This window comes from Bacillus sp. JH7 (genome assembly GCF_001563515.1).
Taxonomy (GTDB): domain Bacteria; phylum Bacillota; class Bacilli; order Bacillales; family Bacillaceae_G; genus Bacillus_A; species Bacillus_A cereus.
This window is the reverse complement of the sequence record NZ_LPUS01000001.1, coordinates 2,535,666-2,593,336: the sequence shown is the minus strand read 5'-3', so window position 1 is coordinate 2,593,336 and position 57,671 is coordinate 2,535,666. Positions and strand designations below refer to the sequence as shown.

The following is a 57,671-nucleotide window of genomic DNA, read 5'->3' as shown; positions in this document are numbered from 1 at the left end:
GCGTTTAATCCCTGGAACGATTGTTCTTGGAGCAGTAACGTTTACAATGGATGCGCTACCTGGATCACCACAAATTCAAAATGTAATACCTACAACATTTTTTAAAACGGATATTTATGCTGCACCGATACTTGGGATTGTAGGAGCAATTTTTGTTCTTACATTAGGTTTACTATATTTAGAGAGTAGACGTAAGAAGGCAAAAGCAGCAGGTGAAGGATACTTTGGTTTTAATGATGGAAATACTGAAATGGCAGCATCTGTGCAATTAGAACAAAAAAATATGCCATTAATTAATAACATTGAAATTACAAGAGCACAACAACTTATTGCATTTATACCACTTATTTTAGTAGGTGTAATGAATAAAGTGTTTACTATTATGATACCGAAGTGGTATCCAAGCGGTTTTGATTTTTCTGCAATTGGTATGAAAGCATTTGGAAAAGTAGAATTAAGTGCAGTAGTAGGAATTTGGTCTGTAGAATTGGCACTTATTATAGGGATCTTAACAACGTTATTATTATATTGGAAGCGAGTAGTAACAGGTTTCCAAGCTGGATTGAATACAAGTATTGGTGGAGCGCTACTTGCAACGATGAATACAGGAGCTGAGTTTGGATTCGGTGGTGTCATTGCAGCACTTCCAGGCTTCGCAATTATGAGAGATGGCATCTCTGCTACTTTCACAAATCCGTTAGTGAATGGTGCAGTAACGACGAATATTTTAGCTGGAATTACAGGCTCGGCATCAGGAGGAATGGGAATAGTATTAAGCGCAATGGGAGATAAATTTATTGCAGCGGCCAATCAATTTGATATTCCATTAGAAGTTATGCACCGTATCGTATCAATGGCATCAGGAGGAATGGATACACTACCACATAACGGGGCTATTATTACTATTCTTACAGTAACGGGATTAACACATAAACAGTCATATAAAGATATATTTGCTATTACTATTTTGAAAACGGTTGCTGTATTTTTAGTTATCGCATTCTATACTTTAACAGGACTCTATTAAAAAATTTGAATCGTAAAGATTCATCAAATCGATAATTTATATTATAAAATATTAATTAGGATAAGAAGGGGTGGGGGACTTGCAAGAGGTTTCTGAGTTTCGTATGCCAAAGTCGGTATTATATGGAAGGAATTCGCTTGAAAAACTGGGAGAACAATCAAAAAAGTTAGGGAAAAGAGCTTTTATAGTTACTGATACAATTATGGAGAAATTAGGATATGTTGAAAAGTGTATGCAACAACTAAATAAGAAAGGTATTATTGTTAGCACATATAATAAAGTGGATGCTGAGCCTACAAATATACACGTATTAGAAGCGTTATCTCTTTGTAAAGAGGAAAAGTGCGATTTTATTATCGGTATTGGTGGTGGAAGTTGTATTGATGCTGCGAAAGCGGTAGCGGTTTTATATACAAATGGTGGAGAAGTTGAGGATTATGTCCAAAAGGATATTGAAATAGAAAACAATCCACTACCACTTATTGCAATTCCAACAACTTCTGGTACTGGTTCGGAAGTTACAAGTGTAGCAGTAATTACGAATAAAAAAACAGATGTAAAAATGATGATGAAGCATCCTAGTTTTATACCGAAAGTAGCAATTATAGATCCAGTTTTGACAAGTTCGTTACCACCACAAATTACGGCAGCAACAGGAATAGATGCGTTATGTCATGCGATTGAAGCTTATATTTCTAAATTTTCACAACCACTTACAGATGTACTTGCTCTTTCAGCTATTGAAAGTATTATGAAATATTTACGTATAGCATATGAAGATGGACATAATATGGAGGCAAGAGAAGCGATGATGATTGCTTCCTTACAAGCTGGAATTGCATTTTCGAATGCATCAGTTACATTAGTTCATGGAATGTCAAGGCCAGTGGGAGCATTATTTCATGTACCGCATGGAATATCAAATGCCATACTATTACCTACAGTGTTAGAGTTTACGAAAACAAGTGCAGTGAAAAGGTTAGCAAAAATTGGACGTAACTTAAATAAGGATTTGTATTCGAATTCTGATGAGGAAGTAGCAGACTACACGATTGGGGAAATAAAAAAGCTTTGCTATGATCTTCGTATTCCAAATTTAAAAGAATACGGTATCGATGAAATTGAATTTGAAAATGCTATCTCTAAAATGGCATCAGATGCAATTGAAAGTGGTAGCCCAGCTAATAACCCACGTGTTCCATCATATGATGAAATCAAAGAGTTGTATCGAGAGTGTTTTAATTATAAGTATAAAGAATTTATAAAAATATCAGATTATTAATTTCAGAATATTCTATAAAAATTTCCTTGGAAATGAAAGTACAATTATTCTATATTATTACGTTAAAACAAGACTTTATATTCCAAACTTAAAGTCTTGTTTTATTGTGTATAATATACATAATAAAACGTTGTTATTAGTTTTATAAAAAAAGTTTAGGTAGGTGTTTATATGAAAACGATAGGTCTTATAGGTGGTATGAGTTGGGAATCAACTTCTGAATATTATCGAATTATTAATGAAGAAATAAAAGAGAGATTAGGAGGGCTACATTCAGCAAAATGTTTGATTAATAGTGTGGATTTTGAAGAGATTGAACGATGTCAGTCTAGCGGAAATTGGGATGGTGCTGGAGAAATTCTAGGGAATGCGGCATATTCATTACAAAAGGGAGGAGCAGACTTTATAATCATTTGTACAAATACAATGCATAAGGTAGTTGGAAAAATAAAGGCCAAAATTGATATTCCAGTCTTACATATTGCTGATGCAACTGCAAAAGAAATTAAAAGAAAAGACATTCAAAAGGTTGGTCTGCTTGGAACTAAATATACAATGGAGCAAGATTTCTATAAGTCACGTATTGAAGAGCATGATATAAAAGTAATAGTACCATCAGAAAAAAATAGAAAAGAAATAAATAAAGTAATATATACAGAATTATGTTTAGGAAAAATAGTATCTCAATCTAGAGAATATTATAAAAGAGTCATCGAAGAGTTAGTGCAAAAAGGAGCACAGGGAATCATATTAGGTTGTACAGAAATAGGGTTATTAATAAAGCAAGAAAACGTATCTGTCCCGATATTTGATACAACTCATATACATGCAATTGAAGCAGTCAAGGTAGCTCTAGATAGAGTATAATTATATTATGTAAACTTTATTCGTATATCTGGAAAACATTCAGAAAATATTTTATAATGTAAGTGGTTACATTTAAGGGGGAATGCGTATGTTTTCAGTTCAACCAATCGCATTTGTACATAATGAAAGAAAGGAAATAAAAGATGATGAGTGGGGAGAAGTAAGATCTCGTATAACTTTAACTGAAATGTATGCAGAAGAGAGTATACAAGGGGTTGAAGATTTTTCTCATATTGAAGTTGTTTTTTATTTTCATAAAGTAACTGACGAGCAAATTCAGTATTTTGCTAGACATCCTAGAAATAATAAGGATTATCCTGAAGTAGGTATTTTTGCACAGCGCGGGAAAAATCGCCCAAATCGCATAGGTGTAACAATTGTAAAGGTGATCAAAAGAGAAGGTAAATCAATTATTGTTGAGGGATTAGATGCTATTGATGGCACTCCTATATTGGATATAAAACCAATAATGAAAGAGTTTATGCCGACAGAAGAAATACACCAGTCTAAATGGGCAACGGATATAATGAGACAGTATTGGAAGGGGAATGGAGTAAAATGAGAATATATGAGGCAACAATTGCAGATTTAGATGGACTAGCATCAGTTTTTAATAACTATCGCATGTTTTATAGGCAAGATTCTGATTTAGAAGGGGCAAAAGTATTTTTACGAAATAGAATTGAGAAAAAAGAGTCTGTTATTTTCGTAGCAGTTGAAGACGGCGAATATATTGGGTTCACGCAACTATATCCATCATTTTCTTCTATTTCAATGAAAGAATTATGGATTTTAAATGATTTATTTGTACAAGCGGCGAAGCGTGGAGCCGGAACAGGTAAAAAATTATTAGAAGCTGCTAAAGAATACGCATTAGAAAATGGAGCAAAAGGTGTAAAGCTGCAAACGGAGATTGATAATTTATCAGCACAACGATTATACGCTGAAAATGGTTATTTGAGAGATAATCGTTATTTTCATTACGAATTAACGTTTTAAAAAATTAAGTTGAAAGAGACATTTTCAAGAAAAAGAATTTCTTTGTAATGAGAAATTCTTTTTTATTTTTGCCTAAATTAAAAAACATGACGAAAATAAAACGATATTTATTTATTGTTAAACAATAAATATTGTGATAAAATTATGTTGCCATTAAATAAGTGAGGTATTGTAAATGAATCTTAAACGAAGTTCAACAACGTTCTTAAAAGTAATTATTTTTCTTGCTGGAATTTCAGTACTTGCTTTATGCATATTTTTAGTGCCGGAAATGGCGAATTTCGCAGCAAATTTGTATCCTAATATTGCTCCGATGAAATATCTTGTTTTCATTGTGATGTATGGAGCAGCTGTGCCTTTTTACGTTGCTCTTTATCAGGCTTTCAATCTTTTACAGTACATTGATGAGAACACAGCGTTCTCGAAATTATCAGTAAAGGCGTTAAAGAATATAAAGCGCTGTGCAATTACAATCAGTGGTTTGTATGTATTAAGTTTGCCACTTTTTCATTTTATAGCGAAAAAAATGGACCCTCCTATTGGGCTAGTGGGACTCATTATCGTTTTTGCTTCGCTCGTTATCGCCGTTTTTGCTGCTATCCTCCAACGACTTCTACAAGAGGCAATTAACATAAAATCAGAAAATGATTTGACGGTCTGAGGTGGCGGATATGACAATCATTATTAATATTGACGTCATGTTAGCAAAACGAAAAATGAGTGTAACGAAGCTTTCGGAGAAGGTTGGAATTACGATGGCGAATCTTTCTATTTTGAAAAATGGGAAAGCAAAAGCGGTTCGTTTTTCAACATTAGAAGCGATATGTAAAGCTTTGGAGTGTCAGCCAGGGGATATTTTGGAGTATAAAAACGATGAGAATACTCAATAAAAGCAGATAACAAATGTAAATAATAGAAGTCAATAAAGAAGGGATAGCCACTAAGCTATTCCTTCTTTACGTTAATTGCTGTTACTAATAAAAAATATAATTTGAATTGCAATGTTTGCGTATCAAAAGGGAACTTGCTACCTTTTGAGGTGATCCGTTTTGTGGAAGACAATTATTTGCCAAAAAGGCTATTTAAACTATGTTTTAAATTATTTCGAGTGAATCAAAAACTTCATTTGTATTATAGTTGATTTAAAACCCAGTTCGTTGCATCTTCAAAGTTATCTGCAATGTAGTTTGGTTCAATATGTGCCCATTTGTCTCGGTACGTATGCAAAGCATCATACCCAGCGCCTGTTCGGACTAGAATCGTAGTCGCATTTACTTTTGCTCCTGCAACAATATCAGTCCAGCGATCACCAACTACAGCACATTGTGTTAAATTAAGTCCATGTTTTTTTGCTGCTTTAAGCAGCATGCCTGTACTTGGTTTACGGCATTCACAACCATCACCGTGTTTATGAGGACATACATAAATATCATCAAAACCGAAGCCTTCTAATTCTTGTACAAAATCGGCTACAGTTGCAATTCCATCTGCGATACCAGGTTGATTTGTGAAAGAGAAAATTTTTATATTTTTAGCTTTTAGTTTTTGCAAGGATGTTTTTGTGAATGGAAATAATGAAAAAGATCCTGGATAATGTATTGTAGTGTCACCACCAATTGTACCGTCACGATCAATGAAAATTGCTTTAATGTTTGTCATAGTTATAGTCCCTTCAATTTATAAGTAGTTTAAAAATGTTTTACAAATCTGTAGCCATTTACTTCATATCCTAATTTTTTGTAAAAAGGATGAGCTTCTACTCTTTTTGTTCCACTAACTAGCCATGTGCCAATGCAATTATGTTTCTTTGCTAATTGCTCGGCATAATCCATCAACACTTGTCCAATGCCTTTCCGTCGTATGTTAGAATCAACGCTAATAATTGAAATCTCTCCATAACGTGTTACATCTTCTAAATTTTCACGTATACGAAATCCAAGTAATCCAAATATAGCTTCTTCTTCCTCGTAAACATATAAAAAATCAAACGGACTCATTTGTACGAATTGTAATCGGTTGTTCATATCTTCATAGGAAATAGAGGAACCTTTTAATTCTTTCGTTAAAGAACAAAGTGCGTCTATATCATCTATCGTTGCTTCACGAATTTGAAAAGACATATTATCCACTCCAATAAAATGTAATCAAACATTTAATATTCTGTTAAAAAATGTTTTTTCCTGCTATGAAAATAAATATTTTATAATGATATATAGATAGTTATATGTTATTCTTTTCCTTGATTGTATTAGAAATGGAAAGAAGGGGAATGCATGTTAAAAGTAAATATCCGCTCAGCTGGATATGAAATAGGCGAAAAAATAATTCATGATATAGCTTTTTCTATCGAAAAAGGTGAACTAGTTGCTCTTATTGGAGCAAATGGTGCTGGGAAGAGTACGACGATTAAAACGATACTCGGATTACTTGTAAATATGGACGGTGAAATATCATTCGGTGAAAAGAAAAATCCGTATGCATACGTACCAGAACATCCAACATACTATGATTACTTGACGCTCTGGGAACATATTGAATTATTAATGGCAGCTCGTGGAAGTGAAATGGGAAGTTGGGAAGAACGAGCGGAACAATTATTACATACTTTTCGAATGAATAAGCATAAACATGAGTATTTATCAAAGTTTTCAAAAGGCATGAAACAAAAATCGATGCTAATATTGGCGTTTTTAACTGAGCCAGATTTTTATATCATTGACGAACCTTTTATCGGTTTAGATCCAGTAGCTACGAAAGAGTTTTTAAATTATTTATATAAAGAAAAAGAGCGCGGGGCAGGAATTTTACTTTGTACGCACGTATTAGATACTGCTGAAAAAATTTGTGAAAGATTTTTACTCATTTCACAAGGTACATTAGTCGCAGATGGACATTTAGAATCTATTCAAATATTAGCGGAAATGCCGGGTAGTTCATTATTAGACTGCTTTGATGTAATTGTAAGGCGTGAACAACATGATTAAACAACAATTTTATAAGAGATTACGCCATGAACTCCAGCGGAAATGGAAGTCTATACGTTCGGTAACAGATTGGACAGTCGCATTATATATTATTATTCCAGCACTTATATTTATGGGAATCTATTATCGATCGCTATGGATAAATGAATTATCAACGGAAGAGACGATTTATTTCGGATTAGGATTACTCGCATTTTATTTAGTAACATATCCAAGAGGAGTTCGTTCATTTTTTGAGCAAGCGGATAGTTTATTTTTAATTTCGTATGTAACACATATGCGAAAATTAGTCCAGTATGGCATGATGTACACATTTGTTCGAATAGCGATAACGAATATAATAGTAGTCGTTATTATGTTACCGGTGTTGATGAAAAGTATCGAAGTAACAGAGATACAAGTCCTATTATTTTGGTTATTCTTTACTATATTTCGATTTATGTTGTCGTTGTTAACGAGATTTGTTCATGTACATGTGGGGAAACGATGGGTTTTATGGATTGTAAAAAATGTAGTATTTTCTATGAGCGTGTCCTTTTTTGGAATTAGTTTATTTTTTATTTATAAAAATCCGTTGTATTCAATTTTATTTATCGGTCTAGTAATTTTCTTAAGTAGTGTATTAGTAAAAGAGAAAATGAATTATAAAAAGTTCTTTTTTAAAGAAATCGAGAAAGAAAAGGAGGAAAGCATGCGCTGGACGAGCGGAATTATGCAAGTTGGTGGTCATGCGGTTAAACCGAGTAGTTCGAATAAAAAACCGTGGATGTTTCCGCGCTCTAAAAGACTTTTAGGGAAAAAAGCTGATTCTCGTATTGTCGAATCTTTTTTGAAAGAATTTTTCCGTACAAGTACTGCACGAATATTTTATATTCAAATTGTATGTATCAGTACTGCAAGTATAATTATGACTCCAAGGTGGATTGCAGCTATTGTTCTCGTATTTGCTGTAGTTGCAATTTCTCGCTATGCACGTGATTATTGGAATGAATTTACGAATAAGATGTTTCTTCGTTTATATTGTGATGAAGGGAAATTACTATTGTTAAGATGGAAGGCAGATCGTTATTTACTACTACCAGCAATACTTTTATATGGAATAGTTATACTTTCACAGTTTTATTTATTGCCAGCTGTGGTAGGCAGCGTTGTTTTTATTTTATTAATTGTATGGATTGTATTTCTACCATTAAAAAAGAGCCATTGACGGCTCTTTTTCTAGTCTGTAACACATTGATAAATAAAATATACTAAAACGAGTATGCTTGCGGCGGAATACATGACATCTAAAGTCATTCAAGTGCCTCCTCAATATCGTGGTATTAATATTGTATGAAATCTTACAATTTCATATTCAAGTGAAAAATATGTGAACGTTAACAAAATTGTAAAGTGCAAAAATTACAATCATTTTGTATAATAGAAGAAACCACCGTTATATAAAAAATAATGAGTGAAAGGGGAGGGAACATAAATGCCAAATTGGTTTAGAAAAACCTTAGTCGCATTAATTACCGTATTTACATTTGGTTTAGTGACGCCTCCTTCCATATTGCTTGATAATGCCAAAGCTGCGGACAAGCCTACGAGCACAGCTGGGCAACAAAGTTTGGAGAGTACGTCCTATACATATGAAGAAACGAATGACAGGTTAACCACCGATACTTTTATTACTTATGCGATGCAAGAAGCAGAGAAGCAGTCGATGCAAAAGTTTGGTACTAAAATTGGTCCAGTAATTGAAGATGAATTTAAAGATGTAATATTACCAAAGATTGAAGAGGCAATTGCTGAGCTTGCTAGTGATGTACCAGAAGATTCACTACAATCATTAGCGATTTCTCAAAAACCAGCTGGTGGGAATAATGAAAAGATTTTTCATGTCTACGATACGAAATCAGGAAATGATTTATTGCGTTTCCATGTAAGAAGAGATCATCCACCGCAAGATGGTTATTATTTTAATTTCCATTATCATCGTTTTGATGATGGATACTCAGGACATCATGAGTTAGGAAATATTTATTGGAATACGAATGTACCGCCGAAATGGCTTTCTTAAAAAGAACAAGAGAAAATCTTGTTCTTTTTTATTTTTATAGAAGGGACAGACAACCATGTTGTTGAATAACATAGGTTTAGAAAAAAGAAGCAAAGGGAGTATGGGAATGCAAAAATATATTGTTTTTGACTTTGATGGCACATTAGTAGATTCACAAAATATATTTGTACCAATTTATAATCAAATTGCTGAAAAGCACGGATATAAAACGGTAAGAGAAGAAGAAATTGAGTATTTACGCAAGTTAACGATGGCGGAGAGATGTAAACAACTCGATGTACCACTGTATAAACTACCGATATTAGCGCTGGAGTTTTATAAATTGTATCAACCTGCTATAAAAGATCTTATTTTGTTCCATGGGATGAAGGAAGTATTAGATGAACTACATAAAAAAGGCTACGGAATTGCAGTCATATCATCGAACTCAGAAGAGCATATTCGGGCGTTTTTACAAAAGAATGATATAGAAAATATACAAGAAGTGTATTGTTCTAAAAATTTGTTCGGTAAAGACAAGATGATAAAAAGATTTTTAAAATCGAAAAAGATAACAGAGAAAGATATGTTATATGTCGGTGATGAACAGCGAGACGTAGCAGCGTGTAAAAAGGCTGGAGTGAACGTAATTTGGGTATCTTGGGGATATGATGTTATTGAAACAGTGAAAAAAGATGCACCAGATTACATGGTTCATAAGCCGATGGAAATTGTGCAAGTAGTACAAGGAGCGTATTCTTAATATGAATACACTGCGAGCAGGCATTCATCATATTGAATTTTGGGTAGCAAATTTAGAGGAGTCCATTTCTTTTTATAATAAGTTGTTTTCCATAATTGGGTGGAGAAAGTTAAATGAAGTAGCATATAGCACAGGAGAAAGTGAAATATACTTTAAAGAAGTAGATGAGGAAATTGTAAGGACGTTAGGGCCTAGACATATTTGTTATCAAGCTATTCATAGAGAAGTAGTTGATGAAGTAGCAGATTTTCTTTCTAGTACGAAAGTGAAGGTAATACGTGGTCCAATTGAAATGAATCATTATTCGGAAGGTTACTATACGATTGATTTTTACGATCCGAATGGATTTATTGTAGAAGTTGCCTATACACCAAATGCAGAAATGTAAGGGGAATAGATATGAAGATAATAATTACAGCACGGCAAAGCAATATACAAATAGTAAAAGATGCAGTGGATATTAAAGAAATTTCTAAAGGTTTTTCGCCTGATAAGAAATATATAATTACGAGTACGAATAATGAAAAATATTTATTGCGGACAGGCGATATAAAAGAGTATGAAAGAAAGAAAATAGAGTTTCAAATTTTAAATGAAATGCAAAATCGTAGTGTGCAAGCACAAAAACCAATTGAAATGGGTTTGTTGGCAGAAGAAGGTTTATGCTATGGCATTTTTTCATATTTAGAAGGGGAGGATGCGAAGAAGCTATTGCCTACGTATTCACCAAAAGAACAATATGATATTGGTATAGAGGCAGGAAAAGATTTAGCAAAAATGCATACATATGAAGCTCCTAATAATATACTTCCATGGTATGAAAGAGCTATGAAAAAACATAGTAAATATGTAGAGGCATATAAAACATGCGGAATAAACATAAAAAATGATGATAAAATCATAAAGTTTATTGAAGAAAATGAAATATATTTAAAGAACCGCCCGAATCGATTTCAACACGATGATTTTCACTTAGAAAATATAATTGTACGGGATGGAAAATATGTAGGTGTTGTTGATTTTAATGGCTACGACTGGGGCGACCCACTTCATGATTTTGTAAAAATTGCACTGTTTGCAAGGGACATTAGTATTCCGTATTCAATCGGACAAATAGAAGGATACTTTAATAGGAAAATACCAGAGGAGTTCTGGAAATTATACACGGTGTACGTTGGCATGACAGTTTTCTCCTCAGTTGTCTGGACATTACGAGCAGCACCGCATATGTTAGAGGATATGTTAGAGCGTCTTACTATAGTTTTAGAGGATCATAATAACTTTGAGTTATCGAAGCCAATTTGGTTTCAACCAGATAAGATTGATATGAAATAGAAAAGGTAGGTGTGATTCGCACCTACCTTTATTTTTTACCATCAAAATACTTATTTAATTTTCTTAAATGTAAGCGGCTGAGTACTTAATGTAGTTGGTACATGTAACTGAAGGGATGGGAATTCACCACTTACATTCATTTCATAAGCGAATAATAAGCTCATTTTCATTTGGAATAAGTCAACTTTTGCGGAGAAGATGTCGTAATGATGATGCACTAATTGAATATCCATTTCCATAAATTGTACATATAACGAATCATCTCGTTTGTATACTTGTAATGTTCCGTATGCAGGATGTTCAAAAGTACCAGTATAATCCTCTAACTTGTGCGAAGGTGTAGTCCCTTTAATTTGTTCAGGGAGGGATTCAGTTGCTTCTTTCATCATTTCCTTCATTTTTTTAGTATCTTCTACAGCACGTTTATGCCAATCAATGGATTCTAATTCAAGTAGTTCGTCATAAATTTGATTAGCGAGATAAGTAGGAAGTAATGTTCCTCCAGCATTCGTTAAAATGACAAGGCCTATGTTTTCTGTTGGTATGAATGAAACAAGCGCTGAAAATCCATCGATATTACCGCCATGATGAATCACTTTTTTACCACGATAAGCGCTAATAAACCAACCAAGACCGTAACTATTTAATGGAGATTCAGGGAGTGATAAAACCGGTTGGTCTGGAATTGAATTGTGTGGTGTATACATTTGTTGTAATAATTCAGAGGAGATTAATTCATAATCTCCAAATTTTCCTTCATTTAAGTGGAGAAGTACCCAATTTGCCATATCTTCAATTGTGGAATTAATACACCCAGCAGCGCCAACTGTATCGATGTTACGGAATGGAACTGCTTTTATTTCACCGTCATTTTCAATGTAAGGTAAAGCATAATCATCTGTAGTTTGTGAATCGTTAACAGAGAAGTTTGTATGTCTCATATTTAAAGGTTCTAAAATATGTTCTGTAGTGTATTGCTCCCACGTTTGATTTGTAATGTTTTCAACAATGTAGCTAATTGTTGCATACATTAAGTTGTTATATAGAAATGCAGTCCGGAACGGTGCATCAAGTGGTAAATGTTTTATTTTTTCAACGAGATCTTTTCGAGATAAGGAAGAACTGTACCAAAGAGCCTCATGACGACTCACTCCAGTTCGATGAGAAGCTAAATCCCGTCCTGTAACTTGTGAGCTAGCAAGTAGTTCAGATAAAGTAAAGTTAGGTATATAAGACTGGATAGGGGTATCCCAATTAAACTTTTTTTGCTGTGCTAACAAGCTTAATGAAAGTGTGCCAAATGCTTTCGTTGAGGAACCGATTGCGAATCGAGTATTCGGTGTAACAGCCTCTTTTGTTTCTATATTACGATAGCCAAAACCTTCTGAAATAATAACTTCACCGTCTTTTATAACAGCGACAGCAGCACCAGGAACATTTAAATCCTTCATCATTTTTTCAACCGTGGTTTGTAAAGAAGTCATAACAGGTGTTTCAATTTTAGACATATTTCTAACCTCCAAATATAAATTTTGATCTACCGCACTATACTTTCGGTAATAGAAAATGAAAACCTTTTAAAATATGGAAAGTTAATAATTTTGTAAGAATTAGCGCAAGAAATTTTATTAATTAAGATTATTAAATTTACCATTTTTCATGTTATGATAAATTCCATATACGATTGAAAGAAGGTTTTCCTACATATGAAACATGCTGAAAATGAATACTTAAATTTATGCCGCCATGTAATGGAACATGGTACGAAGAAAGAGGATCGTACAGGGACAGGAACTGTATCTGTATTTGGATATCAAATGCGTTTTGATCTAAGTAAAGGTTTTCCTTTATTAACGACAAAAAGAGTACCATTTCGCCTTGTAGCAAGTGAACTACTTTGGTTTATGAAAGGTGATACAAATATTCGCTATTTATTGCAGCATAATAATAACATTTGGAATGAATGGGCGTTTAAGAGCTGGGTAGAAAGTGATGAGTATACTGGTCCTGACATGACTGATTTTGGTCTTCGCTCACAACAAGATGAAGAATTTAAAGTACAGTACGATGAGCAAATGGAATTGTTTAAAAAGAACGTTTTAGAAGATGATGAGTTCTCAAATAAATATGGTTATTTAGGAGACGTTTACGGTAAACAATGGCGTGCTTGGAAAACGACAGCTGGTGAGACACTTGATCAATTAAAAGATGTAATTGAAATGATTAAAAAAACACCAGACTCACGTCGTTTAATCGTTTCTGCTTGGAATCCTGAAGACGTACCGAGTATGGCATTACCGCCTTGTCATACATTATTCCAATTTTATGTAGCGGACGGAAAACTTTCTTGTCAGCTATATCAAAGAAGTGGTGACATATTCCTTGGAATTCCATTTAACATCGCAAGTTATTCACTACTAACACATTTAATTGCACATGAATGTGGTCTTGAAGTAGGAGAATTTGTTCATACAATTGGAGATGCACACATTTATACAAATCATTTTGAACAAGTAGAAAAGCAATTGGCACGTGAACCACGTCCATTCCCGAAACTTACATTAAATCCAGATGTGAAATCTGTGTTTGATTTTGAAATGGAAGATTTAACGATTGAAGGATACGATCCGCATCCAGCAATTAAAGCACCGGTTGCAGTATAATTGTAGAGGAGATGAAAAAATGATTGTTTCATTTATGGTCGCGATGGACGAAAATAGAGTAATTGGTAAAGATAATAATTTACCTTGGCGTTTACCGAGTGAATTACAATACGTGAAGAAAACAACGATGGGCCACCCGCTTATTATGGGAAGAAAGAACTATGAAGCGATTGGTAGACCACTGCCTGGAAGACGTAATATTATTGTAACTCGTAATGAAGGGTATCATGTTGAAGGCTGTGAAGTTGTTCATTCTGTAGAAGAAGTATTTGAACTATGTAAAAATGAAGAAGAGATTTTTATTTTTGGCGGAGCGCAAATTTACGATCTCTTTTTACCTTATGTAGACAAGTTGTATATAACAAAAATCCATCATGCATTTGAAGGAGATACATTCTTCCCAGAAATGGATATGACAAATTGGAAAGAGATTTTTGTAGAAAAAGGTTTAACGGATGAAAAAAACCCGTATACGTATTATTACCATGTATATGAGAAACAACAATAATAATAAAGATTGATGTGAGAATTCACGTCAATCTTTTTATTTATATTCACCAATATAAGTTTATAGATGAGATTCGATAGTGCTATAATGATAGGTAGCATGTAAAAATGCTAAAATTTTCAAAAGTACTAATATAGAAAGAGGAGGAGAATCGATTGAGAAAGATATGGGGGATTCTTTTTCTTTGCTTAACATTCATGTTAGTTGGATGTGGTAAAGAAGAAAAACCACAAGAAGCGTTTGATACATATGTAAAAGCGTGGAATAAACAAAAATTTGCAGATATGTATGATCAACTATCAAAAAATGCAAAAAAAGATATTTCAAAGAAAGAGTTTACTGAGAAATATGAAAAAATTTATTCTGGTATCGAAGTGAAAGACTTAAAGGTAGAAACAGGGGAAGTAAAAGAAGATAAAAAAGATGAAGGTCCTGTTCCTTTTAAAGTAAGCATGGATACAGTTGGTGGTAAAATCACATTTGGTCATGAAGCAAAAATGGTGAAAGAAAAAGATGGAGATAAAGAATCTTGGAAAATAGATTGGACTCCTGATTTTATTTTCCCTGGCATGACGAAAGATAGTAAAGTGCGTATGCAGACAACACAGCCAAAACGTGGTGAAATATACGATCGTAATGGAAAAGGTCTTGCAACGAATGGGAAAGCTTCTGAAATCGGATTGATTCCTGAAAAGTTAGGCGATACTGCTCCGCAAACGAAAGAAACAGTAGCGAAGTTATTAAATACGTCTGTAGAAGAAATTGATCAAAAATTAGCTGCTAAATGGGTAAAACCAGGGTATCTCGTACCAATTGGAATTTTGCCTGAAGGGGCAACACAAAATACGTACATTGATTTACCAGGTGTTTCAACAAAACCTGTAAATGTTCGTACATATCCGCTAGGGGAAGCGGCAGCTCATCTGACTGGTTATATTGGAAAGGTAAATGCTGAAGATTTAAAAACGCTACAAAAGAAAGGCTATCAAGCTGATGACCCAGTTGGTAAAGCTGGCTTAGAGCAAGTATTAGAGGAAAAGCTACGCGGTAAAAAAGGTGGCCGTGTCTTTGTAGAAGATGCGCAAGGAAAAGAAATTAAAAATTTAGCAAAAACAGATGCTGTTGATGGAGAAAATGTAACTTTAACTATTGACAGTGTTGTTCAAGAAAAAACGTATAATGAAATGAAGGGCGAAGCTGGTTCAAGTGCAGCAATTAATCCGAAAAGTGGAGAAACAATTGCACTAGTAAGTAGTCCAGCATATGATCCTAATATAATTGCACGAGGGACATCGAAGGCACAACGCGAAGCTTGGAATAATGATCCGAAAAAACCAATGACAAATCGCTTTACACAATTGTCGGTACCAGGTTCTGTATTTAAACCTATTACAGCTGCAATTGGTCTTGAAACGAAAACGATTGATCCAAAAGAAGAGTTGAAAATTGAAGGATTAAAATGGACAAAAGATTCTTCTTGGGGTAATTACTATGTAACGCGTGTGAAAGATGCAAATCCGATTGATTTTGATAAGGCGATGAAATACTCGGATAATATTTACTTCGCACAAGAAGCTTTAAAAATCGGAAAAGACAAGTTTATGAGTGAAGCGAAAAAATTCGGATTCGATGAGAAACTACCAATTGAATATGGATTCCCTGCTTCTAAAATTGCAAATGACGGCATTAAAAATGATATTCAAATGGCAGATACGGGATATGGACAAGGACAAGTATTAATGACTCCTCTTCATTTAGCTTTAACGTATGCGCCGATTGTAAATGATGGAACGATTCCGTCACCGTATATTATTAAAACAGATAAACAACCAAAAGCTTGGAAAGAAAATGTAATTTCTAAAGGAAATCAGGATATATTAAAAACTGCAATGACGAAAGTAATTAATGATCCAGATGGTACAGGGAAAATTGCTAAAATTGATGGCATGACTCTTGCTGGAAAAACAGGTACAGCGGAATTAAAAGTATCAAAAGAGGCCGAAGGAAAAGAACTAGGTTGGTTCGCTGCATTTGATTTAAATTCACCAGATATGGTCATTACAATGATGATTGAAGATGTAAAAGGTAGAGGCGGGAGTAATATTCCAGCTGAAAAAGTAAAACATGTATTTCAAAAATAATATGTAATAGAAGGCTATCTCTATAAGTTGTAGAGGTAGCCTTTTTATACGAAAGAATTCTTAATATCTGTATACTAAATTTTAAGGAAACGAAGTAAATCATTAACTTACGAAAAAAAAGTAGCTATTTTTTATTGACATTGATTAAAACTTTTTGTATTATACTTACATAAGGTAAGTTATTAACTTTTAAAAAACAAATCTTGAATTAAAGATAAAGAGAAAAAAGGGAGAGAATACAATGACAAAAGTACTATTTATCACAGCAAATCCAAATTCAGCAGAAGGTTCTTTCGGAATGGCAGTAGGGGAGGCTTTCATCGAAGCTTATAAAAACGAACATCCACAAGACGAAGTTGTAACAATTGATTTATTCAACACTACAGTACCAGCAATTGATGCAGATGTATTTGCTGCTTGGGGTAAATTTGCAGCAGGTGAAGGCTTTGAAGCTTTAACTGAAGTTCAACAACAAAAAGTAGCAGCAATGAACACAAACTTAGAAACATTTATGAATGCAGATCGTTATGTATTCGTAACTCCAATGTGGAACTTTAGCTATCCACCAGTAGTAAAAGCATACTTAGATAACGTAGCAATCGCAGGTAAAACATTCAAATATACTGAAAATGGTCCAGTCGGCTTATTAGAAGGTAAAAAAGCACTTCACATTCAAGCAACAGGTGGCGTATATTCTGAAGGAGCATACGCAGCTGTAGACTTCGGTCGCAATCACTTAAAGACTGTATTAGGATTTGTCGGTGTGAATGATACTGAATATATTGCAGTTGAAGGCATGAATGCAAACCCTGAAAAAGCACAAGAAATTAAAGAAGCAGCAATTGCTAATGCTCGTGAATTAGCAAAACGTTTCTAATATAGAATGCTTAAAAAGTCCGAACACTTGCTGTTTGGACTTTTTTTCTTCTTTTTCCTTCGTTTGTCTAGTATAATGAAGGTCGGAATGATAATAGGTGGGGGTTCTGTATGATTCAAACGTTTTTTAAAATCTTTTATTTAATTTTAATCGTAATTGCGATTACACCGAGAATGTGGCGTCTTAAAAGAAAAGTAAATACGATGGCGCCAAAAGAAAAAGACAATGCTGTGTATAAAACGACAAATTGGTTTGGTAAGAAAATGGTACGTGTAGCTGGAGGGGCAGTAGAAGTGAAAGGACTTGAAAATGTTCCGAAAGACAAGCCAGTACTAGTTGTAAGTAATCACCAAAGTAATATGGATATCCCTGTTTTACTAGGTTACTTAAATAAACCAATTGGATTCGTTTCAAAGGCAGAGATTAAAAAGTTCCCAGTTGTACCAACTTGGATGGAACTTATGAATTGCGTATTTATGGATCGTAGCGATCGTCGTCAATCTCTTCAAGCGATTAAAGATGGAATTGAACTATTAAAGAATGGACATTCTATCGTAATTTTCCCTGAAGGAACGAGAAGTAAGGGCGGCGAAGTTGGAGAGTTTAAGGCTGGTAGTTTTCATCTTGCAGTAAAGTCAGGTGTAGCAATTTTACCTGTAACGTTAGATGGTACATATAAGATGTTTGAAGCGAATGGAAATCGTATGAAGCCAGCTCATGCAACAGTAACAATTTCTAAGCCGATTACACCTGAAGATTATGCGAATATGGATATTAAAGAATTAACGAAGCATACACAGGAAGTTATCGCATCACAATTACATAAGTAATAAAAAAGGATTCAGCTTACGATAAGCTGAATCCTTTTTTATTATGCTGTAGGTAAGACATAAAAGAGTACACAAAAGAACATCATCGCACTACCACCTAAAACGAACAGGTGCCATATGGCATGGTTGAAAGGTAGCTTTTCCCAAAGGAAGAATATAGCTCCGACAGAATATAAAATTCCACCTGCTAAAAGTAGTGAAAAACCATGTCCAGTTAGATTTTCATAAAGTGGTTTAATGGCAACGATTATGAGCCATCCCATTATGATATAACATAAAGTTGAAGCCTTTATAAAGCGACGTACAAAGAAAATTTTGAAGACGATACCTCCGATTGCTAGTGTCCATATTATAGCAAGCAACGTCCATCCTAATGGGCCACGAAGTGTAATAAGTAGAAAAGGAGTATACGTGCCAGCAATCAATAAGTAAATGGCTGAATGATCTAAAATAGTAAATATTTTTTCTACTTTAGGATGATGAATGCTATGTAGCAATGTTGAAAACAAGTACAGTAAGAACATGCTTACACCATAAACAGTAAATGCAACTACAGCTGATGCGGTACCGTGCTTAGAAGCATGAATAATCAATATGATTAAGGCAGGGATGCTTAAAATGGCACCGATACCATGTGTAATTGCATTTGCAATTTCTTCTTTTACAAATTGGGTCATTCGTGTCATTTTTTCAGTCATAATGCAAATCCTTTCTACTATCATAAAATAATATGTCATTTCCCTTACCATATCATACACAAGAGCAATAGAAAATGAAATTTGTATAATTGATTATATTTTTGAATTTTTTTGACAAAAGACAATGGATTTGTTGACGTTTTCAAACTTTTTTGACAAAATAAAATTATGTAATAGTAGGACAAGGAAACTACTAATAAAGGGGATGGGGAAATGTTTTCAAATATTGGCTTTCCAGGGTTAATTTTAATTTTAGTAGCAGTACTCATTTTATTTGGACCTAAAAAATTGCCGGAAATCGGGAAGGCTTTAGGGGAAACGTTAAAAGAGTTTAAAAAATCAACGAAAGAATTGACAGATGACGCATTTCAAGAAAAGGAAAAGAAAGAAAAAATGTAGTGTATTTTCCTTGTAATGGATAAATAAAGTGTGGTGAACGAGATGGAAGATCGGGAAATGAGCGTAGTAGAACATATTGTTGAGCTTCGAAAAAGAGTAATATATACGGTGTTATCCTTTGTACTATTTTTAATTATTGGATTTACTTTTACAAAGGATATTTATTTTTGGCTTGTAAAAGATTTACCAATGAAATTAACTGTTCTCGGTCCAAGTGATGTATTGTGGATTTTTTTCTCGATTGCTACAGTATTTGCTATCGTTTGTACAATTCCTTTTGCTGCTATACAAATTTGGTTATTTGTAAAACCGGGTTTACATCCAAATGAACAAAAGATGACAATAATGTATATACCGGTATTGTCTATATTATTTCTCGCAGGTTTATGTTTTGGATACTTTATTGTAATGCCGTTTCTATTTCACTTTTTAACTACGATAGGTAATGAAATGTTTAATACGATGTTTACGACAGAAAAGTATTTTCATTTTGTACTTAATTTAACAGTTCCATTTGCTGTGATTTTTGAATTGCCAGTCGTTGTAATGTTTTTAACTAGTATTGGAATACTTACGGCGGAATTTTTAATAAAAATAAGAAGGTATGCTTACGTAGCATTAATTATCATTGCATCTTGTATATCACCGCCAGACTTTTTATCTCATAGTTTAGTTGCAGTGCCGCTTATTTGTATTTATGAAGTAAGTATTGCGTTATCAAAGGTTGTTAGTAAGAGGAAAAAGAAAAGAGAAGAAATGCAGTCGAAAAGTGCCTCGTTATAAAGGCACTTTTTTATTTATTTGTTATACTATAGCTATAAACGTATACAATATATAGAAGAAAAAAATTATAGAATCTCCAAAATTTAGACAAACTTTGCGCTTTTATAAGCTTATACTAAATGTATTAAACAATTGATGGATAATGAGATTCCCGTCTCAGAGATATTTAGAACGGGAAGGTGAATTAGGTGGAGATGAATAGAGTATAAATCTTCTAGCCATAAGGACTACAGAAATCATATAAGTCTGATTTTACTCCACTTTAAACAACGTGTTACAGCGCAAAGTAGAGGAAGTTCAAAAATCCAATGAAAAAGAGGATTGATATTGTGATTACGAAAAGTTTTTATTTCACTCATTCAACAGGGGATTGCATTAAAATATTTGAAATCCCTGTCCTACAGGCACAGCATCCATTATCGTTTCTAATTCAGTCTCGTCTTCAATTATTTATTGCAAAAATTCAAAAACAAAAACACCCAAGATTTTCGTATTCTTTCCGTGAATATTTACAAAATTGTTTGAAGTGGAATGATTATTTAAATGTATATAAAACAAATACCCTTGAAAAAAATGCATGATACGAGGTACGGACAGGGTTAGTAAACTCTGTCTTTTTTATTTTAGATATGAAAATATAATTAATTTGATGAAATTTCGTTCCAAATTGTTGAAAGCAATGGGAATACTAGTATAATAACAAGGAGAGCGTATTGGAAAGGGAAGAAGTATAGTATGCAAAAAATTAAAATTGTAACAGATTCAACGGCAGATTTATCACAAGACGTAATCGAAAAGTATGACATTCATGTTTTACCATTATCAATCTCTGTAAATGGACAAACATATTTAGATCGCGTTGATTTACAACCTGACGAATTTATTGAAGAAATGATTAAATCAGAGGAATTACCAAAAACATCACAACCAGCTATGGGTACATTTGTAGAAATGTATGACAAGCTAGGGGAAGATGGAAGCGAAGTCCTTTCTATCCATATGACAAGTGGAATGAGTGGTACTGTAGCAACTGCAAATAGTGCTGCATCAATGACCGATACAAAAGTAACAGTTGTTGATTCTCAATTTATTACACATGCTTTAGCATATCAAGTAATTGAAGCTGCAAAAATGGCAAATGAAGGACGCTCACTAGAAGAAATTTTAAAACGTGTAGATGAAGTAAGAAAGAATACTCGTTTATATGTAGTAGTAGATACATTAGAAAACTTAGTGAAGGGTGGACGTATCGGTAAAGGAAAAGCGTTTATCGGTTCGCTACTTAATATAAAGCCAATTGCTAGTCTTGAAGACGGTGTTTATAATCCTGTAACGAAAGTTCGTAGCCAAGGCCAAATTGTAAAAACATTAGCTAAGTTATTTGAGCAAGATACAGCTGGAAAAGTTGTAAAGGCTGTTGCAATTCCGCATGCGAAAGCAATTCCTTTAGCTGAAAGTATGAAAGCGGCGGTTGAAAAAGTGAGTGGCTTTGCTCAATCAGAAATTTTCTATACAACGCCTATAATTAGTACTCATACAGGTCCAGGTGCAATCGGATTTATGTATTTAGCAGAGTAATAAAAAAGCTACTTGAAAATATATTTCAAGTAGCTTTTTTATGTAAATAGAAAGTAAGAAATAAGAAGAGCTACACAGGCACTACCGCTAATGATATAGCGAGTCTGTAAATATTCATTCATAGAAAACACCCTTTATCCCGCTATTTGCGGACAGTAAAACTCTCTACCTCAAATTTAGCTGGAGCAAAGAGGTTAGATAGCGGGCTGCCCGTAAAAGCTTGATTGGTGAAGGCAAATAATCAGTGGGGATGAAGAAATCCCACTAATTAAAGTTTCACTATAGGATTTTCTATATTATATGTTGGATATAGAAAATCAGTCATTACGTTACACATGTAAAGTTTCAATTTTTTCGTTTATTTTCTTATCATTTGTTGCGTTACTATAAATAAAAGTTTGACCTAAAAAGAGTACATGCAGTTGTTCCCACGGTAACATGCGCAAATTCCAATTATTTCGAAGTCTAGTTATTGCTTCACGAGGTGTTTCATCGGCAAGTGCAAAAGCTCCGTAATGCATTGGTATAAAATGTGTAGCGTTTAAATCTAAATAAGCTTGCACGGCCTCTTCAGGTGAAACATGAGATACTTTCATAAACCATTCTGGTTCATAAGCGCCAATGGGCATAAGAGCAATATCAATTAAAAAGCGTTCACCAATTTCTTTGAAACCTTGGAAATAGCCACTGTCACCACAAAAATATATGGTTTCCATAGTCGTTTCATTATCAATAATCCATCCGCCCCAGTGAGATGTATTCATATCAAATAAGAATCTTCTCGTCCAGTGCTGAGCGGGTACGAAGTGAAAAGAAACTTCGTTAATTATCGTACTTTCCCACCATTTATACTCTTCTACATGTTTAAATTTCTTACGAGTAAATAATTTTTTTAATCCAATAGGTACAAGATATAGAACATCATCATTCAACTGACGAAGAGTTGAAAAATCTAAATGATCATAATGACCATGTGAAATAAGGACAATATCAATTTTAGGTAGTGCTTCTATAGAGAGTCCAGGTTCTGTAAGTCTTGGAACTAGCTTTAATTTATTAGCCCATACTGGATCTGTTAATATATTAAGTCCATTCGTTTGGATAAGAAAAGTGGAATGCCCAATCCATGTGATAGTCGTTTTTTCAACATTACTTTGCAAAAATGCACTTTGTTTAACGGGTGATTGTTCTACTAAGAAAGAAAAATCTTTTTTGTTTTGCTTTCGTTCTTTACGCCAGCGTAAAAAAGAGCGAATTGATTTTTTTGTACTAACATTATCCATATTTTCATAGCGCTTTGCCATGAACATCACCTCATTTAAAATCGTTGTATTTGTATTGTACCGAAATGTTGTTAAGGAATACAGTGTAAAACATGGATTAATGTTTAAGGAATTGTTAAAAAATAGGGAGAGGTATTTACAAAAGTAACAATGAAATTAGTTTTATCACTTTTATTTAGAGAAATAATAGTAAAAAAATATATTTTGTCTAGTAATTCGCTTGAAATAAAGAAGTAACATACGTAAATTCGTACGATTTCGTGAACAAATGTAGTAAACAATTTTCTCGTAGTGTTAACTTTTGTTATTATAAACATAACCTATTTAAATTTAGGATAGAGAAAAGAGGTTTATAAATGAAGCGTTATCAAAAAATAATTGGTCTTATGGTTGTATTTTGTCTCTTTGTACTTGCTGGATGTAGTGAATCAGGTTCAAAGCTTCGTAAACCATTAAATTGGGATTTAGAAACCTTCCAATTTACAAATCAAGATGGAAAGAAATTTGGTACAAAAGATTTAAAAGGGAAAGTTTGGGTTGCAGATTTTATGTTCACAAATTGTCAGACAGTTTGTCCACCAATGACTGCAAATATGGCCAAGCTTCAAAAGATGGCAAAAGAAGAGAAATTAGACGTTCAGTTTGTTTCATTTAGTGTAGATCCAGACCTTGATAAGCCAGAAAATCTGAAAGCTTTTATTCAAAAGTTTACAGAGGATACTAGTAACTGGAATTTATTAACGGGGTATTCGTTAGAAGATATTACAAAGTTTTCAAAAGATAATTTCCAATCACTTGTAGATAAGCCGGAGAACGGTCAGGTCATGCATGGGACATCATTTTATTTAATTGATCAAAACGGAAAAGTAATGAAAAAGTATAGTGGCATTAGTAATACGCCATACGAAGACATTATACGTGATATGAAGCGATTAGTGGGTTAAAAATAAGGGTGCATAGCACCCTTATTTTTTTGCATTAGTCTATCGATAAAATGTCATGTTGCTGGGGAAGTTTCGGCGCCCGAATTTCTAATACGCCGTTTTGATAAGAAGCTTTTGCCGCTTTTTTATTAATTGAATACGGCAATTTAATCAATCTTGATGCTTCTGAAATGGAACGTTCTCGGCGATAATAGTTATGGGATGTTTGTTCTTCTTCCTCTTCAAGTATCTCTTCTTTTACAGAGACTTTTAAGTATTCACTTTGTATTTCAATTTGGATTTGTTCTTTTTGTATACCTGGTAGTTCAGCTGTAACAACGAGTTCTTCACCAACTTCATATAAATCTACAGGGAATGTTAATAAACGGTTTCCTTTTTGGAAAAAATGATTTAAATCAGCGATTACATTGCGAAGAGGTGTTTGCTCGAAGAAATCATCAATTTGCTTTAAGTAATTACGAACCGGTGGGCGAGAAGAATCTTTTTTTTCTTCACTCATGGTATTCCCTCCTAGAAATCAATTTGCAATATCATATGACAAAAGCGGAGAAAGGTGAGTGCCTAGTTTTCATGTTTTCATAAAAAATTGTTAAAAATGTGAAATGGAGTGATTTTTTTATAGTTTTTGGTCGCCATATTCAGTTGATTATGCTAGTATAAATAGGGTTGATATAGTAGTATAGAGACAGAATGAAAACTGAAAGAGGGTAAGAAGTATGTGTGGTTTTGTAGGATGTTTATGTGAAAACCCTAGAGAGTTTTCAGAAACAGAAAAACATCAATTTGAAAATATGAACACGATGATTTTCCACCGTGGTCCAGATGACGAAGGATATTTTCGTGATGAACATGTACAATTTGGCTTCCGCCGTTTAAGCATCATTGACTTAGAGGCAGGACATCAGCCGCTAACTTATGAAAATGATCGATATGTAATTATTTTTAATGGTGAAATTTACAACTATGTAGAATTACGTGAAATGTTACTTGAAAAAGGTGCAACGTTTGCAACGCAATCTGATACAGAAGTTATCATTGCATTGTATGCACATATGAAAGAAAAATGTGTAGACTACCTTCGTGGTATGTTTGCATTTATGATTTGGGATCGTGAGGAAAAGAAACTTTTCGGTGCACGTGACCACTTCGGTATTAAACCTTTATACATTGCACAACAAGGTGATACTACATTCTTCGCATCTGAGAAGAAAAGTATTATGCATGTGATGGAAGATAAAGGCGTTAATCCAACGTCACTACAACATTACTTTACGTACCAATATGGTCCAGAGCCAGAAACGTTAACAATTGATGTTAATAAAATCGAGCCTGGTCATTATTTCGTAAAAGAAATCGGTAAAGAGATGGAAATCCATCGCTACTGGAAACCTTATTTCAACGCTTCAAGTGCAACGAAAGAGGAGCATATCCAAGCAATTCGTGATGTGTTATATGATTCAGTAAAAGTGCATATGCGTAGTGATGTACCAGTAGGTTCATTCTTATCTGGTGGTATCGATTCATCTATCATCGCTTCTATCGCAAGAGAAATGAATCCAAATCTTTTAACATTCTCTGTTGGTTTTGAGCAACGTGGTTTCAGTGAAGTTGATGTTGCGAAAGAAACTGCTGAGAAATTAGGCGTTAAAAACCATAACGTATTCATTTCAGCGAAAGAATTTATGGATGAGTTCCCAAAAATCATTTGGCATATGGATGATCCTTTAGCTGATCCAGCAGCTGTACCATTGTACTTCGTTGCGAAAGAAGCACGTAAACATGTAACAGTTGTTCTTTCTGGTGAAGGCGCAGACGAGCTATTTGGTGGTTATAACATTTACCGTGAGCCAAACTCACTAAAAATGTTCTCTTACATTCCTAGCCCAGGTAAGAGCGTTCTAAAAGCATTAAGTGGTGCTCTTAAAGAAGGATTTAAAGGTAAGAGCTTCCTAGAGCGTGGATGTACACCAATTGAAGAGCGTTACTATGGAAATGCTAAAATCTTCCGTGAAGAAGAAAAAGCTGAATTAATGAAGTATTACAATGAAAGTGTTAACTATATGGATATCACGAAACCATTGTATAACGAGATTAAAGATTATGATGATGTAAGTAAAATGCAGTACATTGACATGTTCACATGGCTACGCGGTGACATTTTATTAAAAGCTGATAAAATGACAATGGCAAACTCATTAGAACTTCGTGTACCGTTCTTAGATAAAGAAGTATTCGATGTTGCATCTAAAATTCCAACTGAATTTAAGATTGCTAACGGAACTACGAAAGCTATTTTACGTGAAGCAGCACGCGGAATCGTTCCAGATCACGTATTAGATCGTAAAAAACTTGGATTCCCAGTACCAATTCGTCACTGGTTAAAAGACGAAATGCATGATTGGGCTATAAATATTATAAACGAAAGTAAGACAGAGCATTTAATCGACAAACAGTATGTATTAAACTTACTGGAAGCACATTGTGCAGATAAAGGCGATTATAGCCGTAAAATTTGGACTGTACTTGCGTTTATGGTATGGCACCAAATTTATGTTGAGCATAAATACGATACGAATAAGTTCCATGAAGAAACAAAACGTGCGTATAGCTTAGTTTAATTAGAAAAACCTTAAGATCGCATACGGTCTTAAGGTTTTTTTCATAAATAGGAAGTATTATTGATACAATAATAGTAAAAGGATGGACAACATATGATTACGTTTGAGAAAGTTACTGTAGAAAATGAAAGCGTTGTTAAAGAAATGTTTAAATCGCATAGTTTAGGTGAGAAAAAGGTACAGTACTGTGTGAAAGTTGATGATACATATATTGGTGTAATAGATTATAGTGTACAAGAGGAACGGGCTGTTTTATCACAGCTAATTATTCATTTTGATTACCAAGGTTACGGTTATGGTACAAATACGTATTTTACATTTGAAGAAATGATGAAACAAAGAAATGTGAAAGAAATAACAGTGCTACAAGAGGAATTAACAGAAAAGGCGAAGTCTTTCATAGAGAGTTTTGGTTTTGCTTCAGAAGATGAAGAGTATGTAAAGAAAATATAACGATGATTATTTATGCGATACAATAAATATAAGGCAGGTGGATGTATGACGATGACTTCTGGTCTTGTATTAATTGGAGGGTGCTTTATAGTAGCAGAATTATGTCATATAATCATTCGGAAAAGAATGAGTAAGAAAAAAAAGCCGTATGAATTACAATACATCCCTGTCTTTTTCATTATGTTTTGTATGCTTAGTACATTACAAAATTTAATGAACTTTCCACCACTTGTAAATGTTTTTTTAAAGTTTGGTTTACTTTATAGTGGTGTTGGAATAGCACTTTTATTTATTTTATTTTGCATACGTTATGTTCACTATCAATCGTATATATTTATTTTAAATTGGTTAAAGCAAGATGATAGAAACCGCCTTACATAAGGCGGTTTTTTTATTTGCAATTGTAACAGAACCTGTACATTTCACATAAAATAGGACGAGTAGAAATGCAAACATATTACAAGAAAGGGGCGGGGCAATAAAATGAAACTTGTTATAGACGCAGGGCACGGTGGATATGATTCTGGTGCTGTTGGTAATGGTTTAGTAGAAAAAAACTTAACACTTCAAATTGCTAGACGCGTTCGAGACATTTTAACGGTAAATTACCCAATTACAATTAAAATGACACGTGATAGTGATGTGTTTATTTCTTTATCGGAACGTGCTAATATTGCTAATGCTTTCAGTGCGGATTATTTTATTTCATTTCATATTAATAGCGGCGGGGGTACAGGTTTTGAAAGTTATATTTATAATGCGTTATCCAATAGCAGCACTGCATATGCAAAGCAACAAAAAATGCATACAGCTGTCAATCCTGTATTAACAAAATATGGTCTTCGTGATCGAGGAGCAAAAAAAGAAAATTATGCGGTATTAAGAGAAACCGCAATGGATGCAATTTTAACTGAGACTGCTTTTATTGATACAGCGTTTGATGCAAATTTATTAAAAAATCCACAATTTATTGAAGATCTAAGTCAAGCGTATGCAAATGGAATAGCAGCTATTTTTGGAGTAGCTCCAAATCCACAACCTCCTAACCCACAACCGACACCTCAAACGAAGGGAATCGCTTATATTCTTGGGAAAAATGTAAATTTAAGAAATGGTCCATCAACTTCTTCCTCAGTTATTCGTCAATTAAATTCTCCAGAATCTTACGTTGTATATCAGGAAAGTAACGGATGGCTAGATTTGGGGAATGGACAATGGGTGTATAATGATCCTTCGTACATTAATTTTGTAAAGACAAGCAATAGTGATGGAAGCCCGATTGGGGTTGCATATATACAAGGGATGAATGTAAATTTAAGAAGTGGTCCATCAACTACATCTGCAGTTATCCGCCAATTAAATTCTCCAGAATCTTATTTAGTATATATAAATGAAAATGGTTGGTTAAACCTTGGTGGAAATCAGTGGGTATATAATGACCCAGCGTATATTAAATATACTCAATATTAGGAATTGAAATGATAATGCAATATGGATGCGTATCCTTGTTATGTATAACAAGGATGCGCATTTTAATAACAACATTTATTTTCATACTTATGCACTATATTTTAAAAAGAAACATTAGAAAAGCGGATAGAATCTAAAAAGTATATATTAAAAAAGTTTTCTTATATACATTGACAATGTATGTAAGATACATTAATCTTTAAATGTTAATGATAATCGATTTCATCTAGGGAGGACATATGATACATACTAAAAAACTAATTATGTTCTGCATTATGATACTCATGGTTGTAATTGCAGGATGTAGTAAAGAAGAGAAAAAAGAAAATAATATATCAGCGAAAGCAAAAGATTCATATACGGTAAAGCATGCAATGGGTGAAACGACAGTAAATGGTACACCTAAAAAAGTTGTTGTTTTAACAAATGAAGGCGCAGAGGCTCTCCTAGCTGTGGGCGTAACGCCAGTGGGGACTACGAAACCACGTGCTGGTGATGAATGGTATCCTCATTTAGCGAAAGAGTTAAAAAACACGGAAGTTGTAGGAACTGAACGTGATATTAATTTAGAGGCTGTAATGAAGCTTAAGCCAGATTTAATTATCGGAAATAAAATGCGTCATGAAAAAATATATGATCAGCTAAAAGAAATCGCACCAACTGTTTATGCAGAAACATTACGCGGTGATTGGAAAGAAAACTTTACACTTTATACAAAAGCTGTAAATAAAGAAAAAGAAGGGCAAAAAGCTCTTGATGATTATAAAAAACGCATTGAAGGAATGAAAGAGAAGTTAGGCGATAAATTGAATTCTAAAGTTTCTATTATTCGTTTCGTGCCAGGTGATGTTCGCATTTATCAAAAAAACTCATTCTCGGGCGTTGTTTTAAATGATATTGGATTTAAACGACCACCATTACAAGATAAAGATGATTTTGCGATAAAAGGAATTACAAAAGAGCAGATTCCAAATATGGACGGAGACTACTTATTCTATTTCACGTCTGATAAAGATGCAGATAAGAATAATGAAGGAAATTCGTTAGCGAAGGAATGGACAGAAGATCCACTCTTTAAGCAACTACAGGCTTCTAAAAATAATAAAGTATTCCAAGTAGATGAAGTGATTTGGAATACAGCAGGTGGTATTGTAGCTGCAAATCTTATGTTAGATGATATTGAAAAATATTTTCTGAAGTAAATGAATAGTCGAGTGCATCCCTTTAAATAAGTGATGCACTTTTTTGTTTGTTAAAATACAGAAAATTCCTTCTTTTGAGTGTAGATAAGTTGTACAATTAAAACAATCATGTGATAAAGGAGTGGGGAAGAATGAAAGCTACTCATAAAGATTGGATTTTATTTAACGGAAGAATTGTAAATACGAAGGAAGAACAGCCGATGATTCCATTAGAGGAGAGAGGCTTTCAATTTGGTGATGGTATATACGAGGTATTCAGACTATATGACGGGAAGCCACATTTATTAGATTTACATTTAGAACGATTCTTTAACTCTATGGCAGAAATAAAACTAATTCCACCATTTACGAAGGAAGAATTAGTAGAAGAGTTATATCAAATGATTGAAAAAAATCAGTTTCAAGAAGATGGGAATGTATATTTACAAATATCAAGAGGTACACAACCGCGCAATCATGTATATGAATCAGATTTACAACCGACATATTTTGCAAATCTTGTTTCGTTCCCAAGACCAGTTGCTTCAATGGAGGCAGGGATTAAGGTGACAGTAGAAGAGGACATCAGGTGGAAGTTTTGCCATATAAAATCTTTAAATTTGCTTCCTAATATCATGATCAAAAACAAAATAAATGAACAAGGGTATCAAGAAGCAATATTAGTACGAGATGGTATTGTGACCGAAGGGTGTCATTCCAATTTCTTTATCGTGAAGAATAATAAGTTGATTACACATCCAGCGGATTATTTCATTTTACATGGTATTACACGTCACTACGTAATTACATTAGCGAAAGAGTTACATATCGATGTAGAGGAACGAGAGTTTTCATTACAAGAAGTATATGACGCTGAGGAGTGCTTTTTTACAGCGACGCCACTTGAAATATTCCCAGTCGTTCAAATTGGTGATGAACAGTTCGGGGCTGGTGAAAGAGGACCAATTACGAAAAAACTACAAGCTGCATACGAAGAGAGTATTCGTTTGTTTAAAGTGAAAAATTAATCATGAAGAAAAAAGCTGGTATTCTTCCGGCTTTTTTTCATGATATAATTCAAGCATAGGACAAGTTTTGAAAACGCTGTAAAAAGGGGATTTAATATATGAATTATGAAGATTTTAAAGAAGTAATTCACGGAAGACGAAGTGTTAGAAAGTTTACAGATCAAGAAGTATCTACTAATGATATAAAAGAAATAATTGATTGTGCTCGTTACGCACCGAGTGATACGAATTCACAAACGTGGGAATTCTTAGTTATCATGAATCGAGAGAAGATTAAAGAAATTGAACAAATGACATGGGATGCATTACATAAACTTGCGGCAAAAGCAGCAGAAAATGGAGAAGAGAAAGCAGGGAAATTACTTACACGTTCTTTCGGACCATATGCAACAGCTTTCTCGGAGGCACCAGTATTAATCGTATGTTTGGCAACACCATATGAATCAAAGTTCCGTGAAAAGATATTTGATCCAATTGCTTTTGTTCCAGATTCAGTTTGGGAAGAAGAAGGCATTAAGAGTAGCTGTTTAGCGGCACAAAACTTAATGTTAGCTGCACATGCAAAGGGACTTGGTACTTGTCCAATGACAGGGCCAGTATTGCTAGCTCAAGATGAACTGCGCCAATATTTACAAATTGAGCCTGAAAAACAAATAAATATGGTTATTTCACTCGGATTTCCGAAAGATAAACCGAAGAAACTTCCAAGAAAAGAAGTAGATGAGATTACAACGTTTGTTTTTTAATTGCTGTATAGAAAAGACATTGAACTAACAATGTCTTTTTATTTTTGAGGGTATGTAATTCATATGTTGGGCTAAAATGATAGATAAGAGGGAATTACTATTTATTTCATAAAAAAAATTAATGTTCTATTAAGGAAAGTATGATACATTAATCGTGAGCAAGATTCTATTTGTTCATGAAAGTGTTGAAAGTAGTCTCAAAATTTAAAAGTTATTTTTGTATAATAAATTATAATGAAGTTACAGGGGGGATGAATTTTGAAAAAATTCATAATCACTGGATTGTCTGTATTGTTATTAGTTGGTTGCGGTGCTCCACAGGAAAAAGAGGACGCGCAATCAAAACAGGAAGAACAAGTTGTAAACGCAAGTGATGAGAATATGGTTGTATTTCCTGAAGGAGCAATGTCAATTGGAGAAGGGAAAGTAAAAGTTATTACTCCAGATGGTACTTCTGAAAACGGCAATATACCGACTGTATTCATCAAAAAGGATACGTTAATTCAGCAAGTTGAATTAGAACTTTCTAATTTTCAAAGTGATAAAGAAACATTCGTATTTGTAGATCAAATGTATACAGATAAACATCAAGTAACTAGTACAACGCAGACAACAGTGCAGTTAAAAGAAAAAACGCTGGAAACAGGTAGTCATACAATTACTGCAGTTCAGTATGAAAACAATGACCCGAAAGGAAAGGTTATTAGTTTTAATCAAGCAACATTTGAGACAAAACCTGCGTCTTAACAAGAATAAAAAGTACATTACTCAAAAAGTAGTGTGCTTTTTTGTTTGGACTAGAGTGTGCAAGAGTGAATAACTTATTTCATTTTCTAATACGATTAAATAGGAAGTAATCACTTGTTACTACTATGACAGAGAAAGAGGTTGAAGATGTGAATCGGTGTATTCGTATCGTCTTGATTAGTATGATGATGGCAGTATTTTGGTTTACGATACAAGAGATGATTCAAGCTACGCTCAATTATCAAATTCATGACTTATCAATAGGAGCTATTTGTTTTACCATTGTTTATCTATTATATCTCGCACTAACGGGCAGTAAGACCTTACCTTAAAACTCGGTATAGGTGAGGAGATTAGGTGGGAGATCAACTGCCTGTAAATGCACGATTGATGAGGGCTGATAATCATTGGAGATGAACAAACTCTCCAATGATTAAAGTTTCACTTTATGATAAACTCGGATTAAGGTGAGTTTTGCAAGAAAAATGTAGGTATTTCATTTGAAATGTCGAATAGTACATACGATGTCGTAATAACAAATTTTCTATTGTTTACTGTGAAACAGGAGAAGGAGAGATAGTAATGAAACGAGCTCTTATAAATATTGATTATACATATGATTTTGTAGCTGAGAAAGGCGCTTTAACATGCGGGAAACCAGGACAGGAAATTGAGAAGGAAATTGTACATATAACGAAGCAATATATTGAAAATGGAGATTACGTTGTCTTTGCTATTGATAAACATGAAGAAAATGATGTATATCATCCAGAATCAAAGTTATTCCCGTCTCATAATATAGCTGGTACAAGTGGAAGAGATTTGTTTGGTGAATTACAAGATGTGTACGAAACATATAAAAATGCAGAGAATGTATATTACATGGATAAAACACGGTATAGTGCATTTGCTGGAACGGATTTAGAGATGAAGCTAAGAGAAAGAGGAATTGAAGAGGTTCATCTTGTAGGGGTATGTACTGATATTTGTGTTCTTCATACAGCAGTAGATGCGTATAATAAAGGGTTTAAAATTGTTGTTTATGAAAAGGCAGTTGCATCTTTTAATGCGCAAGGACATGAATTTGCACTTGGACATTTTAAGTCATGCTTACATGCAGAAGTGAAGTGAAAAAAGAGGCCTTTAAAAAAGGTCTCTTTTATTTGTCCTTGTTCATTGAAAACAGCTACCGCAACGCCTAATAAATTGAGTGGTCTTGATCCGACAACTTTTCTAAGTTCTTCAATATATCCCATTGTATGTAACCTCCGTAAGAAAAAATAAGAGCAAATAAACTATTCGTTATTATGTAAATATATTCCTCTTTATAAGGGGAGAGAAGACATATAACTTATTTGTGTTATTTGGTAAAATATACATCAAAAAAGGTCAAACAAAACCTTTGACCTTTTTTGACCAAATGTTATAATAAAGGCAGAAAGAGATAATCTTTCATTCATAAATAATAAGGAGGAAAAAATATGCGTAATTTATTTCCAGAGATAACAAAACGTCAAAATGGTATTTTTGATTTTGGGCCTTCTTTATTAGAAGGGATGACAGATGCTTTCTTTAAGCCACTGAACATGGATACTTTTAAAGTAGATGTTCATGAGAAATCTGATAAATATACTGTGAAAGCAGATTTACCAGGTTTTCAAAAAGAAAACATTCAAGTTGATTTTGAACAAGATGTATTAACGATTCAAGCAACTAACCATAATGAAGTAGAAGAAAAAAATGAGAATGGCACATATATTCGTAAAGAACGTTCTATAGGTTCTGTAACTCGACGCTTTAGTTTTAAACAAGTTGAGGAAGAAAATGTTAGAGCAAATTATAAAGATGGCGTACTGACAATAGAATTACCAAAACTGAAAGAAGAAAAAAACAGTAAGACAACAATTAACATCGAATAAAAGAGCTGATGATTTCAGCTCTTTTTTGTACTTAGTTAATAAATTAATTGAAATCGTAATGAGTAGAATAAAGTTGTAATATTAAAAAATCACTATTAGCTCCCTTTAGATTATTAAAAAGGGTATATTTAAAGGGACAGGAAAAAGAACAGCTAGACATACTGTTTAAAGTGAATTAGTAATAGAGTCAAAATACATAGTAAGGGTAGTGGCATTTAAGATTAGGATAATAGATTTTTCTGGAACAAACTTAGGCGATTATGAATTTTTTAATTAGTAAGGAAGTGGTTAAATGAGCTTATTAACGTATACGGAAGAATTTTTTAATTATGTACGAGAGTTTTTACTTTTAAGATTTTTACTATTTGCTTTAGTTTTAATCATTATTTCTTTTGTAATAAACCGTATTATTGATTGGTTTTTTAGGAAATCAAGCTTTTTTGATGAAGAGGTAGAGCAGACAATTCAAAGTGTAATTCGATCTATTTTTAGATATATCATTATCATCAGTCTTATCATATATTTAATTAGCCAATTTGTAGATATAAAAAGTATTATTGCAGGTGCAGGGATAGCTGGAGTTGTCATCGGTTTTGCTGCACAACAGATGCTAAAAGATGTTATATTAGGCTTTGCAAGATTAGCGGACAAAGAGTTTCGGGTTGGTGATTTTGTAACTTTTAACGGAACAAATTCAGGAACTATTGAAGAGATTAGTATTCGTTTTATGCAAATTCGTGAATGGTCAGGAAAACTACTTACCATCCCGCACGGAGAGATTAGAACGATACAAAATTTTAATAAAGGATGGATGCGTGTAATTGAACGCATCACGGTAAGTTATCAGGAAGATCCAACAAGAGTGAAGGAATTGTTAGAAGAAGTATGTGTTATATGCAATGAAAAATTGAATCAAACTCTTTATAGAGTAGAGGATGAGGCTGTTGAACCATTTAAATACGTCGGTGTTACAGACTTAAATCCTAACTTGAAATATGTTGGCTATGAATTTTGTATTACAGGTTTAATAAAGCCAGAAGATTATTTTGAAACTTCTAGACAAGTAAGATTTGAATTAATGTCTATGTTCCATAAAAATCAAGTGCAAATGCCAGCAGCGAATATGGTTGTTACTACTGAAGGTTTACAGCATATCCATGGTGGACAATCTTTATCGGACAACTAAAGTAGAATCGTTTGTTAACAAAAATTCTGCTTCCAACATTGGATAGAATAACAATAATAAAATGATTGATATAAAGAAAGGGCTGAAGGAATTCGGTTCTTTTTTTATTTATAGAATTTAGAAATTTCTTAATGTTATAATTGTAGTTGGTGATGAGAATGAACTTTGAAGAAAAAGAGATGCGTCGTTTAGAAGCATTAAAAGAAATTGCTGAATTATTAAATGAAGCAACAAACTTACAGGATATGTTAGAAAAAGTGTTGCATACATTGTTACAAGTAATGAATTTACAAACAGGGTGGATATTCTTTATTGATGAAAGTGGAAAGCACAGTATGCTTGTAGACGAAAATTTACCAGAGGCTCTTACGTGGCAAAAGAAGAAGCCGATGTGTGAAGGAAACTGTTGGTGTGTAGAACGTTTTGTGAATGGGAGATTGGAAAAAGCGACTAATATTATTGAATGTAAGCGAATAGAAGATGCAATTGAATGTAATTGGGGAGAGACAGAAGATGTTACACATCATGCGACAATTCCGCTTAGGTCTGGATCAGAAAAATTTGGTCTACTAAATGTGGCTGCACCTCATAAGACTCATTTTTCTGAGGAAGAGTTAGCATTATTAGAATCAATTGCATTTCAAATTGGAACGACAATACAACGTATTCAATTAGTTGAGAAAGAACGTAAATATGTAGTGGTAGCGGAAAGAAATCGACTTGCACGTGATTTACATGATTCAGTAAAACAATTGTTATTTTCTATTATGCTAACAGCGAAAGGTACTCTGAATATGACGCAAGATAGAGAATTGCAAGAGATGTTAAGTTATATTGGGGAATTATCACAAGAAGCATTACAAGAGATGACGCTATTAATTTGGCAATTAAGACCTGAAGGATTGGAGAAAGGATTAGCAGAAGCAATTCAAAATTACGGGAAGTTATTAGGAGTTCAAGTGGAAGTTCGAATTGATGGGATGGTTTCAATGGGGGATGAAATAGAAGAAGTTTTATGGCGTATTAGCCAAGAGGCGCTACATAATTGTAAAAAGCATGCTTCGTGTGAAAAGGTACATATTCTTTTGAAAATAGAAAATAACCAGTTACAATTTTACATAGAAGACAATGGAATAGGATTTATACAAGAACAAGTAAGGGAATCAGCACTTGGCCTGAAAAGTATGAAGGAACGTATTCAGTTAATGAAGGGATCGTTTCAAATTATAACAGAGCTGAAAAAGGGTACAAAAATAGAAATTCAATTGCCGATTTGAAGGGGAGAATAAGGTTGAAGATTAAACTGCTACTAGTTGAGGATCATCATATCGTTCGAAGAGGACTTGTATTCTTTTTGAAAACGAGAGAAGAATTTGAAATTATTGGGGAAGCGGAAAATGGCGAAGAGGCATTACATTTCGTGCAAAAAGAAAGACCAGATGTCGTACTAATGGATGTATCGATGCCGAAAATGGATGGAATTGAGGCAACAAAACGTCTAAAGCAATATGATGAGACAATAAAGGTACTTATATTAAGTAGTTTTTCAGAGCAAGATTATGTTATACCAGCACTTGAAGCTGGAGCAGATGGTTATCAATTAAAAGAAGTACAACCTGAGCAACTTGTCGCTTCTATTATTGCAGTACATCAAGGAAATGCGAATTTTCACCCGAAAGTAACACCTGCATTAATGGGGCGTTCTGCAGTAAAGAAGGAAGTAGAAAATCCTTTTTCAATGTTAACGAAAAGAGAGCAAGAGGTACTTCGCGAAATTGCGAAAGGAAGAAGCAACAAGGAGATTGCAGCAGAACTTCATATTACAGAACAAACTGTGAAAACACACGTTTCAAACGTTTTAGCTAAATTGGAAGTGGATGATCGTACGCAAGCCGCATTATACGCAGTGAAACATGGAGAGAATTATTCATAAGCATGAATAATTCTGTTATATCGTATGACAGAATACATAGGAGCAATTAAAAATTATAGTAATCCCTAATATAGGTTTTTCTTCTTTCGATAATTAGGTACAATAAAGTGAAACTCTAATCAGTGGAGGACCATCCCCACTGATGATTAGTTCAACTAATCGGTTTTTACAGGATAAAGCTACGATGGAAGGGGAGGATATGCTATGCCTGGTACAAGAAGTGGGATTGGAAAGATTCAGGCTTCGTTAAATGGTTTATCACCGAAATTGCGAAGTATTGCCGAACATATTTTGAAACATCCACAAGATGTTGTACATAAATCTATTACAGAATTAGCTGAAGTTACGAATAGTTCCGAAGCTACGATATTCCGCTTATGTAAAAACCTTGGTTTGCAAGGTTTTCAAGATTTAAAGATTACATTAGCTCGTGAAATTGTACATACACCGATGCAAAATATCCATGAAGAGGTATCAGCAGAAGATAGTATGGTAACTGTTGCTAAAAAAGTTTTTCATTCGCATATTACAGGACTGCAAGATACTTTACATTTGCTTAATGAAACGGCACTTGAGCAGGCTGTACGAGCCTTACAAGAAGCAAGTCGAATTGAGTTTTATGGAAATGGTGGCTCTGGTATTATTGCAATGGATGCGTATCATAAGTTTATGAGAACGGGTATTTCTTGTATCGCTCATACTGATTCGCATTTTCAAATTATGGGGGCAGGTTTACTCTCGGAAAATTCAGTTGTTATTGGTATTTCTCATTCTGGTAGCAATAAAGGATTACTTGAAGCGTTAGAAGTAGCGAAAGCAAGAGGAGCCAAAATTATTGCGATTACGAGCTATAAGAAATCAGCATTAAGTCAACTTGCTGATATAACGTTATATACATCAACACGTGAGACTGAATTCCGCACAGAAGCAAGTTCATCACGATTAGCACAGTTAAGCTTATTAGATACTTTGTATGTAGGGTTGTCGTTGCAGCGACAAGAGGAAACTCTAAAAAATTTACAAAGTATACGTGAAACGATTTCGATGAAGCGAATATAAAAAAAGCTCTTCAAATGAAGAGCTTTCAGACTGTAGACAAACTATTTTTGGAGAGTTCAAATGCTAAAAATAGTTTGTTTCTTATTTTAGGGATAATTTATCCAATGGAATTTATATGTAGTGCTTTCTATACTATAATTTACTATAAGTGAGGAAGGTGTCTTATGAAAATATCCGTTTATGTTGCAAGTGCATTTAGCAAGGATCATAAAGGCGGAAATAAAGCAGGAGTGGTATTTATTGAGAATACATTGACCACTACTCAAAAAATGGAAATAGCCAAACAACTGGGCTATGCGGAAACCGCATTTATATCAGAATCTGAACTTGCTGATTATAAATTTGAGTATTTTACACCAAAAGAAGAAGTTGATTTATGTGGTCATGCGACAATTGGCTCTTTCGCGATACTAATGCATTTAAATAAACTTTTCAGGAATCGCTATACGATTGAAACGAACAGCGGTGTTCTTACTATTACTATAAAAGATGACATCATATTCATGGAACAAAATAAACCGATATTCTATGATGTTGTATCTCCAAACGAGTTCATCGACTGTTTTGATAGTAAAGATATAGACAATAAATACCCAATTCAAATTGTCTCCACGGGCTTAAAAGATATTTTAATTCCTATAAAAAGCGAAACACAATTACATGCACTGCAACCTAATTTTGAAAAAATTAAAGAAATTAGCAAGTATTATAATGTTGTCGGGATGCATCTATATACTTTTAATGACAATCGAATTATATGCAGAAATTTTGCTCCGCTATACGACATTAATGAAGAAGCAGCGACTGGAACTTCGAACGGTGCATTAGCTTGCTATCTTTATGAACAGGACTACTTGAAAAAAGAAGTCTATGTATTTGAACAAGGTTATTCTTTACACTCGCCTTCTGAAATATTAGTTAAATTAGCAACCAATAGCAAAAATAAAATAGAAAAAGTTTATGTTGGTGGCAAAGGATATTACTGTGAAACTAAGTGTTTACATGTAGAAAATATTGAGTGAAGAGCTTTTTTATCGGTAAGAAGTTTGTTAATTTATTTTGTTTTAGAAATATGTGACTTACTTATAGTCAATGATAAACTCTCATTTTTAAAAATTTAAAATAAAGACCGATTTGTGTAATAATTCAAATATTGTTCATAATTTCACAAGTTGTTTATGAAGTGTCATGTTATGATGAAGATGTAATGATGATTGAACACTTAAATTTGGTACAATAACTAGCCAAAGTAGTGAAGAAAGTAGTTGTGAGATAAACTCATTAAAATGCTAAAACACTAAAGGGGAGATCACATATGAAAGCAGTAGTGGTTAATAAAAACAGCAAAGCAAACATCGAAGTGATTGACAAAGAATTACGTCCGTTACACTCAGGTGAAGCGTTAGTAGATGTAGAGTATTGTGGAGTTTGCCACACTGATTTACACGTTGCGAATCATGATTTTGGTAACACTGATGGCCGTATTCTTGGCCATGAGGGTGTAGGTATTGTTACGAAAATAGCTGATGATGTTACTTCACTAAAGATAGGTGACCGTGTAAGTATTGCATGGATGTTCCAATCTTGTGGACGTTGTGAATATTGCGTAACTGGTAGAGAAACATTTTGCCGTGAAGTTAAAAACGCTGGTTATTCAGTGGATGGTGGTATGGCTGAACAATGTATCGTTACAGCTGATTATGCGGTAAAAGTACCAGAAGGATTAGATCCTGCTCAAGCATCATCAATTACTTGTGCTGGTGTAACTACATATAAAGCTATTAAAGTATCAGATATTAAACCTAGTCAACCTATTGTAATCTATGGCTGCGGTGGATTAGGTAACTTAGCTATCCAATATGCTAAAAATGTATTTGGTGCAAAGGTAATCGCAGTAGATATTAATGACGACAAATTAGCCTTAGCGAAAGAAGTTGGTGCTGATATGACTATCAATCCAATTTCTCAAGGTCCTGCTGATAAAATTGTGCAAGAGGAGTTTGGTGGCGCTTATGCTGCGGTAGTAACAGCAGTCTCTAAAGTAGCCTTTAACTCAGCAGTTGATGCAGTACGTGCTTGCGGTAAAGTAGTTGCAGTAGGGCTACCAGTAGAAACAATGGACTTAAACATCCCACGACTTGTACTGGATGGAATTGAAGTAGTTGGTTCTCTAGTTGGTACTCGTAAAGATTTGGAAGAGGCGTTTATGTTCGGGGCAGAAGGAAAAGTAGTGCCAGTTGTTCAAACTTGTTCTCTAGATAAAGTACAAAATGTATTCGAAGAAATGGAACAAGGTAGAATTCAAGGGCGTATGGTAATTGATTTTAAAAAACATAATTGTGATTGCAAATAATTCACTTTAAATATAAAAAGCATGAGTCTAGCAAAGGACATGTAAAAAAGTTAGACAGTATAAGAAGATGATCCCTGTATTTAATAGGGTTCATCTTCTTTATTTTCTACTAATATCAATGCCAATTAATACTTGATTAATGAGAAATGATTAAAGGTTTACTTTATTTGCAAACGAAAAGGAATCTTTATGTTTAACAATTTTTTTATGATCTGGAACGTTTTGAATTGCTACAATTTGCGAATCTCTTACTTTCAGTGCATCTTGAATCCCGATGGTCATAAGCTTAATAAATAGAATCGTAATAAAGAATGAAGCGAGAGTATAAAAAATAATCCACCATGAAAGATTCATTTCATTACGATTTAATCCAATAAGACCTGCCCAATCATTAGATAGAGAAACAGGTTTGAGCACTCCGTCATAGAGTTCACGCATTTGTATGCCACCAATTACAATGTTAAGCAACGCTAAATGGATAACGAGTATGAGTGTTTGGACGATATGTTCCATAAATAATACAAATAAGCGGTCAAGTAATAAGACTCGTAAGTGTTTTTTCATAATATGAAAACGACTAGCCCCCAGTAATTGTGAACTTAAGATGTAATCTTGTTTCATAAATTCATCAACCTCTGAGGATATGTATAAAGAAAGTGTAGGCAGAGCGACGAAAATAAGTACGAGTACTTGATAAAACGTAAATGAAATATTTGGATCTACCCCATCAGCATTTGATGTGATTATAATATTAACGGGCGTGATGAGTATGAATGCGATAAATAGAGTTGGAATATAATAAAAAACTTCTGAGCATGACTGGAAAAATCTCTTGAGTTTTGGAGCAAATAAACTTAAGAGGATTCCTATACATGTTCCGCATAAAATTCGAAAGAAGCTAATTGCCACGGCTAATAAAATAGTGAATTTTGCTCCTTCTACAATTTGTAAGAAAACAGACTCTCCAAAACGATCAGATCCAAAAGGTGGAATTAACGATGGCGGAAAGGGGGCCTTTCCAAGTAATTCGTTATTTTCATTGTAAAGTAACTGAGGAGGTTTTGGGATGTTATCTTTAAAGAACCAACTATAAATAAAACTAGCTGAAATAAGTATGAATAGATAAGCAAAGCCGATTAAAAAGCGTTTTGATTTCCAAATAGATTTCATAATGATACTCCTTTCAATTGCTTTTTCCATCTATTCATCATGAATGAGACTATTTGGAAAATGGCGTAAAATGGTAAAACAATCATAACAAGTATGATAAATGCAGCTGGAGGTGAAACAAACGCCTTATTAAATAAAAATTGAATAATGCCTTCCATATTAAAAACAAATTCTAAAATGAATAAATTAGAAAGTAAGAAAACAAAAATCGTTTTTAAATGGTGGAAGAAGTGGATAGATATATTTTTGAATAAATGAATGCATAGTATATAACTTGATGAAAGGCCTTTTCCATATGCAACCTCTACGTAATGTTTTCCTTGCTCTTCTTTTATGTATAACACCATCATCCGAAACATTTGTAATGTAGGTAAGACAGCTAATGATAAAATAGGAAGTAAATAAGCTCGATTTTCATTAAAAGAAATAATAGTGACAGGAGATTCCCCAAATTTCTGAAGTACCCATATGAAAAATATTTGCAAACAAATCATCATCATCATATCAGGGACAGCTTCTAATATGAACACAATTCGGTTTATCCATTTTTTTATATAATCTTTTGCTAAAAAATAAAAAAATGCCATGCTAGATGATAAAAAGAGAGCAAGAAAAAAGGCTAAAAATAATATAGTAAATGAATATAGGTAAGGTTCTAAAACAGTTGGAAATAATGGTGTTTTTTTGAAATGGCCAAACTTCGGGTCTGATCCTATAATCACTAATGATTCAGGGGAAAAAACCTGTTTTAACATAGTAACGGTCTGATTAAAAAAATAAATTGGTTGAAAGGTAAATCCTTGTTGAGTAATAAATAAATAAGGTAAATTTAATAATAGTAAGAGTGATAAAAGAATTGATGAAAGCTTAATTGTGAATTGAGATATTTTATTTAACATTAAATCCCTCCGACATCTTTTTACAACATTATACAATAAATTTCATGTTATTGTTTTTATTTTTCTGAAAAATAAAAATACTTTTCGGTTTTATAGTATGCAAGATATATTTACAAGATAAAAAAGTGATAGTAGGGGGGCCGCGCTCTATGTTTATCAAGATAAAAGGACTAGTGAACCTAAAACAATAAACAAGAGCAAAATGCACAGAATTCTCATTCTGCGGTTAGTTACTTTTCTTGGCTTGATGGTGATGTTACGTGAATCCTAAAAATGAATATTGCGTTTCAACTCTTTCTTCATGCAAATAAGTAGAACGTATGGAGGAGTATGTATGTATTGTTAATGGGAGGAAAGAGTGTATTGCGTAACGAATATAACGTAAGTTTACCGCATGGAAAAGCTAAATGTAGTATATAAGTGAAATGGAATGAGGGGATTTATTTTTTTGGTATGAAAAAAATTTTCTTTATATAACTTGATAAATGAAAAAATATTTTATATACTAATTCATGTAAACGGTTTACTAAATCGTATTTTGCTAGAAATGAAGGGAAGATTCGCATGGAAACAAGGGGGAGAGTAATCGGGATTGATATCGGTACCACAAGTACAAAAACGGTTGTGTTCACAGAAAAAGGAAAAGTCATTGCATCACATGCAATCGATTACCCAATTATTCAACCGAATGTAGGATGGGCTGAGCAAGATCCTGATGTAATATGTGCCGCTGTATACAAAAGTGTAAGCGTTGCCATTGAAAAAGGTAATGTATTACCAGAAGATATTTCTTCAATCGGTATTAGTACAGCTATGCACGCATTAATTGCAGTAGATGAAAATGGTGCGCCATTAACGCGTTCTATCATTTGGGCAGATAATCGAAGTACGAAGCAATCAGAAAAATTATTACAACAAATGAATGGGCATGAAATTTATAGACGTACAGGTACACCGATTCATCCGATGTCACCACTTTCTAAATTGTTATGGATGAAAGAAGAGGAACCAGAGTTATATACAAGTGCCTATAAATTCATTTCCATTAAAGAGTATGTGATTTACCAATTATTTTCACGCTACGTAGTTGATTATTCGATTGCTTCTGCTACAGGGTTATTTAATTTAGAAACATTAAACTGGGATGAAGATGTTTTAACTATGTTACATATGTCACCAGAACAATTATCAACCCCAGTACCAACTACATATATTTTATCGGGTATGAAACGAGAAATAGCACAAAAGATGGGTATTCGTGAAGATACTCCAGTTGTTATTGGTGCAAGTGATGGTGTTCTTGCGAATGTAGGCGTTGGGGCAATATCGCCTGGCTCAGCTGCGATTACGATTGGAACGAGTGGTGCAGTTCGAACAATCTCATCAAATATAAATACAGATGAGAAAGGGAGAACGTTTTGTTACGCATTAACAGATGAGCACTGGGTAATCGGTGGTCCAACGAATAACGGCGGAATATTACTGAGATGGTTACGTGATGAATTTGGTAGTCCAGAGCAAGAAGTAGCAAGAAAGCTCGGCATTGATCCTTATGATTTATTAATTAAATATGCAGAAAGCGTACCAGCTGGAGCGGATGGGCTATTGTTCTTACCTTTCTTATCTGGAGAACGCGCACCTTACTGGAATGCAAATGCTCGTGGTACATTCTTTGGAATCAATCTTCAGCATAAGCGAGAACATTTTATACGTGCAGTGATGGAAGGTGTTTGTATGAGTGTATATTCAGTAGCACTCGCAATCAGGGATTGTACAGGGCCACTTACTGAAATACGAGTTTCAGGAGGGTTTGCAAAATCTGCATTTTGGAGACAAATGTTGTCCGATATGATGGGAAAAGAATTGCTTGTACCTGAAAGTCATGAAGCATCTGCGCTTGGGGCAGCGGCAGTTGCTTTGTATGCTGTAGGAAAAATTGATTCTCTTGAAGAGGTAAAGGATTGGATTGATATTGTCCATCATCATGTACCGAATAAAGAAAATACGGCTATATATTTAGAAATGTTTTATATGTATGAACGACTTTACAATCGCTTGAAAGAAGAATTTGATTGTATAGCTGCTTTCCAACGTAAAAAATAGGGGGATTGGGAGAAATGGTAGTTGGGATCGTACTAGCGGCAGTTGTCATACTACTTTTACTTATTACGGTAGTAAAATGGCATCCATTTGTCGCATTAATTTTAACAGCAATTGGTGTAGGATTAGCAATGGGAATGCCTTTAATTGGAACTTCACCAAAAGATCCAGGGATTATTGATTCTATTAAACTAGGGCTTGGTAATACGTTAGGATTTTTAGCAATAGTTTTAGCACTAGGAACGATGCTTGGAAAAATGATGGCCGAATCTGGTGGTGCTGAACGTATCGCTAACACATTAATTAATCGTTTTGGGAAGAAACGAGTTCACTGGGCGATGATGTTCGTTGCATTTTTAGTAGGGATTCCGGTATTTTTCCAAGTTGGATTTGTACTATTAATTCCGTTAGTATTTACAATTGCATTAGAAACAGGGGTATCACTTATTACAATCGGTATCCCGCTAGTAGCAGGACTATCCGTTGTGCACGGACTAGTGCCGCCGCATCCAGCGGCAATGGCGGCAGTTGGTATTTTTAAAGCAGATGTAGGGAAGACAATTTTATATGCATTAATTGTCGGACTTCCAACTGCAATTATTTCAGGTCCACTTTACGGGAAATGGATTGGTGCTCGTATACATAAGGAAGTACCATTAGATATAGCGGAGCAATTTATTGAAAAAGATAATAAAAAAGAGCTTCCAATCTTTGGGAATACATTGTTTACAATTTTACTTCCAGTATTTCTTATGCTTGGTGCATCAATAGCGGAAGTTGCATTAAATAAAACAAGTCAACTAGCACAAGTATTACACTTTATTGGAGATCCGATTGTCGCTTTATTAATTGCAACCATTTACTCTTTCTTTAGTCTTGGATATGCAAAAGGTTTCTCAAAAGATAAAGTGTTACAATTTACAAATGATTGCCTTGGACCTATTGCAAACATATTGTTAGTGATTGGTGCAGGCGGCGCATTTAATAAAGTACTATTAGATTCTGGAATTGGAACGACAATTGCAGATATGGCGAAAGAATCACATATTTCACCGATATTATTAGGGTGGGGAATTGCGGCACTTATTCGAATTGCAACTGGATCGGCAACTGTTTCTATGATGACAGCAGCTGGTATTGTTGCGCCGATTGCAGCAAGCACACCAGGTGTAAATGTTGAATTATTAGCACTTGCAACAGGCGCAGGTTCATTAATTTTATCACACGTGAATGATTCAGGATTTTGGATGATTAAAGAGTATTTCGGAATGACTGTGAAAGAAACATTATTAACATGGACTGCAATGGAGACTATATTATCTGTAGTAGCACTTGGGCTAATTTCGATATTAAATATATTTGTATAGAATAGGAGATTGATTAATATGAAACTAGGTTTAATTGGATTAGGAAAAATGGGATTCCCATTAGCTGAACACTTATATGAAGACAAGCATGAAGTAGTAGTATACGATGTAAATAAAGAGCTTGTTGAAAAGGCAGGAAAACTAGGAATTACTGCACGTCATACATTAAAAGAAATGATCGCTGAACTAGAAGCTCCTCGTACAATTTGGGTAATGGTGCCTGCAGGAGAAGTTGTAGAGTCAGTACTAAAAGATGTTTATCCGTTATTAGATGAAGGTGATGTCGTTATTGAAGGCGGAAATTCATTCTATAAAGATACGTTACGCCGTGCTGAAGAAGCAAAAAGCTTCGGATTACATTATGTAGATATCGGTACATCAGGCGGTGTAGAAGGAGCTAGATACGGTGCTTGCTTAATGGTTGGTGGAGAAAAAGAAATTTACGACCAATTAGAACCTTTATTTAAAGATTTAGCAGTAGAAAATGGCTATTCTTATGCTGGCCGTGTTGGTAGTGGTCATTTCTTAAAAATGGTTCATAACGGTATTGAGTACGGCATGATGCAAGCAATCGCTGAAGGATTTGAAGTACTAGATAAGAGTGACTTTGATTTCAATTATGAAGATGTTGCAAAAGTATGGGCGAACGGATCAGTTATCCGTGGTTGGTTAATGGACTTAACTGAAAAAGCATTTGCAGAAGATCCGAAACTAGATGGCATTAAAGGTGTAATGAACTCTTCAGGAGAAGGAAAATGGACTGTTGAAACTGCACTTGAACTTCAAGCTGCAGCACCAGTAATCGCTATGTCATTATTTATGCGCTATCGTTCTCAGGAAGATGATACATTCCATGGAAAAGTAGTTTCAGCACTACGTAATCAGTTCGGTGGACATGAAGTTGTGAAAAAATAAGGATGTTTTTGAAAAGAAACTTGTGCATAAGCGCAAGTTTCTTTTTTATAGTTTAAGAAACTACTAATTTAAAAATACCAATCAATCATCGTTTTTTTGTCACAAATGACACTAACCTCCTCTTAGACTTTGAAATGTACGGATTCCCGCATTATGTTTTTTGTATTGATTGTATCAAATATAAAGCGCTGCATGAAATATGTCCCAACATAAAAGTAAGAATAAATAAAATGAAGTTTTCATAAATAGTAAAAGGGTGCTTATGTCATCAGTATAGCTAAGAAATGTTGTTACATATGAGAAGAGCGTGTTAATAAAATATGAGGTGGTTAAATGGAAAATGAGCAAGTGAAGTCTGTAAAGGAAGAAAAAAAGTTATGTCTTTGTATGATCGTCAAAAATGAGTCTAGAATTATGGAAAGATGTTTAAATGCAACAAAATCAATTGTAGACTTTGTTTCTATTTGTGATACTGGATCGACGGATAATACGCCTGAAATTATTGAAAATTGGTGTAAGGAAAATGAGATACCTGGGACGGTTCATCATGAGCCGTTTAAAAACTTTGGTTATAACAGAAGCTTAGCTGTTTCGTTAGCGCAAAAAACATACCCAGAAGCAGATTATTTATTAATATTAGATGCAGATATGATTTTAGAGGTTGGTCCGAATTTCGATAAAACGAGCTTAGCGGAAGATCATTATCTTACATTACAATATGATGTTCATATTAAATATTGGCTTACGCGTCTTTTAAAAGCTTCTTTACCATGGAAATCTGTCGGTGTTACTCATGAGTATTGGGATATAGATCGTTCAAAAGTTGGAGCGAATTACAATACGAGGGTAGCTCGGTTAGAGACTCTTGTCGTGAATGATCCCGGAGATGGCGGGAGCAAAGCTGATAAATTTGAAAGAGATGAGAGGTTGTTGTTACAAGGAATAAACGACCCAGAAACAACGCCAGATTTGCATATAAGATATTTATTTTATTTAGCTCAGACTTATTTTCATTTAAGTCAATTTGAGAATTCAATTAAATGGTATAAAAAACGAGTGGAAGCAGGAGGATGGGTTGAAGAGGTATTCTATTCGTTATTGCGAATAGGATTTTGTTATGAGCAGTTAGCAAATCGTTCAGCAAATAAACAAAATGAAGTGACAGATGCTGATGAAAAAGAAACTGTTAAAGGGCAAGAAGAGCAATATTTAGCATTAGCTGTTTTTTATTTTCAAAAAGCTTGGGAATATAGACCAACCCGGGCTGAACCATTATACCAACTTGCAAGGTTGTATCGATTACGATCTCAAAACAATATTGCTTTGATGTACGCTCTGCAAGGGAAGGAAATTCCTTTTCCAAAGGATGATCTTCTATTTGTAGATTATCATGTGTATGATTACTTATTTGACTATGAAATTTCTATTAGTGCTTTCTATATACCTCATAAAAAACATTTAGGGGCGGTATCGCAAAAGTATTTGGAATCGATAAAAGAAAAGATTCCATTTCATATAGCAAATATAGTAGAGAATAATGCGAAATTTTATTAAATACATTTTCGGTTAAAGGAGTAGTGGAGTAATCATGGAATTAATGAGATGGGCGATTGAACTAGGAGAATCGGTGCATGGAAATACGTATGAAGAATTGATGCCACTACTAGACTATTATTATGATCGTGATCATTTAAAAGCGTATTGTATCGCAAATCTTCTTTTAAACATGGATGTATTAGATGAGGACCGGGAAAGAATCGAATTAAGAAGATGTATCGCTGCTTATTATGCTGGATTATATAAAGTAGCAAGAAAACATGCAAATGAGTTGGTACTTAAACATCCAGATGTAGATTTATATAAAAATAATTTAAGATTAATGGAAGTTTATTTGAATAAAGAATATGATTATTGTCTTTTTATATGCCCAAAGACATACGGTAGTTTCATAGATGTTGCGCGAGCTTTAAAGTGGCGGTTGGAGCAGGAGGGTAATACAGTAATTATATCAGAAACAATACTGGAAAATGCAAAGAATACAGTTGTTTTTGGAGCACATACATACGCATATAACCCGAATCTTCTTCCGAAAGATGCAATTATTTATAATTTAGAACAGCTATACGAAGGAAGTCCATATGCGCATCCCCTTTATTTAATATTATTAAAAGATAGAGTGATTTGGGATTATAGTAAACAAAATATAGAATGGCTTCAACATAAAGGGGTAGGAAAAGAAATAAAACATGTAGAAATGAACTATGCTCCAACTTTGGAAATAAAAAAAGATGCGTTTGAAGATGAGATTATTGAAGATATTGATATTCTGTTTATAGGTGCTCTTAATCCGAGGCGACAAGCTATTTTTGATCATCTAAAAGCGATTGCCCCGAATTTAAATATAGTTTTTAAAAATAATGCGTGGGGAATTGTTAGAAATGAATTGATTGCTAGAGCTAAAATTATATTAAATATTCATTTTTACTTATCAGGAATTCTTGAAACACCTCGCGTGTCTTATGCAGTTGCGAATAAGAAATTTATTATTTCCGAAAATAGTAATCCAGAAGATGAGGTAGAGTGGCCAGGAATTGTATTTACTCCGTACGAAAAAATAATTGAAAACGTAATGAAATATATAGAATTACCAGAAGAACGGAAAAGATTAGCGGAAAAAGCATATAATCATTTTGAAGCAAATGAAAGTTTAGGTACATTGAGCATGAGAGATGAATCAAAGTAATTGTACGAAACTCATACGAAAGTATGAGTTCTTTTTTGTTTATCATACTATTTTATGAAACAAGTTAACTCTTTATATTGTGTTTTGTATAGAAATTTCTGATAATATATAAGTAGAACTTGAAAACAAAGGGGAGAAATAATCATGAAACTAGTCGTTATTAACGGTACACCAAGAAAATTTGGTAGAACTCGCGTGGTGGCAAAATATATTGCGGATCAATTTGAAGGGGAATTATATGATTTAGCAATTGAGGAGTTACCTTTATACAATGGAGAAGAGTCGCAACGTGATTTAGAGGCAGTAAAAAAATTAAAAACGTTAGTGAAAGCTGCGGATGGGGTTGTATTATGTACACCAGAATATCATAATGCGATGAGCGGTGCGCTGAAAAACTCTTTAGATTACTTAAGTAGTAGTGAATTTATTCATAAACCAGTTGCATTGTTAGCGGTTGCTGGTGGCGGTAAAGGTGGAATAAATGCATTAAACAGCATGCGAACGGTCGCTAGAGGTGTTTATGCAAATGCAATTCCAAAACAAGTTGTGCTTGATGGATTACATGTGCAAGATGGTGAACTTGGGGAAGATGCAAAACCATTAATTCATGATGTAGTTAAAGAATTGAAAGCATATATGAGCGTATATAAAGAGGTGAAAAAACAACTAGGAGTGGAATGATATGTCCTCACTTTATCATGATTCTCGCTTGTATTACATTCTAGGAGCCAATAGTCTATCTGCTATTGGTTCCGGAATTGTATGGTTCGAATAAACCTTCTTTTTCATTATTAATTACTTTCCACTTTATTTCTTCTAGGTAAGGAACTCTTTTTTAAAAAACGAAAAACACCTCCTGAATTTGCATACTAAGTATGCAAATTCAGGAGGTGTTTTTATCATGTACCACTATTCGGGTTCACTTCAGTGAGAAATGCTCTTTTTTAGTGTAATCGTCATAAAAAAGAACGGTTGTTGATCTATTTTATGTAGTAATATAAAAAACAAAAAGAAAGAGCATCTAGAAACGAGGTTTGGTAAGATGTTTTTTTGACATTAACCAGTAGATACAGGGTGATTAGGATAAAGAACTAAAAAGTGTAATAGTTAATATTCTAAATAGTCAGGTTCAATGTATTTTTCTGTTTCAGGTGAGCTTTTAATTTCTATAGGATATTTCTTAAAAGCTACAACAGTAATTCTATCTCCTTGGACTAAACTTCTGGATTCATTTATAGAAGAGAAGCCTGTTCGCGTTAAGAAATTATATAGAGAAGGTTTTGTCATCCAAAAACTAGTAATGTTATCTAATGATGCCCACTTTGATTGTAAACGTTCTTCTAATGATGAATTGGCAGGATGTTCTGGTATTGTGTGTCCCTTATATTCATAATTTTTATAGAATACTGATATATTAGAGGTGTATGCAATATGGGTATCAATTATTACAAATCTTTTGCATACTTCATACAATTTTTCTAAAAAAGGAAATACGTCTGAACTGTCTAAATGGTATAAAATACCAGAACATAAAACGATATCAAATTGACCATATTTTTCAGCACTTAAATTTCTTACATCATCTTGATAAAAGGTTACATTTGCTAAATTTAATGTATCTTTAGCAAATATAGCTTTTTGTATGTTTGATTCTCTTCCTTCAATTCCTACAACGGTTGCTCCTTGCAAAGCAAATTCAATGGCATAATGACCCTCTAAACAAGCTAAATCTAAAATTCGAAGGTTTTTAAAATCACATTGTGTGATATCTTGAATCATTGTCACAATTTTTTTTAATGGAGGATTGGGTTGTCGAATATCCTTTGTATATAGAGTTTCAGTTAATTTAATATCATATGCAGTCCATTCACCATATTTACGAATAATGCTTTCTTTTTCGAAATCAAAATCTTTCATTATACACTTCGCCACCTTTTACATAATATTAGGGTACTATATACTTTTATACGATCAATGTATGTCTGTATAACTTGTATTTAGACGGAGATAAACTTTTTATTTCGCTCAAGTTACATAATTAATAACGAGAGCAGTTTACTAAAAGCCAATGCCTCTGTATACATAATAGAGGGCACGATGTACGGTGTCGGAGCGGTTGTTGCAGGAATCTGTATTCCACTCATAATGAAATATGTAAAAACAGAAGTTTCAATCGTTATGACGATGTTCATTTATGTAATTTCAATTACCGCAATGATTATTGAACCTTCCGTAATTTTCTTATATGGACTTGCAATTTTTCAAGCAGTTGGAAATGCGGGTACAAGAGTGGCGAGAAATGTATTGATGATGGAGGAAATTCCAAACGAAGTAATGGGACGTGTAGACAGCTTATTTCGCCTAATTGGTACTGGAATACGAATTGTATTATTAATGCTGTTTACAGCGGGTGTATCTAAAGCCGGAGTAATGCTTCCGTTTTACGTATTAAGCTGCATATTGATCTTCTCATTAGGAATCGCTATTTATTATGTACTATCACAACGTAAAGTAGCGGCGAATGTTTCTAATAAATCAATCGTTTAAAAAAACACTTCTGCCGCCCTTTCTTTTTCTGTATAATAAAAAGAAAGGGAGTGCAAACTTATTTATGAACAAATGGATCTTTCTTATCATTTTATTATTACCGCCACTATACATCATTTATATGACGTTTAGAATGAACAAAGTTGCTCGTGAAAAGTTGAGCTATCACTCTCCGTACGTTCTTATACTGGGTGCAAAGTTATTTGGAGATAGACCGTCTTTATCTCTTCAAAATCGTTTGGATGTAGCGTTGGAGTATTTATTTTCCCATCCTGAAGCGAAAGTAATTGTTTCAGGTGGTCAAGGAGAAGATGAAGATATACCGGAAGCTCACAGCATGAGAAACTATTTAATGGTACACGGTATAGATGAGAGTCGTATTTTAATAGAAGATCAATCTACAAATACGTATGAAAACTTAAAGTTTAGTATGAATTTATATAATGTGAAACATGCGGTAGTTGTAAGTAATACGTATCATTTATATCGAACGAAAATAATTGCAAAGCGTTTAGGCATGAAGATGGAGGCACTAGCTGCTGAAACACCAATTCGTTCTAAGAGAAAAATGTATGTTCGCGAATATGCTGCTATTATGAAAACAATATTGTTCGACCGTTAGAGCTCAAATGTGAGCTCTTTTTTAATTTAAAAGCGTATCATTTGAAATGAATGCCATATTCCATCAAAATAAAGGAAACAACAGTAAAGGAGTTGTATTTGTGATTCAATTTAATCATGTGTCAAAATCGTATGAAGATGGCACGAAAGCAGTGGATTCATTGCATTTAGAAATTAAAAAGGGAGAATTTTTTGTTCTCATCGGTCCGAGTGGTTGCGGGAAAACAACGACAATGAAGATGATTAATCGTTTAATCGAAACGACTGAAGGATCGATTTTAATCGATGGAAAAGATATTCAACAATATAATATAAATGAATTACGTTGGGATATAGGATACGTGTTGCAACAGATTGCTTTGTTTCCTCATATGACAATTGCTGAAAATATTGCAGTTGTTCCTGAAATGAGGCAATGGAGCAAAAAAGAAATTAAAGCACGCGTCGATGACTTGTTACATATGGTTGGATTAGATCCGGATATTTATCGAAATCGTATGCCTGATGAATTGTCAGGAGGACAAAAACAACGTGTCGGTGTCGTGCGAGCATTAGCTGCAAACCCGAAAATCATTCTTATGGATGAACCATTTAGCGCGTTAGATCCATTAAGTAGGGAACAGCTTCAGAAGGATATTGTACAGTTGCAAAAAAAGATTCAAAAAACAATCGTATTCGTAACACATGATATGCAAGAAGCATTATCACTTGGAGATCGCATTTGTATTATGAAAGAAGGAAAAGTTGTTCAACTAGATACACCAGAAGGAATTATACATAATCCGAAAAATGAATTTGTAGAGGAATTCATTGGAAATCGTGGGCGAACTTGGTATGAGGGGAAAAGTATAGCAGATGTATTGCCACTTGATCAAAGTGTGCAATTAGAAGGGCAGGCGCTATCATTACATTCTTCTTTACAAGAAGCGTTAGTTCGTGTGCGTGATGAGGAGGTCGTTCCAGTTGAAAAAAACGGTCAATATATTGGAGCGTTAACAAGTCGTCACATTGTCAATTACATTGTTGAACAAATGAAGGAAAGAGGCTAAACAGTGACTAATTTTATACAAACGTTCCAAGAACGAAAAATAGAATTACTAACTGCATTAAGTGAGCATTTACAAATATCGCTTATTTCATTATTTTTTGCAGTAATTATAGCGGTGCCACTTGGCATCTTATTAACAAGAAAAGAACGAATGGCTGAATTTATAATAGGAACTTCTGCAGTAATGCAGACAGTGCCATCACTTGCATTACTCGGACTCTTAATTCCATTAGTAGGAATCGGAAAACTTCCAGCGATTATCGCATTAGTTGTGTATGCACTATTACCTATTTTACGAAATACATATACAGGAATAAGGGAATTAGATGAATCTTTAATAGAAGCCGCGAAAGCTATGGGGATGAATAGTTGGAGAAGATTGTGGAAGGTAGAATTTCCTCTTGCATTGCCTATCATTATGGCTGGTATTCGTACAGCGATGGTATTAATTGTTGGAACGGCTACATTAGCAGCTCTCATTGGTGCAGGTGGGCTCGGTAAGCTTATACTATTAGGTATAGATCGAAATGATCATGCGCTTATCATTTTAGGGGCCGTACCAGCCGCGTTACTCGCTTTATTCTTTGATATAGTACTTCGCATACTTGAACGACCGAAACGCTCTTCTAAGCGTGTTATATTGACGATATGTATTGTTTGTATAATGATTGCTTCTCCATTTCTTTGGAGTACAGAAAAGAAAGATATTGTTATTGCGGGCAAACTTGGATCAGAACCTGAAATTTTAATTCAAATGTATAAGCAGCTTATTGAACAAGATACAGATTTACACGTACAATTAAAACCAGGTCTTGGGAAAACAGCATTTGTATTTGAAGCGTTGAAATCAGGGGAAGTAGATATATACCCAGAATTTTCAGGAACAGCTTTATCTACTTTCGTGAAAGAAGAACCAAAGAGTACAAATCGTGATGAAGTATATGAGCAGGCTCGCGTTGGAATGGAAAAGAAATATAATATGATTATGTTGAAGCCAATGGAGTATAACAATACATATGCACTAGCCATGCCGAAAAAAATAGCAGATCAAAAGAATATAAATACAATTTCTGATTTAGGGAATGTTGCGCAGGAAGCCAAAGTAGGATTTACATTGGAATTTGCTGATCGTGAAGATGGTTATAAAGGAATGCAAAAATTATATAACTATAAGTTCTCGAATGTTAAAACGATGGAGCCGAAGCTGCGTTATAGCGCAATTGAATCTGGAGATGTTAACGTAATTGATGCATATTCAACAGATAGTGAATTGGAGCAATACGGACTGAAAGTGCTAAAAGATGATAAAGGGTTATTCCCACCTTATCAAGGAGCACCATTATTAAGAAAAGAAACGTTACAGAAATATCCTGAACTTGAAAAGGTATTAAATAAATTATCTGGAAAGATTACAGATGAAGAAATGCGAAAAATGAATTATGAAGTTAACGTAAATGGTAAAAGTAGTGAAGAAGTCGCAAAACAATTTTTACAAAAAGAGAATTTACTTCGTTAAATTTACAAGAAATATACAAATTTATATGTTTAAAATGACCGTTCATTACAAAATGAGCGGTTTTTTTGTGCATACTTATACATTTTTTCAAAAAAGTATTCCATTTTTGCTCATTTTCTTTTAGAATAAGTAATGTTTTCCTGAAAAAATATAAGAGAAACGTCTATTAGAGAAAAAGGTGACTTTAATAGTTGAACGAACATAACACCTAGAATGACAGATGGGGTGGTACAAATAGAAAAGAAGTTAGGATTTTTTCCATTAATCGCATTAGTAGTTGGAACAATGGTTGGTGGCGGTGTTTTTAGTTTACCGCATGATTTAGCAGTAGGAGCAAACAGTGGTGCAATAATAATTGGCTGGTGTATTACAGCGATGGGAATGATTCCCCTTGCGCTCGTATATCAAACGTTAGCAAGACAAAAACCGGAACTTGAAGGTGGAATTTATAGTTATGCACGTGCTGGTTTTGGTGAATATATTGGATTTAATAGTGCTTGGGGATATTGGCTAGCAGGAATCTTAGGTAATGTCGCAACAATTATGTTACTGTTTAGTACATTAGGTTATTTCTTTCCAATTTTCAAAGGAGGAAATAATGTTGCGTCTATCGTTGGGGCATCACTTTTATTATGGACACTTCATTTTCTAATTTTATTTGGGATCCGTGAAGCTTCTATTATGAATGTTATCGCAACAATAGGGAAGTTAGTTCCAATCGTTTTATTTATTGTTGTAATGGTAACAGCCTTTCGCTGGGACACATTTACACATGATTTTTGGGGAGAAGGAACGATCTCACTTTCCGCTATACTTGGTCAAGTGAAAAATACAATGCTTGTAACACTTTGGGTTTTCATTGGAGTTGAAGGAGCGGTTGTATTATCTGGAAGAGCGAAGAATAGTCGAGATGTTGGTAAGGCAACAGTATTGGGACTTATTTTAGTAATGTCCATTTATATTTTAATTTCTGTCCTGTCAATGGGAGCTATGACAAGAGGCGAACTTTCTGTGTTAGAAACTCCGTCAATGGGACATGTATTAGAGCACGTTGTTGGTCCATGGGGTGCAGTTGCGATTAACATCGGATTAGTTGCTTCACTTGTCGGTACATTAATTGGCTGGTTTTTACTTGTTTCTGAAATTTCTCATGTAGCAGGAAAAGATGGCGTATTTCCGAAAGTCTTTACGAAAACAAATAAAAAGCAAACACCGCACATGGCATTATGGATTTCAAATGGTGTTGCCCAAATTATATTTATCATCGTTTTGTTTTCGGAATCAACATATCAAATTATGTATTTCATTGCATCAACATCAATTTTATTACCATATTTATTATCAGCGTTATTCCAATTTAAATTAGTCATTACAAACGAGCTAAAAGACGCAAAATTAAAAAACGGAGCGTTGGCTTTAATTGCTTCTATTTACTCTGTATGGCTTCTTTATGCAGCTGGTTTAAAGAATTTACTACTCGTTTCAATTGTGTATGGAATTGGAATTATTATTTACACGTTTGCAAGAAAAGAACAAGGGAACCGTTGCTTTGTAGGTGCAGAGAAGTATGTGATGTGGGCAATTATTGTTGCGGCTATCACATCCATATATATGTTATTAACTGGAAATATAAAAATGTAAAAAGTCCTTTTCATTTAAAGGGCTTTTTTCTTTGTTTAGAGAATATTTACTACATAAGATATTCAGGAGGGATGAGAATGGAAGAAAAAGAACAGTTGTCTAGAATAATTGATTTAGCTAGTGAGTTAAGGAAAGTATTAGTACAAGAATCTTTTTTTAATCATCATCCTGAACTAAGAGGAGTCATTGAAAATTTAGCAAGTTCTGTTGAAAATTTGGCGGAATTACAAATAAGTAAAGATGAAAACGCTGAAGATCGATTACGTTACGTACTTGCGAAAATGAAAATTGCTCATAATGCAATTTTACAGGAGAAAAAAGCATTTCCTTCTCATTAATATAAGTTTTTATTTTGAACCTGGCGGATAACGTCAGGTTTTTTATTTCTAGTTTTTCGTTTCTTTCATAC

60 protein-coding genes and 2 pseudogenes (1 of these 62 only partly in view) are annotated in these 57,671 nt (G+C 33.9%); 52 read left to right on the top strand and 10 right to left on the bottom strand.

Translation table 11 applies throughout. From position 1 onward, the window contains the following. From AU379_RS12955 to AU379_RS12925, 7 genes are all read left to right on the top strand, one after another. Window positions 1-1,027, top strand: partial view of a GntP family permease gene (locus AU379_RS12955; protein ID WP_000424329.1) — the 3' portion only. 413 nt of this gene lie to the left of the window's left edge; only the last 1,027 of its 1,440 coding nucleotides appear in the window; its start codon lies off the left edge, out of view; the stop codon is at window positions 1,025-1,027. Between the two features lie 79 nt (window positions 1,028-1,106). Beyond that, complete coding sequence (locus AU379_RS12950) at window positions 1,107-2,309, top strand: iron-containing alcohol dehydrogenase (RefSeq protein WP_001158668.1); 1,203 nt, start codon at window positions 1,107-1,109, stop codon at window positions 2,307-2,309. A gap of 171 nt (window positions 2,310-2,480) precedes the next feature. Further along, on the top strand, window positions 2,481-3,176 hold the full coding sequence (locus AU379_RS12945) for an aspartate/glutamate racemase family protein (protein WP_030025515.1): 696 nt from the start codon (window positions 2,481-2,483) through the stop codon (window positions 3,174-3,176). 88 nt (window positions 3,177-3,264) lie between these two features. Continuing rightward, window positions 3,265-3,738 carry an SAM-dependent methyltransferase gene (locus tag AU379_RS12940; RefSeq protein WP_061139356.1) on the top strand — a complete coding sequence of 158 codons (474 nt, stop codon included), beginning with the start codon at window positions 3,265-3,267 and terminating at the stop codon, window positions 3,736-3,738. Then, window positions 3,735-4,175 (top strand): GNAT family N-acetyltransferase, encoded by a 441-nt coding sequence (locus AU379_RS12935; RefSeq protein WP_001223866.1) that lies wholly within the window; start codon window positions 3,735-3,737, stop codon window positions 4,173-4,175. Before AU379_RS12940 ends, AU379_RS12935 begins: the two co-directional genes overlap by 4 nt. A 175-nt stretch (window positions 4,176-4,350) precedes the next feature. Continuing rightward, window positions 4,351-4,836: a DUF2975 domain-containing protein gene (locus AU379_RS12930; protein WP_061139355.1), complete on the top strand. Its 486-nt coding sequence runs from the start codon at window positions 4,351-4,353 to the stop codon at window positions 4,834-4,836. Between the two features lie 10 nt (window positions 4,837-4,846). After that, window positions 4,847-5,065, top strand: coding sequence for a helix-turn-helix transcriptional regulator (locus tag AU379_RS12925; RefSeq protein WP_061139354.1), 219 nt, complete (start codon window positions 4,847-4,849; stop codon window positions 5,063-5,065). 241 nt (window positions 5,066-5,306) lie between these two features. Here the strand turns inward: AU379_RS12925 and AU379_RS12920 are convergent, their stop codons facing one another. Together AU379_RS12920 and AU379_RS12915 are read right to left on the bottom strand one after the other, a co-directional pair. Next, the gene (locus tag AU379_RS12920) at window positions 5,307-5,834 is read right to left on the bottom strand and encodes an HAD-IIIA family hydrolase (RefSeq protein WP_000181772.1); all 528 of its coding nucleotides are present in this window, start codon (window positions 5,832-5,834) and stop codon (window positions 5,307-5,309) included. 29 nt (window positions 5,835-5,863) lie between these two features. After that, on the bottom strand, window positions 5,864-6,295 hold the full coding sequence (locus tag AU379_RS12915) for a GNAT family N-acetyltransferase (RefSeq protein WP_000009776.1): 432 nt from the start codon (window positions 6,293-6,295) through the stop codon (window positions 5,864-5,866). Window positions 6,296-6,448: 153 nt separating this feature from the next. Between AU379_RS12915 and AU379_RS12910 the strand changes: the two genes are divergently transcribed. The 6 genes from AU379_RS12910 to AU379_RS12885 all read left to right on the top strand — a co-directional run bounded on the left by AU379_RS12910 (window position 6,449) and on the right by AU379_RS12885 (window position 11,298). Continuing rightward, the gene (locus tag AU379_RS12910; protein ID WP_000921904.1) at window positions 6,449-7,159 is read left to right on the top strand and encodes an ABC transporter ATP-binding protein; all 711 of its coding nucleotides are present in this window, start codon (window positions 6,449-6,451) and stop codon (window positions 7,157-7,159) included. Continuing rightward, a complete protein-coding gene (locus AU379_RS12905) occupies window positions 7,152-8,366 on the top strand; it encodes an ABC transporter permease (RefSeq protein WP_061139353.1) in 1,215 nt (404 codons plus the stop codon). The genes AU379_RS12910 and AU379_RS12905 overlap by 8 nt, the downstream gene beginning before the upstream one ends. Before the next feature lie 267 nt (window positions 8,367-8,633). Then, the gene (locus AU379_RS12900) at window positions 8,634-9,221 is read left to right on the top strand and encodes a YpjP family protein (protein WP_001134421.1); all 588 of its coding nucleotides are present in this window, start codon (window positions 8,634-8,636) and stop codon (window positions 9,219-9,221) included. A 106-nt stretch (window positions 9,222-9,327) separates the two neighbouring features. Continuing rightward, a complete protein-coding gene (locus AU379_RS12895; RefSeq protein WP_001987851.1) occupies window positions 9,328-9,963 on the top strand; it encodes an HAD family hydrolase in 636 nt (211 codons plus the stop codon). A gap of 1 nt (window position 9,964) precedes the next feature. Beyond that, window positions 9,965-10,351, top strand: a complete 387-nt coding sequence (locus tag AU379_RS12890; protein WP_001094668.1) for a VOC family protein — start codon at window positions 9,965-9,967, stop codon at window positions 10,349-10,351. Between the two features lie 11 nt (window positions 10,352-10,362). Then, window positions 10,363-11,298, top strand: coding sequence for an aminoglycoside phosphotransferase family protein (locus AU379_RS12885; RefSeq protein ID WP_061139352.1), 936 nt, complete (start codon window positions 10,363-10,365; stop codon window positions 11,296-11,298). A gap of 50 nt (window positions 11,299-11,348) precedes the next feature. Here the strand turns inward: AU379_RS12885 and AU379_RS12880 are convergent, their stop codons facing one another. Next, window positions 11,349-12,806 carry a serine hydrolase gene (locus AU379_RS12880; RefSeq protein WP_061139351.1) on the bottom strand — a complete coding sequence of 486 codons (1,458 nt, stop codon included), beginning with the start codon at window positions 12,804-12,806 and terminating at the stop codon, window positions 11,349-11,351. A 198-nt stretch (window positions 12,807-13,004) separates the two neighbouring features. Between AU379_RS12880 and AU379_RS12875 the strand changes: the two genes are divergently transcribed. The 5 genes from AU379_RS12875 to AU379_RS12855 all read left to right on the top strand — a co-directional run bounded on the left by AU379_RS12875 (window position 13,005) and on the right by AU379_RS12855 (window position 18,317). Next, window positions 13,005-13,961, top strand: a complete 957-nt coding sequence (locus AU379_RS12875) for a thymidylate synthase (protein WP_000679609.1) — start codon at window positions 13,005-13,007, stop codon at window positions 13,959-13,961. A gap of 19 nt (window positions 13,962-13,980) precedes the next feature. Further along, a complete protein-coding gene (locus tag AU379_RS12870; RefSeq protein ID WP_000637206.1) occupies window positions 13,981-14,469 on the top strand; it encodes a dihydrofolate reductase in 489 nt (162 codons plus the stop codon). Window positions 14,470-14,624: 155 nt separating this feature from the next. Next, window positions 14,625-16,610: a penicillin-binding protein 3 gene (pbpC, locus tag AU379_RS12865; protein ID WP_001227250.1), complete on the top strand. Its 1,986-nt coding sequence runs from the start codon at window positions 14,625-14,627 to the stop codon at window positions 16,608-16,610. A gap of 241 nt (window positions 16,611-16,851) precedes the next feature. Further along, window positions 16,852-17,487 carry an FMN-dependent NADH-azoreductase gene (locus AU379_RS12860; protein WP_000170025.1) on the top strand — a complete coding sequence of 212 codons (636 nt, stop codon included), beginning with the start codon at window positions 16,852-16,854 and terminating at the stop codon, window positions 17,485-17,487. A gap of 110 nt (window positions 17,488-17,597) precedes the next feature. After that, window positions 17,598-18,317 carry a lysophospholipid acyltransferase family protein gene (locus AU379_RS12855; RefSeq protein WP_061139350.1) on the top strand — a complete coding sequence of 240 codons (720 nt, stop codon included), beginning with the start codon at window positions 17,598-17,600 and terminating at the stop codon, window positions 18,315-18,317. A 41-nt stretch (window positions 18,318-18,358) separates the two neighbouring features. On the opposite strand, the gene AU379_RS12850 is transcribed toward AU379_RS12855, so the two are convergent. Then, complete coding sequence (locus tag AU379_RS12850) at window positions 18,359-19,015, bottom strand: hemolysin III family protein (protein ID WP_000136889.1); 657 nt, start codon at window positions 19,013-19,015, stop codon at window positions 18,359-18,361. Window positions 19,016-19,228: 213 nt separating this feature from the next. On the opposite strand from AU379_RS12850, the gene AU379_RS12845 reads away from it, so the two are divergent. From AU379_RS12845 to AU379_RS12830, 4 genes are all read left to right on the top strand, one after another. Beyond that, window positions 19,229-19,414 (top strand): twin-arginine translocase TatA/TatE family subunit, encoded by a 186-nt coding sequence (locus tag AU379_RS12845; protein ID WP_000492443.1) that lies wholly within the window; start codon window positions 19,229-19,231, stop codon window positions 19,412-19,414. Window positions 19,415-19,456: 42 nt separating this feature from the next. Further along, window positions 19,457-20,197 carry a twin-arginine translocase subunit TatC gene (gene tatC / locus AU379_RS12840; protein ID WP_000390120.1) on the top strand — a complete coding sequence of 247 codons (741 nt, stop codon included), beginning with the start codon at window positions 19,457-19,459 and terminating at the stop codon, window positions 20,195-20,197. 329 nt (window positions 20,198-20,526) lie between these two features. Next, the gene (locus tag AU379_RS12835) at window positions 20,527-20,778 is read left to right on the top strand and encodes a DUF2535 family protein (RefSeq protein ID WP_000629012.1); all 252 of its coding nucleotides are present in this window, start codon (window positions 20,527-20,529) and stop codon (window positions 20,776-20,778) included. 154 nt (window positions 20,779-20,932) lie between these two features. Continuing rightward, the gene (locus tag AU379_RS12830) at window positions 20,933-21,775 is read left to right on the top strand and encodes a DegV family protein (RefSeq protein ID WP_061139349.1); all 843 of its coding nucleotides are present in this window, start codon (window positions 20,933-20,935) and stop codon (window positions 21,773-21,775) included. Between the two features lie 329 nt (window positions 21,776-22,104). On the opposite strand, the gene AU379_RS12825 is transcribed toward AU379_RS12830, so the two are convergent. Beyond that, the gene (locus AU379_RS12825) at window positions 22,105-23,079 is read right to left on the bottom strand and encodes an MBL fold metallo-hydrolase (protein WP_061139348.1); all 975 of its coding nucleotides are present in this window, start codon (window positions 23,077-23,079) and stop codon (window positions 22,105-22,107) included. A 335-nt stretch (window positions 23,080-23,414) separates the two neighbouring features. Between AU379_RS12825 and AU379_RS12820 the strand changes: the two genes are divergently transcribed. After that, complete coding sequence (locus AU379_RS12820) at window positions 23,415-24,002, top strand: SCO family protein (protein ID WP_000833331.1); 588 nt, start codon at window positions 23,415-23,417, stop codon at window positions 24,000-24,002. A 34-nt stretch (window positions 24,003-24,036) separates the two neighbouring features. Here AU379_RS12820 and AU379_RS12815 read toward each other — a convergent pair whose 3' ends face one another. Further along, the gene (locus AU379_RS12815) at window positions 24,037-24,501 is read right to left on the bottom strand and encodes an Hsp20/alpha crystallin family protein (RefSeq protein ID WP_001288085.1); all 465 of its coding nucleotides are present in this window, start codon (window positions 24,499-24,501) and stop codon (window positions 24,037-24,039) included. A 217-nt stretch (window positions 24,502-24,718) separates the two neighbouring features. Here AU379_RS12815 and asnB point away from each other — a divergent pair, with 217 nt between their 5' ends. The 17 genes from asnB to adhP all read left to right on the top strand — a co-directional run bounded on the left by asnB (window position 24,719) and on the right by adhP (window position 40,695). After that, window positions 24,719-26,620 carry an asparagine synthase (glutamine-hydrolyzing) gene (asnB, locus tag AU379_RS12810; RefSeq protein WP_000333816.1) on the top strand — a complete coding sequence of 634 codons (1,902 nt, stop codon included), beginning with the start codon at window positions 24,719-24,721 and terminating at the stop codon, window positions 26,618-26,620. 93 nt (window positions 26,621-26,713) lie between these two features. Beyond that, complete coding sequence (locus AU379_RS12805) at window positions 26,714-27,073, top strand: GNAT family N-acetyltransferase (RefSeq protein WP_061139347.1); 360 nt, start codon at window positions 26,714-26,716, stop codon at window positions 27,071-27,073. Between the two features lie 51 nt (window positions 27,074-27,124). Next, window positions 27,125-27,454, top strand: coding sequence for a hypothetical protein (locus AU379_RS12800; RefSeq protein WP_000200459.1), 330 nt, complete (start codon window positions 27,125-27,127; stop codon window positions 27,452-27,454). Between the two features lie 102 nt (window positions 27,455-27,556). Then, window positions 27,557-28,543 carry an N-acetylmuramoyl-L-alanine amidase gene (locus AU379_RS12795; protein WP_000779890.1) on the top strand — a complete coding sequence of 329 codons (987 nt, stop codon included), beginning with the start codon at window positions 27,557-27,559 and terminating at the stop codon, window positions 28,541-28,543. Window positions 28,544-28,782: 239 nt separating this feature from the next. Then, a complete protein-coding gene (locus tag AU379_RS12790; protein ID WP_000581991.1) occupies window positions 28,783-29,745 on the top strand; it encodes an iron-siderophore ABC transporter substrate-binding protein in 963 nt (320 codons plus the stop codon). A gap of 131 nt (window positions 29,746-29,876) precedes the next feature. Next, on the top strand, window positions 29,877-30,752 hold the full coding sequence (gene dat, locus AU379_RS12785) for a D-amino-acid transaminase (protein ID WP_061139346.1): 876 nt from the start codon (window positions 29,877-29,879) through the stop codon (window positions 30,750-30,752). 98 nt (window positions 30,753-30,850) lie between these two features. Further along, window positions 30,851-31,498, top strand: coding sequence for a nitroreductase family protein (locus AU379_RS12780; protein WP_001105284.1), 648 nt, complete (start codon window positions 30,851-30,853; stop codon window positions 31,496-31,498). 258 nt (window positions 31,499-31,756) lie between these two features. Beyond that, entirely contained in the window at window positions 31,757-32,245 is a 489-nt protein-coding gene (locus tag AU379_RS12775; protein ID WP_000713496.1) for a hypothetical protein, read from the top strand. Between the two features lie 125 nt (window positions 32,246-32,370). Next, window positions 32,371-32,577 (top strand): hypothetical protein, encoded by a 207-nt coding sequence (locus AU379_RS31210; protein ID WP_061139345.1) that lies wholly within the window; start codon window positions 32,371-32,373, stop codon window positions 32,575-32,577. Window positions 32,578-32,827: 250 nt separating this feature from the next. After that, on the top strand, window positions 32,828-33,376 hold the full coding sequence (locus tag AU379_RS12765; protein ID WP_000816767.1) for an isochorismatase family cysteine hydrolase: 549 nt from the start codon (window positions 32,828-32,830) through the stop codon (window positions 33,374-33,376). Window positions 33,377-33,726: 350 nt separating this feature from the next. After that, complete coding sequence (locus tag AU379_RS12760; protein WP_061139344.1) at window positions 33,727-34,164, top strand: Hsp20/alpha crystallin family protein; 438 nt, start codon at window positions 33,727-33,729, stop codon at window positions 34,162-34,164. Window positions 34,165-34,456: 292 nt separating this feature from the next. After that, window positions 34,457-35,350 carry a mechanosensitive ion channel family protein gene (locus tag AU379_RS12755; RefSeq protein WP_000055433.1) on the top strand — a complete coding sequence of 298 codons (894 nt, stop codon included), beginning with the start codon at window positions 34,457-34,459 and terminating at the stop codon, window positions 35,348-35,350. A gap of 179 nt (window positions 35,351-35,529) precedes the next feature. After that, on the top strand, window positions 35,530-36,627 hold the full coding sequence (casK, locus tag AU379_RS12750; protein ID WP_172794115.1) for a two-component system sensor histidine kinase CasK: 1,098 nt from the start codon (window positions 35,530-35,532) through the stop codon (window positions 36,625-36,627). A gap of 14 nt (window positions 36,628-36,641) precedes the next feature. After that, window positions 36,642-37,283, top strand: coding sequence for a two-component system response regulator CasR (gene casR, locus AU379_RS12745; RefSeq protein ID WP_000694629.1), 642 nt, complete (start codon window positions 36,642-36,644; stop codon window positions 37,281-37,283). 204 nt (window positions 37,284-37,487) lie between these two features. Beyond that, window positions 37,488-38,342, top strand: a complete 855-nt coding sequence (locus AU379_RS12740; protein WP_001119646.1) for a MurR/RpiR family transcriptional regulator — start codon at window positions 37,488-37,490, stop codon at window positions 38,340-38,342. Between the two features lie 164 nt (window positions 38,343-38,506). After that, complete coding sequence (locus tag AU379_RS12735; protein WP_000704320.1) at window positions 38,507-39,364, top strand: PhzF family phenazine biosynthesis protein; 858 nt, start codon at window positions 38,507-38,509, stop codon at window positions 39,362-39,364. Window positions 39,365-39,657: 293 nt separating this feature from the next. Beyond that, entirely contained in the window at window positions 39,658-40,695 is a 1,038-nt protein-coding gene (adhP, locus tag AU379_RS12730; protein ID WP_000649109.1) for an alcohol dehydrogenase AdhP, read from the top strand. A 150-nt stretch (window positions 40,696-40,845) separates the two neighbouring features. On the opposite strand, the gene AU379_RS12725 is transcribed toward adhP, so the two are convergent. Both AU379_RS12725 and AU379_RS12720 read right to left on the bottom strand, forming a co-directional pair. Continuing rightward, window positions 40,846-41,865: an ABC transporter permease subunit gene (locus tag AU379_RS12725; RefSeq protein ID WP_061139342.1), complete on the bottom strand. Its 1,020-nt coding sequence runs from the start codon at window positions 41,863-41,865 to the stop codon at window positions 40,846-40,848. Then, window positions 41,862-42,764, bottom strand: coding sequence for an ABC transporter permease subunit (locus tag AU379_RS12720; protein ID WP_000932684.1), 903 nt, complete (start codon window positions 42,762-42,764; stop codon window positions 41,862-41,864). The genes AU379_RS12725 and AU379_RS12720 overlap by 4 nt, the downstream gene beginning before the upstream one ends. 564 nt (window positions 42,765-43,328) lie before the next feature. On the opposite strand from AU379_RS12720, the gene gntK reads away from it, so the two are divergent. The 3 genes from gntK to gnd are packed head-to-tail and all read left to right on the top strand — an operon-like array spanning window position 43,329 to window position 47,146. Beyond that, window positions 43,329-44,867, top strand: a complete 1,539-nt coding sequence (gene gntK / locus AU379_RS12715; RefSeq protein ID WP_000450001.1) for a gluconokinase — start codon at window positions 43,329-43,331, stop codon at window positions 44,865-44,867. Window positions 44,868-44,881: 14 nt separating this feature from the next. Further along, a complete protein-coding gene (locus tag AU379_RS12710) occupies window positions 44,882-46,231 on the top strand; it encodes a GntP family permease (RefSeq protein ID WP_061139341.1) in 1,350 nt (449 codons plus the stop codon). An 18-nt stretch (window positions 46,232-46,249) separates the two neighbouring features. After that, a complete protein-coding gene (gnd, locus tag AU379_RS12705; RefSeq protein ID WP_061139340.1) occupies window positions 46,250-47,146 on the top strand; it encodes a phosphogluconate dehydrogenase (NAD(+)-dependent, decarboxylating) in 897 nt (298 codons plus the stop codon). Window positions 47,147-47,260: 114 nt separating this feature from the next. Here gnd and AU379_RS30965 read toward each other — a convergent pair. Then, window positions 47,261-47,340: pseudogene (locus AU379_RS30965) on the bottom strand (DUF2711 domain-containing protein); the annotation flags it as partial. Window positions 47,341-47,479: 139 nt separating this feature from the next. Here AU379_RS30965 and AU379_RS12700 point away from each other — a divergent pair. The 3 genes from AU379_RS12700 (at window position 47,480) to AU379_RS12690 (ending at window position 50,570) form a co-directional block, all read left to right on the top strand. Beyond that, a complete protein-coding gene (locus AU379_RS12700) occupies window positions 47,480-48,700 on the top strand; it encodes a glycosyltransferase family 2 protein (protein ID WP_061139339.1) in 1,221 nt (406 codons plus the stop codon). Window positions 48,701-48,734: 34 nt separating this feature from the next. Further along, entirely contained in the window at window positions 48,735-49,889 is a 1,155-nt protein-coding gene (locus tag AU379_RS12695) for a hypothetical protein (RefSeq protein ID WP_061139338.1), read from the top strand. Between the two features lie 144 nt (window positions 49,890-50,033). Beyond that, on the top strand, window positions 50,034-50,570 hold the full coding sequence (locus tag AU379_RS12690; protein ID WP_000780355.1) for an NADPH-dependent FMN reductase: 537 nt from the start codon (window positions 50,034-50,036) through the stop codon (window positions 50,568-50,570). Between the two features lie 426 nt (window positions 50,571-50,996). Here the strand turns inward: AU379_RS12690 and AU379_RS12685 are convergent, their stop codons facing one another. After that, entirely contained in the window at window positions 50,997-51,806 is an 810-nt protein-coding gene (locus AU379_RS12685) for a class I SAM-dependent methyltransferase (protein WP_000651153.1), read from the bottom strand. A 138-nt stretch (window positions 51,807-51,944) separates the two neighbouring features. Between AU379_RS12685 and AU379_RS12680 the strand changes: the two are divergent. The 6 genes and pseudogenes from AU379_RS12680 to AU379_RS12655 all read left to right on the top strand — a co-directional run. Next, a pseudogene (locus AU379_RS12680) lies at window positions 51,945-52,436 on the top strand (MFS transporter); the annotation flags it as partial. Window positions 52,437-52,500: 64 nt separating this feature from the next. After that, window positions 52,501-53,058, top strand: a complete 558-nt coding sequence (locus AU379_RS12675) for a YdcF family protein (protein ID WP_003312004.1) — start codon at window positions 52,501-52,503, stop codon at window positions 53,056-53,058. Between the two features lie 100 nt (window positions 53,059-53,158). Continuing rightward, on the top strand, window positions 53,159-54,106 hold the full coding sequence (locus tag AU379_RS12670) for an ABC transporter ATP-binding protein (protein ID WP_000614077.1): 948 nt from the start codon (window positions 53,159-53,161) through the stop codon (window positions 54,104-54,106). Window positions 54,107-54,109: 3 nt separating this feature from the next. Next, window positions 54,110-55,621, top strand: a complete 1,512-nt coding sequence (locus tag AU379_RS12665) for an ABC transporter permease/substrate-binding protein (RefSeq protein ID WP_061139337.1) — start codon at window positions 54,110-54,112, stop codon at window positions 55,619-55,621. A gap of 213 nt (window positions 55,622-55,834) precedes the next feature. After that, window positions 55,835-57,262 (top strand): basic amino acid/polyamine antiporter, encoded by a 1,428-nt coding sequence (locus AU379_RS12660; protein ID WP_061139336.1) that lies wholly within the window; start codon window positions 55,835-55,837, stop codon window positions 57,260-57,262. Between the two features lie 77 nt (window positions 57,263-57,339). Next, window positions 57,340-57,600: a hypothetical protein gene (locus tag AU379_RS12655; protein WP_000391445.1), complete on the top strand. Its 261-nt coding sequence runs from the start codon at window positions 57,340-57,342 to the stop codon at window positions 57,598-57,600. Window positions 57,601-57,671 lie beyond the last annotated feature (71 nt).

Coding starts and splice junctions, on each gene's coding strand:
- casK (WP_172794115.1), top strand. CDS start 35,530: ATGCGTCGTTTAGAAGCATTAAAAGAAATTGCTGAATTATTAAATGAA.
- AU379_RS12740 (WP_001119646.1), top strand. CDS start 37,488: ATGCCTGGTACAAGAAGTGGGATTGGAAAGATTCAGGCTTCGTTAAAT.
- AU379_RS12660 (WP_061139336.1), top strand. CDS start 55,835: ATGACAGATGGGGTGGTACAAATAGAAAAGAAGTTAGGATTTTTTCCA.
- AU379_RS12870 (WP_000637206.1), top strand. CDS start 13,981: ATGATTGTTTCATTTATGGTCGCGATGGACGAAAATAGAGTAATTGGT.
- AU379_RS12830 (WP_061139349.1), top strand. CDS start 20,933: ATGCAAAAAATTAAAATTGTAACAGATTCAACGGCAGATTTATCACAA.
- AU379_RS12805 (WP_061139347.1), top strand. CDS start 26,714: ATGATTACGTTTGAGAAAGTTACTGTAGAAAATGAAAGCGTTGTTAAA.
- AU379_RS12820 (WP_000833331.1), top strand. CDS start 23,415: ATGAAGCGTTATCAAAAAATAATTGGTCTTATGGTTGTATTTTGTCTC.
- AU379_RS12655 (WP_000391445.1), top strand. CDS start 57,340: ATGGAAGAAAAAGAACAGTTGTCTAGAATAATTGATTTAGCTAGTGAG.
- AU379_RS12890 (WP_001094668.1), top strand. CDS start 9,965: ATGAATACACTGCGAGCAGGCATTCATCATATTGAATTTTGGGTAGCA.
- AU379_RS12760 (WP_061139344.1), top strand. CDS start 33,727: ATGCGTAATTTATTTCCAGAGATAACAAAACGTCAAAATGGTATTTTT.
- AU379_RS12945 (WP_030025515.1), top strand. CDS start 2,481: ATGAAAACGATAGGTCTTATAGGTGGTATGAGTTGGGAATCAACTTCT.
- dat (WP_061139346.1), top strand. CDS start 29,877: ATGAAAGCTACTCATAAAGATTGGATTTTATTTAACGGAAGAATTGTA.
- AU379_RS12685 (WP_000651153.1), bottom strand. CDS start 51,806: ATGAAAGATTTTGATTTCGAAAAAGAAAGCATTATTCGTAAATATGGT.
- AU379_RS12875 (WP_000679609.1), top strand. CDS start 13,005: ATGAAACATGCTGAAAATGAATACTTAAATTTATGCCGCCATGTAATG.
- AU379_RS12725 (WP_061139342.1), bottom strand. CDS start 41,865: ATGAAATCTATTTGGAAATCAAAACGCTTTTTAATCGGCTTTGCTTAT.
- AU379_RS31210 (WP_061139345.1), top strand. CDS start 32,371: ATGACAGAGAAAGAGGTTGAAGATGTGAATCGGTGTATTCGTATCGTC.
- asnB (WP_000333816.1), top strand. CDS start 24,719: ATGTGTGGTTTTGTAGGATGTTTATGTGAAAACCCTAGAGAGTTTTCA.
- AU379_RS12675 (WP_003312004.1), top strand. CDS start 52,501: ATGAACAAATGGATCTTTCTTATCATTTTATTATTACCGCCACTATAC.
- AU379_RS12710 (WP_061139341.1), top strand. CDS start 44,882: ATGGTAGTTGGGATCGTACTAGCGGCAGTTGTCATACTACTTTTACTT.
- AU379_RS12935 (WP_001223866.1), top strand. CDS start 3,735: ATGAGAATATATGAGGCAACAATTGCAGATTTAGATGGACTAGCATCA.
- AU379_RS12765 (WP_000816767.1), top strand. CDS start 32,828: ATGAAACGAGCTCTTATAAATATTGATTATACATATGATTTTGTAGCT.
- AU379_RS12895 (WP_001987851.1), top strand. CDS start 9,328: ATGCAAAAATATATTGTTTTTGACTTTGATGGCACATTAGTAGATTCA.
- AU379_RS12815 (WP_001288085.1), bottom strand. CDS start 24,501: ATGAGTGAAGAAAAAAAAGATTCTTCTCGCCCACCGGTTCGTAATTAC.
- AU379_RS12925 (WP_061139354.1), top strand. CDS start 4,847: ATGACAATCATTATTAATATTGACGTCATGTTAGCAAAACGAAAAATG.
- AU379_RS12780 (WP_001105284.1), top strand. CDS start 30,851: ATGAATTATGAAGATTTTAAAGAAGTAATTCACGGAAGACGAAGTGTT.
- AU379_RS12850 (WP_000136889.1), bottom strand. CDS start 19,015: ATGACTGAAAAAATGACACGAATGACCCAATTTGTAAAAGAAGAAATT.
- AU379_RS12910 (WP_000921904.1), top strand. CDS start 6,449: ATGTTAAAAGTAAATATCCGCTCAGCTGGATATGAAATAGGCGAAAAA.
- AU379_RS12790 (WP_000581991.1), top strand. CDS start 28,783: ATGATACATACTAAAAAACTAATTATGTTCTGCATTATGATACTCATG.
- AU379_RS12855 (WP_061139350.1), top strand. CDS start 17,598: ATGATTCAAACGTTTTTTAAAATCTTTTATTTAATTTTAATCGTAATT.
- AU379_RS12885 (WP_061139352.1), top strand. CDS start 10,363: ATGAAGATAATAATTACAGCACGGCAAAGCAATATACAAATAGTAAAA.
- AU379_RS12880 (WP_061139351.1), bottom strand. CDS start 12,806: ATGTCTAAAATTGAAACACCTGTTATGACTTCTTTACAAACCACGGTT.
- gntK (WP_000450001.1), top strand. CDS start 43,329: ATGGAAACAAGGGGGAGAGTAATCGGGATTGATATCGGTACCACAAGT.
- adhP (WP_000649109.1), top strand. CDS start 39,658: ATGAAAGCAGTAGTGGTTAATAAAAACAGCAAAGCAAACATCGAAGTG.
- AU379_RS12905 (WP_061139353.1), top strand. CDS start 7,152: ATGATTAAACAACAATTTTATAAGAGATTACGCCATGAACTCCAGCGG.
- AU379_RS12825 (WP_061139348.1), bottom strand. CDS start 23,079: ATGGCAAAGCGCTATGAAAATATGGATAATGTTAGTACAAAAAAATCA.
- AU379_RS12735 (WP_000704320.1), top strand. CDS start 38,507: ATGAAAATATCCGTTTATGTTGCAAGTGCATTTAGCAAGGATCATAAA.
- AU379_RS12720 (WP_000932684.1), bottom strand. CDS start 42,764: ATGTTAAATAAAATATCTCAATTCACAATTAAGCTTTCATCAATTCTT.
- AU379_RS12940 (WP_061139356.1), top strand. CDS start 3,265: ATGTTTTCAGTTCAACCAATCGCATTTGTACATAATGAAAGAAAGGAA.
- AU379_RS12900 (WP_001134421.1), top strand. CDS start 8,634: ATGCCAAATTGGTTTAGAAAAACCTTAGTCGCATTAATTACCGTATTT.
- AU379_RS12795 (WP_000779890.1), top strand. CDS start 27,557: ATGAAACTTGTTATAGACGCAGGGCACGGTGGATATGATTCTGGTGCT.
- AU379_RS12845 (WP_000492443.1), top strand. CDS start 19,229: ATGTTTTCAAATATTGGCTTTCCAGGGTTAATTTTAATTTTAGTAGCA.
- gnd (WP_061139340.1), top strand. CDS start 46,250: ATGAAACTAGGTTTAATTGGATTAGGAAAAATGGGATTCCCATTAGCT.
- AU379_RS12930 (WP_061139355.1), top strand. CDS start 4,351: ATGAATCTTAAACGAAGTTCAACAACGTTCTTAAAAGTAATTATTTTT.
- AU379_RS12755 (WP_000055433.1), top strand. CDS start 34,457: ATGAGCTTATTAACGTATACGGAAGAATTTTTTAATTATGTACGAGAG.
- AU379_RS12860 (WP_000170025.1), top strand. CDS start 16,852: ATGACAAAAGTACTATTTATCACAGCAAATCCAAATTCAGCAGAAGGT.
- AU379_RS12915 (WP_000009776.1), bottom strand. CDS start 6,295: ATGTCTTTTCAAATTCGTGAAGCAACGATAGATGATATAGACGCACTT.
- AU379_RS12800 (WP_000200459.1), top strand. CDS start 27,125: ATGACTTCTGGTCTTGTATTAATTGGAGGGTGCTTTATAGTAGCAGAA.
- tatC (WP_000390120.1), top strand. CDS start 19,457: ATGGAAGATCGGGAAATGAGCGTAGTAGAACATATTGTTGAGCTTCGA.
- AU379_RS12920 (WP_000181772.1), bottom strand. CDS start 5,834: ATGACAAACATTAAAGCAATTTTCATTGATCGTGACGGTACAATTGGT.
- AU379_RS12690 (WP_000780355.1), top strand. CDS start 50,034: ATGAAACTAGTCGTTATTAACGGTACACCAAGAAAATTTGGTAGAACT.
- AU379_RS12695 (WP_061139338.1), top strand. CDS start 48,735: ATGGAATTAATGAGATGGGCGATTGAACTAGGAGAATCGGTGCATGGA.
- AU379_RS12700 (WP_061139339.1), top strand. CDS start 47,480: ATGGAAAATGAGCAAGTGAAGTCTGTAAAGGAAGAAAAAAAGTTATGT.